General features: G+C 59.2%; 48 protein-coding genes and 1 riboswitch (1 of these 49 cut by a window edge). Of the genes, 23 read left to right on the top strand and 25 right to left on the bottom strand.

The window, feature by feature from the left end; genetic code table 11:
• Positions 1-45: 45 nt before the first annotated feature.
• Positions 46-948, bottom strand: coding sequence for a DMT family transporter (locus DXD24_RS00695; RefSeq protein ID WP_117645814.1), 903 nt, complete (start codon positions 946-948; stop codon positions 46-48).
• A gap of 158 nt (positions 949-1,106) precedes the next feature.
• Between DXD24_RS00695 and DXD24_RS00690 the strand changes: the two genes are divergently transcribed.
• On the top strand, positions 1,107-1,973 hold the full coding sequence (locus DXD24_RS00690; RefSeq protein ID WP_117645812.1) for a LysR family transcriptional regulator: 867 nt from the start codon (positions 1,107-1,109) through the stop codon (positions 1,971-1,973).
• 29 nt (positions 1,974-2,002) lie between these two features.
• Here the strand turns inward: DXD24_RS00690 and DXD24_RS00685 are convergent, their stop codons facing one another.
• Entirely contained in the window at positions 2,003-3,385 is a 1,383-nt protein-coding gene (locus tag DXD24_RS00685; protein WP_117645810.1) for an MATE family efflux transporter, read from the bottom strand.
• A gap of 175 nt (positions 3,386-3,560) precedes the next feature.
• On the opposite strand from DXD24_RS00685, the gene DXD24_RS00680 reads away from it, so the two are divergent.
• A complete protein-coding gene (locus DXD24_RS00680) occupies positions 3,561-4,376 on the top strand; it encodes a putative RNA methyltransferase (protein ID WP_117645808.1) in 816 nt (271 codons plus the stop codon).
• Positions 4,377-4,504: 128 nt separating this feature from the next.
• On the opposite strand, the gene DXD24_RS00675 is transcribed toward DXD24_RS00680, so the two are convergent.
• A complete protein-coding gene (locus DXD24_RS00675) occupies positions 4,505-4,906 on the bottom strand; it encodes a hypothetical protein (protein WP_117645806.1) in 402 nt (133 codons plus the stop codon).
• Positions 4,907-5,101: 195 nt separating this feature from the next.
• Here DXD24_RS00675 and DXD24_RS00670 point away from each other — a divergent pair, with 195 nt between their 5' ends.
• Positions 5,102-6,037 (top strand): LysR family transcriptional regulator, encoded by a 936-nt coding sequence (locus DXD24_RS00670; protein ID WP_158550107.1) that lies wholly within the window; start codon positions 5,102-5,104, stop codon positions 6,035-6,037.
• Positions 6,038-6,221: 184 nt separating this feature from the next.
• Here DXD24_RS00670 and DXD24_RS00665 read toward each other — a convergent pair whose 3' ends face one another.
• The 3 genes from DXD24_RS00665 to DXD24_RS00655 are packed head-to-tail and all read right to left on the bottom strand — an operon-like array spanning position 6,222 to position 10,615.
• Positions 6,222-6,620, bottom strand: coding sequence for a hypothetical protein (locus tag DXD24_RS00665; protein ID WP_117645804.1), 399 nt, complete (start codon positions 6,618-6,620; stop codon positions 6,222-6,224).
• Between the two features lie 60 nt (positions 6,621-6,680).
• A complete protein-coding gene (locus DXD24_RS00660) occupies positions 6,681-9,764 on the bottom strand; it encodes a mechanosensitive ion channel domain-containing protein (RefSeq protein WP_117645802.1) in 3,084 nt (1,027 codons plus the stop codon).
• Positions 9,765-9,775: 11 nt separating this feature from the next.
• Positions 9,776-10,615 (bottom strand): transporter substrate-binding domain-containing protein, encoded by an 840-nt coding sequence (locus DXD24_RS00655; protein ID WP_117645800.1) that lies wholly within the window; start codon positions 10,613-10,615, stop codon positions 9,776-9,778.
• A 478-nt stretch (positions 10,616-11,093) separates the two neighbouring features.
• Between DXD24_RS00655 and DXD24_RS10055 the strand changes: the two genes are divergently transcribed.
• Both DXD24_RS10055 and DXD24_RS00650 read left to right on the top strand, forming a co-directional pair.
• On the top strand, positions 11,094-11,237 hold the full coding sequence (locus tag DXD24_RS10055) for a hypothetical protein (protein WP_158549061.1): 144 nt from the start codon (positions 11,094-11,096) through the stop codon (positions 11,235-11,237).
• A gap of 63 nt (positions 11,238-11,300) precedes the next feature.
• The gene (locus DXD24_RS00650) at positions 11,301-12,005 is read left to right on the top strand and encodes a class I SAM-dependent methyltransferase (protein WP_117645798.1); all 705 of its coding nucleotides are present in this window, start codon (positions 11,301-11,303) and stop codon (positions 12,003-12,005) included.
• A gap of 48 nt (positions 12,006-12,053) precedes the next feature.
• Here the strand turns inward: DXD24_RS00650 and DXD24_RS00645 are convergent, their stop codons facing one another.
• Positions 12,054-12,350 carry a hypothetical protein gene (locus DXD24_RS00645; protein ID WP_117645796.1) on the bottom strand — a complete coding sequence of 99 codons (297 nt, stop codon included), beginning with the start codon at positions 12,348-12,350 and terminating at the stop codon, positions 12,054-12,056.
• 77 nt (positions 12,351-12,427) lie between these two features.
• Between DXD24_RS00645 and DXD24_RS00640 the strand changes: the two genes are divergently transcribed.
• From DXD24_RS00640 to DXD24_RS00625, 4 genes are all read left to right on the top strand, one after another.
• A complete protein-coding gene (locus DXD24_RS00640; RefSeq protein ID WP_117645794.1) occupies positions 12,428-12,916 on the top strand; it encodes a GNAT family N-acetyltransferase in 489 nt (162 codons plus the stop codon).
• Between the two features lie 306 nt (positions 12,917-13,222).
• Positions 13,223-15,226 carry a translation factor GTPase family protein gene (locus tag DXD24_RS00635; protein WP_117645792.1) on the top strand — a complete coding sequence of 668 codons (2,004 nt, stop codon included), beginning with the start codon at positions 13,223-13,225 and terminating at the stop codon, positions 15,224-15,226.
• Positions 15,227-15,319: 93 nt separating this feature from the next.
• On the top strand, positions 15,320-16,438 hold the full coding sequence (locus tag DXD24_RS00630) for an ATP-binding protein (RefSeq protein WP_117645790.1): 1,119 nt from the start codon (positions 15,320-15,322) through the stop codon (positions 16,436-16,438).
• 10 nt (positions 16,439-16,448) lie between these two features.
• On the top strand, positions 16,449-18,944 hold the full coding sequence (locus tag DXD24_RS00625) for an excinuclease ABC subunit UvrA (protein WP_233502278.1): 2,496 nt from the start codon (positions 16,449-16,451) through the stop codon (positions 18,942-18,944).
• Positions 18,945-18,972: 28 nt separating this feature from the next.
• On the opposite strand, the gene DXD24_RS00620 is transcribed toward DXD24_RS00625, so the two are convergent.
• The 4 genes from DXD24_RS00620 to DXD24_RS00605 all read right to left on the bottom strand — a co-directional run bounded on the left by DXD24_RS00620 (position 18,973) and on the right by DXD24_RS00605 (position 22,041).
• Positions 18,973-19,572: a tRNA (cytidine(34)-2'-O)-methyltransferase gene (locus DXD24_RS00620; RefSeq protein WP_117645786.1), complete on the bottom strand. Its 600-nt coding sequence runs from the start codon at positions 19,570-19,572 to the stop codon at positions 18,973-18,975.
• A 101-nt stretch (positions 19,573-19,673) separates the two neighbouring features.
• A complete protein-coding gene (locus DXD24_RS00615; protein WP_117645784.1) occupies positions 19,674-20,804 on the bottom strand; it encodes a GTP-binding protein in 1,131 nt (376 codons plus the stop codon).
• 86 nt (positions 20,805-20,890) lie between these two features.
• Positions 20,891-21,232, bottom strand: a complete 342-nt coding sequence (locus tag DXD24_RS00610) for an arsenate reductase family protein (protein ID WP_117645782.1) — start codon at positions 21,230-21,232, stop codon at positions 20,891-20,893.
• Between the two features lie 185 nt (positions 21,233-21,417).
• Positions 21,418-22,041, bottom strand: coding sequence for a flavodoxin family protein (locus DXD24_RS00605; RefSeq protein ID WP_117645780.1), 624 nt, complete (start codon positions 22,039-22,041; stop codon positions 21,418-21,420).
• A gap of 334 nt (positions 22,042-22,375) precedes the next feature.
• Here DXD24_RS00605 and DXD24_RS00600 point away from each other — a divergent pair, with 334 nt between their 5' ends.
• A complete protein-coding gene (locus DXD24_RS00600; RefSeq protein ID WP_117563547.1) occupies positions 22,376-22,696 on the top strand; it encodes a hypothetical protein in 321 nt (106 codons plus the stop codon).
• A gap of 284 nt (positions 22,697-22,980) precedes the next feature.
• Here the strand turns inward: DXD24_RS00600 and DXD24_RS00595 are convergent, their stop codons facing one another.
• A complete protein-coding gene (locus DXD24_RS00595; RefSeq protein ID WP_117645778.1) occupies positions 22,981-24,513 on the bottom strand; it encodes a diguanylate cyclase domain-containing protein in 1,533 nt (510 codons plus the stop codon).
• A gap of 124 nt (positions 24,514-24,637) precedes the next feature.
• The gene (locus DXD24_RS00590) at positions 24,638-27,355 is read right to left on the bottom strand and encodes an EAL domain-containing protein (RefSeq protein ID WP_117645776.1); all 2,718 of its coding nucleotides are present in this window, start codon (positions 27,353-27,355) and stop codon (positions 24,638-24,640) included.
• Positions 27,356-27,674: 319 nt separating this feature from the next.
• On the opposite strand from DXD24_RS00590, the gene DXD24_RS00585 reads away from it, so the two are divergent.
• Entirely contained in the window at positions 27,675-28,544 is an 870-nt protein-coding gene (locus DXD24_RS00585; protein ID WP_117563543.1) for a patatin family protein, read from the top strand.
• 217 nt (positions 28,545-28,761) lie between these two features.
• On the opposite strand, the gene DXD24_RS00580 is transcribed toward DXD24_RS00585, so the two are convergent.
• Genes DXD24_RS00580 through thiM form a run of 3 tightly spaced genes read right to left on the bottom strand, consistent with a single transcriptional unit; the run spans position 28,762 to position 30,638 of the window.
• Complete coding sequence (locus tag DXD24_RS00580) at positions 28,762-29,457, bottom strand: thiamine phosphate synthase (protein ID WP_006234517.1); 696 nt, start codon at positions 29,455-29,457, stop codon at positions 28,762-28,764.
• The gene (locus DXD24_RS00575; RefSeq protein WP_225093307.1) at positions 29,454-29,795 is read right to left on the bottom strand and encodes a thiamine-binding protein; all 342 of its coding nucleotides are present in this window, start codon (positions 29,793-29,795) and stop codon (positions 29,454-29,456) included. The genes DXD24_RS00580 and DXD24_RS00575 overlap by 4 nt, the downstream gene beginning before the upstream one ends.
• 3 nt (positions 29,796-29,798) lie before the next feature.
• A complete protein-coding gene (gene thiM / locus DXD24_RS00570; protein WP_233502277.1) occupies positions 29,799-30,638 on the bottom strand; it encodes a hydroxyethylthiazole kinase in 840 nt (279 codons plus the stop codon).
• A 51-nt stretch (positions 30,639-30,689) separates the two neighbouring features.
• A riboswitch (TPP riboswitch) is annotated at positions 30,690-30,800 on the bottom strand.
• A gap of 163 nt (positions 30,801-30,963) precedes the next feature.
• On the opposite strand from thiM, the gene DXD24_RS00565 reads away from it, so the two are divergent.
• From DXD24_RS00565 to DXD24_RS00550, 4 genes are all read left to right on the top strand, one after another.
• Entirely contained in the window at positions 30,964-31,872 is a 909-nt protein-coding gene (locus DXD24_RS00565) for an HAD-IIB family hydrolase (RefSeq protein ID WP_158550105.1), read from the top strand.
• 10 nt (positions 31,873-31,882) lie between these two features.
• Positions 31,883-32,779: a LysR family transcriptional regulator gene (locus DXD24_RS00560; RefSeq protein ID WP_117563541.1), complete on the top strand. Its 897-nt coding sequence runs from the start codon at positions 31,883-31,885 to the stop codon at positions 32,777-32,779.
• Between the two features lie 155 nt (positions 32,780-32,934).
• On the top strand, positions 32,935-34,068 hold the full coding sequence (locus DXD24_RS00555; protein ID WP_233502276.1) for a 5-methyltetrahydropteroyltriglutamate--homocysteine S-methyltransferase: 1,134 nt from the start codon (positions 32,935-32,937) through the stop codon (positions 34,066-34,068).
• Between the two features lie 122 nt (positions 34,069-34,190).
• The gene (locus DXD24_RS00550) at positions 34,191-35,525 is read left to right on the top strand and encodes a uracil-xanthine permease family protein (RefSeq protein WP_117563539.1); all 1,335 of its coding nucleotides are present in this window, start codon (positions 34,191-34,193) and stop codon (positions 35,523-35,525) included.
• Between the two features lie 60 nt (positions 35,526-35,585).
• Here the strand turns inward: DXD24_RS00550 and DXD24_RS00545 are convergent, their stop codons facing one another.
• The 4 genes from DXD24_RS00545 to DXD24_RS00530 all read right to left on the bottom strand — a co-directional run bounded on the left by DXD24_RS00545 (position 35,586) and on the right by DXD24_RS00530 (position 41,830).
• Complete coding sequence (locus DXD24_RS00545) at positions 35,586-36,251, bottom strand: alpha/beta hydrolase (protein WP_117645772.1); 666 nt, start codon at positions 36,249-36,251, stop codon at positions 35,586-35,588.
• 207 nt (positions 36,252-36,458) lie between these two features.
• On the bottom strand, positions 36,459-38,234 hold the full coding sequence (locus tag DXD24_RS00540) for a hypothetical protein (protein ID WP_117645770.1): 1,776 nt from the start codon (positions 38,232-38,234) through the stop codon (positions 36,459-36,461).
• 302 nt (positions 38,235-38,536) lie between these two features.
• Positions 38,537-40,309, bottom strand: a complete 1,773-nt coding sequence (locus DXD24_RS00535) for a carbohydrate-binding domain-containing protein (protein ID WP_158550103.1) — start codon at positions 40,307-40,309, stop codon at positions 38,537-38,539.
• Between the two features lie 207 nt (positions 40,310-40,516).
• Positions 40,517-41,830 (bottom strand): NCS2 family permease, encoded by a 1,314-nt coding sequence (locus tag DXD24_RS00530; protein WP_117563535.1) that lies wholly within the window; start codon positions 41,828-41,830, stop codon positions 40,517-40,519.
• Between the two features lie 193 nt (positions 41,831-42,023).
• On the opposite strand from DXD24_RS00530, the gene DXD24_RS00525 reads away from it, so the two are divergent.
• Both DXD24_RS00525 and bsh read left to right on the top strand, forming a co-directional pair.
• The gene (locus DXD24_RS00525) at positions 42,024-42,443 is read left to right on the top strand and encodes a peptide deformylase (RefSeq protein ID WP_117563534.1); all 420 of its coding nucleotides are present in this window, start codon (positions 42,024-42,026) and stop codon (positions 42,441-42,443) included.
• 131 nt (positions 42,444-42,574) lie between these two features.
• A complete protein-coding gene (gene bsh / locus DXD24_RS00520) occupies positions 42,575-43,540 on the top strand; it encodes a choloylglycine hydrolase (RefSeq protein WP_089573355.1) in 966 nt (321 codons plus the stop codon).
• Between the two features lie 79 nt (positions 43,541-43,619).
• Here bsh and DXD24_RS00515 read toward each other — a convergent pair whose 3' ends face one another.
• Positions 43,620-45,869, bottom strand: a complete 2,250-nt coding sequence (locus DXD24_RS00515) for a KUP/HAK/KT family potassium transporter (protein ID WP_117563533.1) — start codon at positions 45,867-45,869, stop codon at positions 43,620-43,622.
• Positions 45,870-46,080: 211 nt separating this feature from the next.
• On the bottom strand, positions 46,081-46,992 hold the full coding sequence (locus DXD24_RS00510) for a DMT family transporter (protein WP_117645766.1): 912 nt from the start codon (positions 46,990-46,992) through the stop codon (positions 46,081-46,083).
• Between the two features lie 118 nt (positions 46,993-47,110).
• On the opposite strand from DXD24_RS00510, the gene DXD24_RS00505 reads away from it, so the two are divergent.
• A complete protein-coding gene (locus DXD24_RS00505) occupies positions 47,111-47,968 on the top strand; it encodes a LysR family transcriptional regulator (RefSeq protein ID WP_117563531.1) in 858 nt (285 codons plus the stop codon).
• Positions 47,969-48,130: 162 nt separating this feature from the next.
• Entirely contained in the window at positions 48,131-49,651 is a 1,521-nt protein-coding gene (locus DXD24_RS00500; protein ID WP_117563530.1) for an aminotransferase class I/II-fold pyridoxal phosphate-dependent enzyme, read from the top strand.
• A gap of 183 nt (positions 49,652-49,834) precedes the next feature.
• Here DXD24_RS00500 and DXD24_RS00495 read toward each other — a convergent pair whose 3' ends face one another.
• Positions 49,835-50,245, bottom strand: a complete 411-nt coding sequence (locus DXD24_RS00495; protein ID WP_117563529.1) for a peptide deformylase — start codon at positions 50,243-50,245, stop codon at positions 49,835-49,837.
• A 204-nt stretch (positions 50,246-50,449) separates the two neighbouring features.
• On the opposite strand from DXD24_RS00495, the gene DXD24_RS00490 reads away from it, so the two are divergent.
• A complete protein-coding gene (locus DXD24_RS00490) occupies positions 50,450-51,865 on the top strand; it encodes an MFS transporter (RefSeq protein ID WP_117645764.1) in 1,416 nt (471 codons plus the stop codon).
• Positions 51,866-52,017: 152 nt separating this feature from the next.
• The gene (locus DXD24_RS00485) at positions 52,018-52,926 is read left to right on the top strand and encodes a hypothetical protein (protein ID WP_117645762.1); all 909 of its coding nucleotides are present in this window, start codon (positions 52,018-52,020) and stop codon (positions 52,924-52,926) included.
• A gap of 339 nt (positions 52,927-53,265) precedes the next feature.
• Here the strand turns inward: DXD24_RS00485 and pdxT are convergent, their stop codons facing one another.
• Positions 53,266-53,853 (bottom strand): pyridoxal 5'-phosphate synthase glutaminase subunit PdxT, encoded by a 588-nt coding sequence (pdxT, locus tag DXD24_RS00480; RefSeq protein ID WP_117563526.1) that lies wholly within the window; start codon positions 53,851-53,853, stop codon positions 53,266-53,268.
• 20 nt (positions 53,854-53,873) lie between these two features.
• Positions 53,874-54,764 (bottom strand): pyridoxal 5'-phosphate synthase lyase subunit PdxS, encoded by an 891-nt coding sequence (pdxS, locus tag DXD24_RS00475; RefSeq protein ID WP_117563525.1) that lies wholly within the window; start codon positions 54,762-54,764, stop codon positions 53,874-53,876.
• Between the two features lie 145 nt (positions 54,765-54,909).
• Here pdxS and DXD24_RS00470 point away from each other — a divergent pair, with 145 nt between their 5' ends.
• A complete protein-coding gene (locus DXD24_RS00470; RefSeq protein ID WP_117645760.1) occupies positions 54,910-56,343 on the top strand; it encodes a PLP-dependent aminotransferase family protein in 1,434 nt (477 codons plus the stop codon).
• Positions 56,344-56,888: 545 nt separating this feature from the next.
• Positions 56,889-57,671, top strand: partial view of a hypothetical protein gene (locus tag DXD24_RS00465; protein ID WP_089573344.1) — the 5' portion only. It continues 99 nt past the right edge of the window; 783 of the gene's 882 nt are visible here — the first part of the coding sequence; the start codon lies at positions 56,889-56,891; the stop codon falls past the right edge of the window.

Genomic DNA, 57,671 nt, shown 5'->3' with positions numbered 1-57,671 from the left:
GGCGCACCGGTTGCCTTTATGCCGCGGCTGTATGAAGAGTGGGGTCTACGAGACGCGCTCGGGCGTTCCTGCCATACGAGCCTGTTCATGCGCGCGTAGGCGCGGAAGCTCGACGGTTGCCACCATGACGCCGGTGAGGATGAGGGCGGCGCCAAAGAAGGCGATGGGGCTCAGGACCTCGCCGACCAGGAAGAACGAGAAGACGGCGGAGCAGACCGGCTCGAGCGAGAAGGCAAAGCCGGTGGTCTCGGCGGGCACGTGGGGCTGCACGAGCGTCTGGGTGATAAAGCCGTAGGCAGAGCAGATGAGTGCGAGCGCGACGACGACCGCGACCTCGCTCGGCGTGCTGGGAAGCGTAAAGCCGCCAAAGGCAAATGCGGCGATGCCCGAGAACAGGCCGCCAAAGCCCAGCTGCCAAACACCCAAGGCCAGTGGGTCGACTTCTTCGACAAAGCGCTTGGCTACGATAATGTGGCTGGCATAGATAAAGGCTGAGAGCAACATGATGATCGCGCCGGGATTCAGGCTGGTAAAGTCGGCGCCCGAGAGCAGCAGCATACCGCAGGTGACGATGGCGGTGCCGACGAGCACCTTGCGCTCGGGGGCGCGACGCAGCAGGGCGGCGTTGGCAAACGGCACGATCACGACCGTCAGGCTCTGCAAAAAGCCGGCGGTGGAGGCGGAAGTAAGGCTGGAGCCCAAGCACATGCAGGTGAGCTCGGTTGCCATGATGGCGCCGATGATGGCGGCGCGAACCATAAGGTCGCGATTGATGCGGAAAGCGCGCTTATGGAAGAGCAGCAGGCAGGCCACAAAGGCGATGATGCAGCGCAGCGCAACGATGCTCGTGGCGTTCATGCTGTCCATGCCGATCTTCATGAGGGGGTACGAAAAGCCCCATGCGACGGGAACGGAAAATGAGAGCGCGATTGCTTTTTTGCGATCCATGGGACTCCTTTTGTTACAGAACGGTTTCGCAAAAAGGATTCTGCTCCCAGATGTGGATGTAGTAAAGCGAATGTATCTTCAGTATGATTAAGAAATACTAATGTTGCTAGAAAAAGCGCTGGCAAAACGTTTTACGGCTACATCGATGTGGAGGCACGATGGCATCGCGATATCAGATTGTATGTATGGTGGTCGATTGCGGCAGTCTGAAGGGCGCGGCCGACGAGCTGGGCTATACGCAAAGCGCGGTGAGCCAGGCCGTCAAGGCGCTCGAGCGCGAGCTGGGCACCACGATTATCGAGCGCGGTAAGCAGGGCGTATCGCTTACGCGCGACGGCAAACAGTATCTGCCGTATCTGCGCCAGATTGTAACTGCCGAGGCCGAGCTTGAGGGCAAGCGTCAGGAGTTGCTGGGGCTTTCGTCGACTGACATTCGCATTGCGACGTTTACCAACGTGAGTCGTACCGTGCTGCCGCGCGTGATCCGCGACTTTGGGGCCCTGCACCCGGGCGTTCACTTTACGCTCAAGCAGGGCGATTACACGCGCAACGCCCAGTGGGTGCACGATGGCGTGGTTGACTTTTGCTTTACGGCACGCGGATTTACCGCGGGGCTCGAGAAGCGCGTGGTCTATCATGACGAGTTGGTAGCATTGTTGCCGGCCGCGCATCCGCTGGCGGCAAAGGAAAAGGTGACACTCGCCGACCTAGCGTCCGAGCCGTTTGTGCTGCTGGATGAGGGCGAACAGAGCCTGGTGCTCGATGCATTTGCGGCGCATGGGCTGTCACCGCACGTGACGAGCGAGGTGACCGACGACTACACCATCATGGCGATGGTGGAGGAGGGCCTAGGCGTGAGTATGCTGTATCGCCGTACCGTCGAGGGCATGCGGGCCGATATTCGCGTACGACCCATCGTGCATGCTCCTTCGCGTGACGTGGTTGCAGCTTGGCGCAGCTGGGACACCATGCCTATCGCCACGAGGCGCTTTATCGACTACATGAGCTCACATATCGTGAGCTAGTTGCCGATGCGCCACCTTGTTGGATGTGTCTAGCGCGCCCCAGTCTTGGCTTGCGCCAGACGATAGGTGCGTGCCGGATGGCAGAGCAATACCGCCACGACCATAAAGAACGCTGTGGTGCCCAGGCTGATGGGGTAGACCATCATGATGTTCGCAAAGGTGCGGAAGTGCGGGAACACGCAGAACACCCAATAGAAGCGGATGCCGCAGACGCAAATCATGGTGATGAGGGCGGGCATGAGCGAGATGCCAAAGCCGCGCAGATAACCGGACATGTTTTCGTAGAACATGCTAAAGGCGTACGCCGGGAAGATCGAACACACGCGGATATAGCCGATCGAGACGATGTTGGGATCGCTGTTAAAGAGCGCCAGGATCTCGCGCCCCAGACCGACGATGACGATAATCGTGGTGAGTGCAACGATGCCACCTTCGACCAGGCAGACCTTGAGCGTTTTGGTGCAGCGGTCGATCTGGCGAGCGCCGTGGTTTTGTCCCACAAAGGTGGTGCAAGCCTGGCTAAAGCTGTTGAGCAGGTTGTAGCACACATACTCCAGGCTCATGGCGGCGCTGGATGCCGCCATGACCTCGGTGCCTAGGCTGTTGATGGCGGACTGGATGATGATGTTGGCGACGGCAAAAACGGCGCTTTGAATGCCGGCGGGCAGGCCTATTCTGACAATGCGTTTGAGGGCGACGGGGTCGATGGTCAGGTCGCCCAGGGTGACACGAACGACGGAGTCGGTCTTGAGCAGGCGGACAAAGAGCGTGACGGCGCTGACGGTGTAGGCGATGGCAGTGGCGATGGCGACGCCCGCGACGCCCCAGTGGAGCACGGGGACAAAGATGAGGTCCAGGCCAATGTTGAGGACGGTGGACACGGCAAGCGCCTGCAGCGGCATACGGGTGATGCCGACGGAGCGGAAGATTGCGGCCTCAAAGTTGTAGAGCAAGATCGAGGGCATGCTGAGTAAAAAGACGCGCAGGTAAAGCGATGCAAGCGGCATAGTTTCGGCAGGGACATTGAGCGCGGTGAGCATGGGCTCGGCAAAGATCTCACCCAGCGCGATGACGACAAAGCCCACGAGTGCCATCAGAATCGAGGTATGGACGGCGCGCTTGACCATGTTCTGATCGTTGCGGCCGATGGCGTTGGCGATGACCACGTTGGAGCCAAGCGACAGCCCAATAAACAGGTTGATCATAAGACTGGTAAGCGGAACATTGGAGCCGACCGCCGCCATGGCGAGGGTCCCCTGGTCGCCCGAGAAGTTACCGATGATGACCGTGGCGATGAGGTTCGACAGCTGCTCAAGGATGCTCGTGGCGGCGACGGGAAAGGCGAACAGGGGAATATTGCGCCACAGCGAGCCGGTGGTCATGTCAATGTGCCTAGATGCGGTATCAGCCATACGCTCTCAATCTCTAATATGCTCTTTCGTATGCTCTTTCGTATGCTCTTTCGTGCTTATTTGCGCAGACGATGATACTCCTAATCGACTAGTCATTTAAGAACGTCCCCAATGACTAGGTGGGGAAGGCGTGCGACAATGGTGGGCGTTGTGTTGTCCGCGCTAAGGAGTTGCCATGTTGTTGTGTCCCGTTTGCCATGAACCGTTGGTGGACGACGAACGCGGTGCTGCATGCGCGGGCGGACATCGGTTTGACCGTGCGCGCGAGGGCTATCTGTATCTGCTGCGCTCGTCCAAGAGCGGCGACTCCATGGGCGATCCCAAGTCGCAGGCGCGCAGTCGTCGCGACTTTTTGAACCGCGGCTACTACGCGCCGTTGCGCGATGCGATGGTCGAGCTGGTGCTCGAGCAGGCGTCTGAGCGTGCGGCGTCTACGGGCGGCCCCATGACCTTGCTCGATATTTGCTGTGGCGAGGGCTACTACACGAGTGCCATGGGTGCGGTGCCGGGCGTGGATGCTTATGGGTTCGACCTGGGCAAAGAGATGGTGCGTCTGGCCGCCAAGCGCGGCGATGCGACCTACTTCGTGGCCAACATGAAGGACATCCCCGTGGCCGATGGCACCTTCGATATGGTGACCGAGCTCTTTGCCCCCTTTAACGAGCGCGAGTTTGCCCGCGTGCTGGCGCCCGAGGGCTCGCTCTACACCGTGGTGCCGGGCGCCCGTCATCTCTTTGGGCTCAAGGAGGTGCTCTACGACACGCCGTACCTTAACGACGAGAAGCTGCCGAAGACAACCGAGCTCGAGTTGGTGGGAACGCAGCGGGTGTCTGCGAACATTACGCTCCAGACGCAGGCCGACATCGAGGCGGTGTTCCAGATGACGCCGTACTACTACCGCACACGCCCTGCCGACAAAGAGCGCCTGGCAAACCTGGACACCCTTCAGACCGATATCGACTTCATCATTGCCGAGTACCGTCACAGCTAACAACCTGCCAAAAAGGGACAGGTTTATTTTGGCAGGTTTTATCTGGGCAAACGTAAAGGGCCGACCGCGGAGATGCGCGATCGGCCCTTTTTAGTTGCTTGGCTACAAAGGTTATGAGAAGCGAGCGCTTACAGGCGGTCCTTGTTCTCGGCCTTAATGTCGTGTGCCTGCTGAATAAAGAACAGGTCGTACACCACGATGACAAAGGCGCCAAAGTTGATGGCGTCGCCGCCAAACGCGGGAAGCGTGAGCACGGCCTGCGCAATCGTGGCGATTGCGGCGACGATGCCGAGCTTAAACGCACCATCCACCTGCGAAGGCTTGTTGGCGCCCTTGATGCCCGCAACACCTGCGGCAAGATCGACAAGACCCTTGATGACAAGTACGGCCGCGGCGAGCATGGCGTTCGACCCGTACGTGGAATCGAGGCTGCCCTTGGCGATGCCGACGCCGGCGATGACGAGGCTGGCGATGCCCAAAACAAAGTAAATGAGGGCAAGGACTTTGAGTGTCTTGCGAGTGTAGCTCATGGCTGGTCCTTTCGAAGTGGACATGACGTATTTGATGCGCATGCATGGCGCATGTCGCGAAGCATATTGTAATTCAACAAGGCGCTGCGTACGTTCATCCAATAGTTGAACGCTCCGTTCGCGACATGCCGGCACTTGCGTTGTGCTAGGTTTTTACTTAACTGGATCATACTGTGCATTTATTTGAGGTGAATGGTGAATATCAAGCAGGTTGGCTATTTTATCGCCGTATTTGAGACGAAGAGTTTTACCGCTGCGGCACACCAGTGCAACGTGACCGTCCAGGCCATTTCCAAGTCAATTAGCGAGCTCGAGCAGTTGTTTAACGTTCAGTTTTTTGAGCGTGGAAATAGTGGCGTAAAGCCGACTCGGGCCGGCCGCAGCTTTTATGCCAAGGCTCGCCACGCCGTCGAGGCGTATCGAGAGGTTGAAAGCTTTGACCCGTCTGGATGTGACCTGACCGTCCTGTCGGCCTCTGGGGCACAGGTGATGCCGGAGCTCTCGATTGGCCTGTGCGTTCCCGCACTCGATAACGACGATAAGCTATATAAGGGGTTGTCTGCGCTTATCATGCGTGGCGCCCGCGTGCGCGTGAAGTTCTGTACCGTGCATCCCGGAATTGCCCAGCAGGAGCTCGAGCAGGGCGACCTCGACGCCTTGCTTACGGTGGGCACATATGACAATACCACTGATGATTGCGAGCAGCTGGGAACCTTGCCCACGGGTATTGTCGTCGCCGCCGACCATCCGTTCGCTAAGAGGCCTTTTGTGACTGTGGCTGATCTGGGTTCATATCCGGCAGGGCAGTCGGCTGCGTTTGATAACTTTAATAATTCGATTTTTTGGCAGTACGAAAGCCGCGGTGTCCTTGGTGAGACGCGCGTTATCGATGGTCCCGCTCAATTTGGGTCGTTTTTGGCGGCAGAGCACGGCTTTTTCTTAAATGCGATTCTTCCCGTTCCCGGCCAGATTGCTAGCGGGTTCGAGGTTGTCCCCATTGTGGGTGAAGGGGCCCTGACAGTTCCGGTATGCTTGGTTTCCCTTAAAGATGAAAAGCCCCAAGCTTATCACGTCGTAGAAAATTACTTGATTCGCATGGTAGGTTGCGCCAACGGGTCCGCTGCTCGCTAGCATATCCTTCGATACGCTCGTCGCTGTCAGCTCGGCTGCCTGACAACATGCTGTCGATTGTGCCGGTGCCGCACTCGACAGCATGTAAGCGCCATTCATAGCAGGCCGCCCTCCGTTTCTCGTCTGTCTGAGAAACGGAGGGCGGTTTTTTATGCGTGGCGCTTTGTACAGTTGGACCCGATGCCTAGCTCAGGCGCTCCTGATTTTCCTTTTTAACGCGGTTAGCAAAAACGAAGTACACGGCACTTATGACCACGGCGGTTACATCGGTGGCGCTGGTGCCGACTCCGCCCAAGAAGGGCTCGGAAAGCAGCAGGCTCACAACGGCGCATACCAGGCAAATGATAGCCCAGACCCAAACGATACCAATCTTGCTGGGGTTATTTGAGGCACGGATGCCCAACGCGGCAGCGATGATTTCGATGACGCCCATCACGATGACGACAACGCTGTAAACCGAGAGGTCGCCGCTGGCGTCGCCCGAAGCCGACGTGAGCGCTAACGCGCCTGCGGCGATGCTGAAAACACCTCCCAATAAATAGATGATGGACATGACCTTTAGGACTTTACGGTTGTTGCTCATGTTCAGTTCCTTTCCCTTGAGCCGTTATGGCACCGTGCACGTATTGCCTGGCACCATGAATTACTGATTGAGGGGTTCGTTACCCAGATCTTGCGAGGCGAGTTCCTGTTCTTCATTAAACTCGTCCGCTTCGGCGAGTTCCTCGGCGGTGGCCGCCCTTGGAGCGGACTCAACGGCGTCGCAATGGTCGAAAACGAGTTGATAGGGGGCGATGTCGCGGCGGGAAAGCATAAGCTTTACCTCACGGCGCAAAGAACGCATGACGCTGCCGCGGTCTGTCTCCTTGCAGGTGGCGACAACGCGAATGGTCATAGCGGTGCTGCTAAGGTCGACCACGCCCTTGTAGAAGGGGCCTTCGATAATGGCGGGAACGCGGTCATGCACACTTTTGAGCTCGTCTTTAAGCACCTTTTCGACATAGGGTAGAGATTCTCCCACCGGTATGGTGATGTCTATGCTGGCGTAAGAATTAAGTTTGGTCATGTTGGTGACATTCGAAATCGAGCTATTGCGCAGCAGTAGAACATTGCCGTTGCCGTCATTGATCTTTGTTGTTCGCACGCCAATTTCCATAACGGTGCCGGTATTGCCGCCAACCGAGATGACGTCTCCAACTCGGAACTCGCCTTCAAAGATAATAAAGAGCCCGCACAAGATATCCGTGATGAGGTCTTTGGCTCCAAAGGAGACGGCGAGCGTGATGATGCCTGCCGAGGCCAAAAGCGTTGCGGTATCGACACCCAAAACACCGAGGCACCAATAGAGCATAGCGATGAGAGTCCCGTATTTTGTCAGGCTCGAGAGAAGTCGACATATCGTCTCGCCGCGCGCTCCAAGCACATTGGACAGCATACGAAGAAGCGCCTGCACGATTGCGCACACTGTGAGAGCCACACAGGCGTACATGATTGAAGCGGTGAGCGCGAATATGTTGAGGCCGTGCTGCCAGTCATTACCCAGGATGTAGGTGAATACCGAACGCGGGCCAAACAGCGTGTCTTTAAACAAGACGGCCAAAAAGACGATAAATACTCCGATGCCGGTAAACCATCTGAGGACTGTGCCGAGTTTTTGCTCGGGGGTTTTGTCTTCCCATTTAAAGGAGATGTTGAGCCATCGGCCAATGGCACTTTCGCTGTGCTTAATACGGCCATCGGACGTCGTGACGGTGATGTTGTACCGTCTTGCCGTGAAATCGTCTTCGCGCTTCGAACGTTTTTCTTCGCCTCTTATAGTGTCGAGCGTCAGCAGAGGGTAGATGAGGACAAAGCATATAGCGGCGATGATTCCGGTTGCGATGGTGAGCGGAACGCGCTGGTGCATAAAAGAGTCTTCGGGTGCCGCGACGTAAACGTAATAGTCGCCAGTCTCCAGGCAGGAGGCGTAGAGTTTTTGGTTGTCGATGTAAATGAAGTCGCTAAAGCCGTCTGCAAGGTGCTCGTCGGCTAATCCTATTTCGGACGCCTTTTTCCCCATAAGAAGATTGTTGGGATGATATGCAACGGTGCCCTCTTTTTTCTCGATTGCAAAGGCGAAGCCTCCGGCGCCCGCCTTGATGCCATCGAGCACTGCGTCGATCTTGGTGCTCTTGAGCATTTCCTCTAGGCGCATAGGGCGCACGGCAATCTGTGCGATTCCGTCTGCAATGCCATCTTGATCGTAGAGCGCGACGCCGATGTACTGATATGTCTCGCCAGTGGTTCTGTTGATAGAGAGAGGTTGTATATACTCATCCTTGCCGCCCAAAAGCGAGCGGAACTCGTAGGAGGAGTCGCCGTACTTGGTCGAAAGACTATAGGATCGTTGTGACGTGCTCGAGCTCGTCATATTGCCGTCGCCGTCGTAGAGGTAAATTGACTCGACGCCAAGCGTTTCTGCCAAGCTGTGCAGATTGGCTCGCGTGGCGAGCTCTGGATTGTGCTCAACGATGTAGGCAATAATATGGCAGGTAGTGGCGTAGTGCTCACTATATTGCCTCGTAAGTTCATCCTCGCGCATCGCATTGTTTTTGAGCGTTTGATCAATCTGCTCTACACGCTCTCGATTGACTGTCGCTTGGCTCGAAAGGGCAAAGAGCGTTTGCATATAGAAGGTTACTGCCAAAAGTAAGACGAGTCCTGCAATGGACAAGGCTGTTGCACGCCTGCCCACGGCGGGGTTAAACCTAAGGTTGCGACCGATCTTGACGTATTCGTGATCGCCGTGGTCGTTATGCTCGTCATCCGCAAGGACAAACAGGTCATAGAGCGCCACGGCGGCGACGATTGAGATAAAGGCAAAGAGGATGACACCCACGGTGATGTTGCGTGCGGTGGCGGTGTCGCTTTCGGGGATGGCGAGAACGTAATAGGTGTCATCGACCAACTTGACGCGACAGTACAGGCTTGTGTTCTTGACGGAAGTGAAGAATGTCTTGCCGTCCTCAAGATTGTCAATGTCGATGCCGTTGTCGAGTGCATCGGTACCTATCATGTTCTGGTCGGGATGGTAGGTGATCAGATGCGTTTTTGCCGATACGGCGAGGACAAATCCGTGGCTGCCGAGTGAGATGTTCTTGAGCATGCTCTCGGTCGATCCGGTGTCCTTGACAAGGGCGTGCAGCTCTTGGGGATTTTGTTCTACGATGACCATGGTGTCGTCATCGATTTTGGCGGCATAGTATCGCATAAGCCAGTCTTGATCGGGAAGATCGACCTCAACCGGATCGGAGGGCCTGCCGGTCTCGAAGCACTGACGCAGCTGGTTGAAGCGGGCGCGGCTAAAATCGGCTTTGGTGTCAGCTGCCTTGGCGATGATGGAAGCGTCGCGTCGGGCGACGAGAACGTTATCGACCTTGAGCAGGTCCTTGAGCTCGGCCATTTTGACATCGGTCGCTTCATAACCGGCATCGTTGGCCGCCATAAATGCGATGCTTGCGGCGCGCGTGCGATACAGGTCATCAAATGTTTGGGTGTTGTCTTCCGTTTCCGACCGAGCCATTTTAACGAGATCGGGGAGTTCGGCGGCAACGCGATCGAATTCCAGAGCGTATTCCTCTTGCGATAGACGCGTTTGCATCGAGGCGAGTAGGAGTCCCATCGCCAACGCGCAGACGGTTACGGCAACGGCAAGCGCCATAGATTTCTTCTTTAGTCGCTTGGACATGGGTGGCTCCCTTAGTTCCATTTATTGATGAACTTATCGACTGTTTTGTCTTTGAGCATTGAGCGCACTTTGGCGGCAATCTTGGGCGAAAGCTCAGAGTCCTTCTGCGTTGCGACGGCATAACGCTGTGGGTTGATGCCAAAATCGGGCAGGACGGTGCGCTCGCCATCGAGATAGGTTTTGGCAATCGCGCCGTCCGTCGCCATGGCGTCGACGTCGCCGGCTTCCAATGCTTGGGAAAGCTCAGCGTAGCTTGCGTATTGGCTTAGATGCCATGTGTCGTAGTCGATGCTGCCGCTCTCGGCATCCTGTTGCCGGGGTATGCCGTCCGAAAGTCCCAGTTCCAAAAACTTCGCGGCAAGTTGAGGTGCGGCGTTCGCTCCGGCTACCGTGCCAATTGTTCCGCCTTCAAGCTGGGAAAAGGATTGAATGAGCGATGTGTTTTCGACAACAAGAATTACCGAATCGGTGTAATAGGCGGGAGAGAAGTCAAACAGCTTTTTACGTTCGTCGCTTATCGAGTAGCAAGCGATCAGACAATCGACTTTTCCCGACGAGAGCATTTCTTCGCGCGTCTCGGGCGTTACGGTTATAAACGAACAGTCTCCATAACCGAGACGGTTTGCCAGCTCGTTGGCGAGGTCGATTTCGAATCCGTAGCACTTGCCGTTGTTGGGATTGCGTTCGCTAAACCCAACGATATCCGCGCGGACGCCTACACTCAGCTTGCCCTTGCCAGACATGCCGGAATTGCTGTTTGAGCAGGCTGGTAGCAACATGGCTGCAAGTGCGGCTCCAGTTGCCGAGATTGCCAGCCGGCAGGCATTCCGGCGTGTGACTGAATGGTCCATTTGCATTCCTCACGACGATTGTCCAGTTCTTTAATGATATGGACGGGTAACTGTGGAATAGTCGTGAAGCGGCAGGTAAACAAATGGTTGAGGTGGAGGGTAAAATCTGTCGGTATCGGACACTTTATTGCTAAATAGATGTCAGCATGCTGCGATGGACGATAGGTCCTGGACACCCTTGAGACCGATATCGACTTCATCATCGCCGAGTACCGCCACAGCTAAAACCTGCAAAAAGGGACAGGTTTATTTTGGCAGGTTTTATCTGGGCAAACGTAAAGGGCCGACCGCGCTGCTGCACGATCGGCCCTTTCTAGTTGCTTGATTGCGGGATGGGTAAGCACGGCCTGAAAGCGCTTTAGGCCTGCGCACCTCAACCTTTCAAAAAGGAAAGCCGGGCGTAAGCCAAATCGATGGCAGCTCATGCGCAGCGCTGCGATGATGGAGTCGTAACAAGGAGCTGGTCTAAGGAGGAGCCATGATGTACGGAACAGGGCAGGCGCGCGAGCCGCAATCGTTGGGAAGGCGCATGAGCGATTCTGTGATCGCTGCCGTGTGCACGGGATTGATGGCGGTGCTTTGCATTGGGATGCTGTGGGCCATGTCGCATGTGGGACAATAGCGGACGATTGGGTGCCGACACATGCGGCGCTCACGTATCCGCTTTGCTTGCTAAGGAGTACCCATGGGCGTCGTCGATCCCTTTTCTGTTGCTCGGGCCGCGGGGCTTGAGCTGATCGGGAAGCCCGAGGGCCTTACGCTCACCGACGGCACGATGGAGTTGCGTGCCGATTTTGGCCGCATGCTTCCACGGCTCAAGCAGGGCCGTTTGCAGCAAGAGCTACTGGTGAAGGCTGCGCGCACAAAAGGCATCGAGCAACCATGGGCGATTGATGCCACAGCAGGCTTTGGCGAGGACTCGCTGCTGCTGGCGGCCGCGGGCTTTACCGTCGATCTGTATGAACAGGATTGCGTGATCGCGGCGCTTCTCAAGGATGCCTTGGATCGCGCGGCAGACGATCCGGCGCTTGCGGCTACCGTGTCGCGCATGCGCTTGCATGCGGGCGAGGACAGCATCGCTGGTCTTCGCCATGTAGCTGAGCTGATCGGGCGGGGCGAGCTCGCGACTCCCGACGTGGTGTATCTGGACCCCATGTTTCCCGAGCGCACCAAGAGCGCGGCGGTCAAAAAGAAGTTCCAACTCTTGCACCATCTGGAACAGCCGTGTGCCGATGAAGAGACGCTGGTCGAAGCTGCGCTTGCGGTACGGCCGCGCAAGGTCGTTATCAAACGGCCGGTGAAGGGGCCGCTGCTTGCCGGCATCAAGCCGAGCTATCAGCTTGCGGGCAAGGCCGTTCGTTACGATGTTTTGGTGCCGCCGCGTCCGTAGCTTGCGCGCGATGGCCGGCGCTTCGCTGGCGCCGTGCCGATGCGGCCCCTATTTCCAAGGGTGTGACGTCAGGTGCCACCCGCCGCAGTATTCGCATTTGTAGCAGGCCAAACCACGCCGCCCGCGGTTTTCGCAGTCGGCCATAACTGCCTCGGCCTCGGCGCGCGTGTCGTAACGGTTTTTGCGCTCGCACGACTTGTAGCGCCAGGCTTCCTCGCGTTCGGCGTCCAGAGCGTCGCGGCGTTCATCCTCGCGTGCAAACAGGTCGCTCATATCGCCGCCGGTGGCAGCGCCCAAAAACTCGCTTTTGGCCTTTGACCAGGCGGCTCGCTTTTTGCTCCCCATCTGCTCCGCGCCCCTTTCCAAACGCTGGTATCATTGCCCAATCAAAGTGATACCAATAAACGTGAGGTCGCCGCGTGATGATCAGAAAAACCCTCGATACCGACATTCCCGCCGTCATGGCTATCTATGACGTGGCCCGCGCCTTTATGCGCGCACATGGCAACGCCACGCAGTGGCCCGAGGGCACGCCTTCGGCCGAGCAGTTGGCTGCCGATATCGCCGCTGGTGGCAGCTATGTGTGCGAAGTCGACGGTCGCGTGGTGGCGACGTTTGCCTTTTTACCGGGTCCGGACGAGTGCTATGACGTGATTGAGGACGGTCAATGGCGCAGCGACACTCCGTATGCCGTGCTGCATCGCGTGGCATCCGACGGCACCACGCATGGCGTCGCAGCAGCGATGTTTGCCTTTGCCAAGGAGCGCGCCAGCCACCTGCGTATCGACACGCATCAAGACAATCTGCCCATGCAGGGCGCCATCGCCAAGGCCGGGTTTAAGCGCGCCGGTATCGTATATGTGTCGGACGGCACGCCGCGTGTTGCGTTCGATTGGCTGCGCGAGGCGTAGGAGCCAAGGCGCGTATCATCACCCAGCTCAAATAAAAAATGGCCCCGAGTGAGGCCATTTTTGGTAAAACGCGTTGTTGTGGGGCTCGCGTCGCTGCCGTTCCAGATGAACCCGGGCAGACAAAAAGGGGAGGTGCCGGCTTTCGCAAGGCGCGAACCTACGAAAATCGCCGCGCGGCAACGCGGGGCGATGAGCTCGGTCGGGGGATATGGCCCGCTTCGCCCACCGGCCCGTAAATTGTATCATCCAGTGTGGAGCGTGAACGCCCGTTGCCGCGTGCGATGGGCTTGTAATAAGAGGAGAGCCATGTCGAAGCAAGCGGTCGTTGGAATCTTGGCGCATGTCGATGCCGGCAAGACCACGTTAGCCGAGGCCATGCTGTTCAACGCGGGTCGCATTCGCAAGCGCGGCCGCGTGGACGATGGCGATTCGCATCTGGACACTGACGCGATCGAGCGTGAGCGCGGTATCACGATCTTCTCGTCGCAGGCTGTGCTCGACCACGGCGAAACCCACGTTATGCTCGTGGACGCTCCCGGCCATGTCGATTTTTCTGCCGAGGCGGAGCGCACACTGCGTGCCCTGGACTACGCGATTCTGGTGGTGGGCGCCAACGATGGCGTGCAGGGGCACACCGAAACCCTGTGGCGCCTGCTTGCACGCTATGACATCCCGACGTTCATCTATATCAACAAAATCGATTTGGAGAATCCTGGCCGCGATGTTTTGCTGGCACAGCTGGGGCAGCGTCTTTCCGAGGGCTGCCTGGATGCCAACGAGCTGCTGGCGGGCGGTGCCGTTCAGGAGGATGCTGCTGCGTTGGACGAGGCGGCACTCGAAGAGTTTCTTGAAGCGGGTGAGCTTTCCGTCGCAACGCTGTCGCGCATGGTTGCCGAGCGCAAGCTCTTTCCCTGCTTTGCCGGCTCGGCGCTCAAGGACCAAGGCGTGGACGAGTTGCTGGATGGCATATGCGCGCTGATGCGTGAGCAGGCGTGGCTCCCGGAGTTTGCCGCGCGCGTCTATCGCGTGAGTCGTGGAGACCGTGGTGAGCGTCTTGCCTGGGTTAAGGTGACGGGCGGTGTGCTGCGCGCAAAGCAAGTTGTCGAGGGATGCTCTGGCGCCTCCACTTGGGAGCAAAAGATCGACCAGGTGCGCATCTATAACGGTGAGAAATACGAGCTTGCCCAGGAAGTTGCCGCTGGCGGCATCTGCGCCGTGACGGGCCTTGCGCACGTTCGCCCAGGGGACGCCCTGGGCGCGGAGTCCGCGGGCGATGCGCCCGTCATTGCGCCAGTCCTCACCTATACGGTGCTGTCGGGCGAACACGACGTCCATATGGTGTTCAAAGCATTGACTGAGTTGGCGGACGAAGATCCCATGCTCGGCGTAAGCTGGAATACGCATCTTGAGCAGATTCACCTGCAGTTGATGGGCGCCGTGCAGCTCGAGGTCGTGCAGCGCGTGCTGGCCGATCGTTTTGGCCTTGCGGTCGAGTTTGAGCCCGGCGGCATTCTCTATAAGGAAACTATTTCGCAGCCGGTCGAGGGTGTGGGCCATTTTGAGCCACTGCGCCACTATGCCGAGGTGCATTTGCGCTTGGAGCCGTTGCCGGCGGGTTCGGGCGTGCAGTTTGGCACCGTCACCTCGACCGATGAGCTCGATCTTAACTGGCAGCGTTTGGCGCTCACCAACGCTATGGAGCGCGACCACCTGGGCGTGTTGACCGGCTCGCCCATCACCGATGTGCGCATTACGCTCACGGGCGGCCGCGCGCATGCCAAACACACCGAGGGCGGCGATTTTCGCCAGGCCACGTACCGCGCGATTCGCCAGGGTTTGATGCAGGCGCGCGAGGCCGGCGCAGCCGTGCTGCTGGAGCCGTGGTACCACTTTGAGCTCGAGGTGCCGGGGGAGTGCGTGGGCCGGGCGCTCTCGGATGCCACGCGCATGGGTGCTGAGTACGAGCCGCCGACGATGGCGGGCGACCGGGCGAAGCTTGTGGGTCGCGTTCCGGCATCCGAGGTGCAAGATTATGCGCTGGGGGTGGCTGCCTACACGAGCGGTCGCGGGCATCTGTACCTAGAGTTCGCCGGTTACGCGTCCTGTCATGATGCCGAGTGCGTAATCGAGGCGGCCGCCTACGAGCCCGAGGCCGATCTGCCCAACACGCCCGACTCGGTCTTTTGCGCCCACGGCGCCGGCTACACGGTCAAATGGTACGACGTACCCGCCGTGGCGCACGTAAACGTCGATCCCGCCACTTTCCGCCCCTATCGCTCCGCCGACGCGGAATTTTTCGGCCACATGTGACAAAGGGACAGTCCCTTTGTCACATTGAGTTGGTATAACTCGGTATAAGTTGGTATAACTATTACCAGCGTTTGCTAATCCGAGGAGGCCGACATGAACCCAAATCCCTTTAAGCCAACGGCTGGTAAACGACCTCCGATACTCATCGGTCGCGAGTCGGTCATCGAAGATTTTGAGGAAGGGCTCGATAACGGCGCCGGGGCGCCGGGCAGGCTCATGCTCATTACAGGAAACCGCGGCTGTGGCAAAACAGTTCTCCTGCGGGAGCTGCAACGTCTGGCCAGTGAGCGCGGATGGGCGGTTGTCTCCGATTCCGCTTCGCTTGGTTTATGCGACCGCTTGGCCGACGCACTCCGCTCGAATAAGCCCGTTGTGACGTCAATGGAGTTTGGCCCATCGTTTGGACGGATGTCGGTTGAGGCAGCGCGGGCAAAAGGCGAGACGTTGCGAGGGCTGGTCAACGATCGTCTCAAGAAACTCGGCCCAAGCAAGGGTATTCTGTTTACGATTGACGAGGCTCAATCTGCGTCTATCGAGGAACTGGCGGCTCTTGCCGTTCTCTATCAGCAGGTGCTCGGAGACCAGGATGCCACGGGCTTGCCCGATAGCGACCAGCGCGGTCTTGCGCTGGTCTTTGCCGGCTTGCCCAGCATGGTTGACGATCTGCTCGAAGAGCCGAGCGTGACGTTTTTGCGCCGTGCTCAGCAGCGTGCGCTGGGGGCGATTTCTTTGCCCAAGGTGCGCGATTCATATGTCCAGACAGTCAAGGACGCCGGTCTTTACGTTGACGCGGAGACGGCGGACCTTGCGGCGCGCAAGAGTATGGGGCATCCCTACATGGTCCAGCTGGTGGGATATTACATGTGGCGCTCTGCTGTCCGGCGTGGCTCGCAGGTCATCGAAAAGCACGATGTCGAGGATGGCCATGCGGATGCCGTCTCCGAGTTCTACGAAGCGGTCGACGCGCCCCTGTATTATGGATTGCGCAGTCCGCAACGCCTCTTTATCGAGGCCATGGCTACTGACGAGGGTAAGCCGACGCGCATGGCGGATATCATTGAGCGCTGCGATCGCACTCAGAGCTGGGCGAGTAAATATCGCGCAAGCCTGATTCGCGAGCGCGTCATCGAGGCTGCCGGATACGGCCTGGTCCGGTTTACCGTGCCCATGCTGGGCGAGTACATCCGCGACCGCATTTTATGGCATGAGTAGGGTGATAAAGGTGACGGAACAGAAGATGAGCCCGCAAGCTATCGAGGTGCGCGGTGCGCGCGTACACAACCTTAAGGACATCAATATCGATATTCCGCTGGGAAAGTTCGTGGGTATTGCCGGCGTGTCGGGGTCGGGCAAGAGCTCGCTGGCGTTGGGAGTTCTTTATGCCGAGGGCTCGCGCCGTTACCTGGAGGCGCTCAGCACCTATACCCGCCGACGGCTCACCCAGGCCGAGCACGCTCAGGTGGATGAAGTGCTGCACGTGCCGGCGGCGCTCGCGTTGCATCAGCGCCCTAGTGTGCCAGGCGTACGCTCGACCTTTGGCACCATGACCGAGCTCAACAACAGTCTGCGTTTGCTCTTTAGCCGCTGTGCCCATCACGTGTGCCCACATTGCGGGGCGCGTGTGGAGCCGAGCCTTAACGTGGCCGCAGGCCTGTCGCTCACGTGTTCGACATGCGGCCGCGAGTTCTACGCGCCGAGTGCCGAGGATTTGGCTTTCAATAGCGGCGGTGCATGCCCCACCTGTGGCGGTACCGGTGTCATGCGCGAGGTGGACGAAGCGAGCCTGGTGCCCGACGAGTCCAAGACCATCAACGAAGGCGCGGTGCTTCCCTGGGGCACGCTCATGTGGGACTTGATGAAGCAGGTAGCCGGCGAGATGGGTGTGCGTACCGATGTGCCGTTTAACCAGCTCACACCTCAAGAGCGCGACATCGTGTTCCATGGTCCGGCGGTTAAGAAGCATATTCTCTACGTTCCCAAAAACGGCGAGGGCGCCACGCCGCTCGACTTTACCTATTACAACGCCGTCTATACGGTCGAGAATGCGCTCGCCAAGGTTAAGGACGATAAGGGACTAAAGCGCGTGGCTCGCTTTTTGCGCGAGGGCCCGTGCCGTGACTGCGGCGGCACGCGTCTCTCCGAGGTTGCGCGCCAGCCCCAGGTGCGCGGTATCAATCTGGCGCAGGCCGCGGCCATGACGTTGGGTGAGGCGATTGAGTGGGTGCGCGGGGTGCCCGCATCCTTGCCGGCCGAGATGCAGCCCATGGCAGTGGATATCTGCGATTCGTTTTTGAGCACGGCTCGTCGCCTGGTCGACCTGGGGCTCGATTACCTCTCGCTCGACCGCGCCGGTGCTACGCTCTCCACGGGTGAGCGCCAGCGTGTGCAGCTCGCCCGCGTGGTGCGCAACCGATCGACGGGCGTGCTTTATGTGCTGGACGAGCCTTCGATTGGCTTGCATCCTGCCAATGTCGACGGCTTGGTGGGCGTAATGCGCGATCTGGTGGATGACGGCAACACCGTGGTTGTTGTCGACCACGATACGCGCGTACTAGCGGAAGCCGACTATCTGGTTGAGATGGGCCCCGTTGCCGGAGCAGGCGGCGGTAATGTGATTGCCACTGGCACGGTGGACGAGGTCGAACAATCGCAGGGCAGCCGCATCGCCCCGTTTTTGCGCGCAGAGTCCAAGCGCTTGCGCCCGCAGGTGTCCGACGAGGAAATGTTCGACCGGGGCCATATCCGCATGGCGACCGATGCCATCCATACCGTCAAGCCGCTCGAAGTTGATATCCCGCGCGGTCGCTTGGTCGCGGTGACGGGCGTTTCGGGTTCGGGTAAGACGACGTTGGTACTCGAGACGCTCATTCCGGCACTCAAGGCGCAGGCAGCCGGCGAGCGCCTGCCGGGGCACGTGCGTTGGGTCGATGCCGAGGGCATTGCCCGTGCAAATCTGATTGACGCTACGCCTATCGGCGCCAACGTGCGCTCGACGGTGGCAACTTATGCTGACATCCATGACGAGCTGCGTCGCGCCTTCGCCCGTACGCCCGAGGCTAAGGCGGCCGGCTACAAGGCGGGCGCCTTTAGCTACAACACTGGCACTCTGCGCTGCCCTACGTGCGATGGCACGGGCTCGATATCGCTCGACGTGCAGTTTTTGCCCGATGTCGAGATCGTCTGCCCGGCATGCCGCGGCTCGCGTTATGCAGACGCTGCTTCGCATATCCATCGCGAGGGCAAGGACGGGAGCCTGCTCACGTTGCCGCAGCTCATGGATATGAGTGTGGACGAGGCCCTCGACGCCACACTGGGACTCAAGAAAGTTCAGACGCGTCTGCAGACCCTGCACGACCTGGGCTTGGGTTATCTCACGCTCGGCGAGCCCACGCCGGCGCTCTCGGGCGGCGAGGCGCAGCGCCTTAAGCTCGCGAGCGAGATGGGCCGCGTGCAGGATGATGCCGTATTCGTGTTCGACGAACCCACAATTGGCCTGCACCCGCTCGATGTTCAGGTGCTGCTGAGTGTGTTCGACGGCCTCGTTGCCAAGGGCGCCACAGTTGTCGTGATCGAGCACGACCTCGACCTCATCCGTAACGCCGATTATGTGATCGACATGGGCCCGGACGGTGGCGATGCGGGCGGGCAAATCGTCTGCGCTGGCACGCCGGGCGACATCGCGGCCTGCTCCAAGAGCATTACCGGTCGTTATCTATAGGCGATGTGACAAAGGGACTGTCCCTTTGTCACATTCCCAGAAAGCCTGTCTGGCGCAGGGCCTCGTAGAGGACGATGGCGGCGCTGTTGGAGAGGTTGAGGGCGCTGATGCGGTAGTCGTCCGGGTCGACGAAGTTGCCGCAGATATCCTGCTGAAGGATGGCTTCGTGGCTGTCCTCGGTATGCCCGAGCGATTCCTCGTGGGCTTCCCAGGCCTCGGCGTTATCGAGCGAGTCGCAATCGCGCAGCATGGGGATGCGCTCGCAGCGCTCGGGTGCCGCGGCAAGCAGCTGTTCGGGAATCCCCGAGCTCTCGCTGCCAAAGACCAAAAAGTCGCCCTCGCGGTAGGTGCTTTGCGCATAGGTGCGGCGCGCTTTTTTGGTCAGCAGATGCAGGCGCTCGTCGGCAGGGGAGAGGCCGTTGCGCGCCAGGAAATCCTCCCAGCCGGCATATGACGTCACGTCCAAGTTTTGCCAGTAGCCCAGACCGGCGCGACGTACCGTCTTGTCGTCGAGCGAAAAGCCCAGCGGCTCCACCAGGTGCAAACGGGCACCGGTGACCACGCAGGTACGGCCGATATTGCCCGTATTGGCCGGAATCTCGGGCGCGTACAGCACGATATTGAACATGAATCTCCTTGGCTCAGAACGAAAAACCACCACGAAGGGGACAGGCACCTTCGTGGTGGTTTGGCGGTTACGTGGGCGGCAAAATGCCCGCTTTGATAAACCTAGGCGCGGTGCCAGTCGGTCAGGCAGGCATCGAGGGAGGCAACGAGCGCGTCTTTGTCCATGTGACGGCCGATGATGCACAGGCTCGTCATGCGGTCGCCCGTCTCGTCGTCCCAAATCTGCATGATCTCGGGGTTCTCGTCGATAATCTTCTGCTTCTCGCCCTCGGGCGCCGAGTCGACAAACAGACCGTTCTCCATCAGGCGCATCTGGTGGCCGGCCTGCTCAAACATGTAGCACATGTCCGGATCGCCGGTCTGCCACAGCGGGCCCTTGACGCGAATGACCTCGTCGGGCCACTCCTGCTCAACAAAATCGGTGAACTTCTGGAGGTCAAACGGCTTGCGGCGCGAGTACACAAAGGTCTCGATGTCGTACTCGAGCACCTCGGGGTCGTCGTGCTCCTCGGGATGCTCCATGGCCTCGATCCAGGCGGCGGAGTTGTAGGCGCGCATAAAGTCGAAGCGGTCGGTGTCGAGCAGCTCCTCCATGGGAACCTCGCCGTTTTGGGCCTCGACAATCACGGCGTCTTTCTGCAGGCTGCGCACGATGGCCTTGAGCTCGGCAATCTGCTCAGGCGTCACGGTGTCGGTCTTGTTGAGGATCAGCGTGGAGCAGAACTCGATCTGCTGGATAAGCAGGCTCTCGATGCCGTCCTCGTCGATATCCTCGGCCAGCAGGTCGCGACCGCCGTTGAACTCGTCGTACATGCGGGCGCAGTCGACCACGGCCACGATGTTGTCGAGCGCGAGCTTGGGCTCGCCGCCCACCTTGGCCTCGTCGCAGAAGCTCGAGATGGTGTAGGCGATGGGGATAGGCTCGCAAATGCCCGATGCCTCGATGATGATGTAGTCGAAGTTGCCCGAATCGGCGATGCCCTGCAGCTGGTTGGCCAGGTCATCCGAAAGCGTGCAGCAGATGCAGCCGTTGGTGAGCGGGATGAGGTCGTCGGTCTCGGAAAGGCCGCCGTCGGCGATGAGGCTGGCATCGACGTTGATCTCGCCGATATCGTTGACGATCACGGCGGCGCGGATGCCGCCGTCGTTAGCGAGGATGTGGTTGAGCAGCGTGGTCTTGCCGGCACCGAGGTATCCGGTAAGCATGATGATCTTCACGGGTTTGTTGGGCATGTGCCCTCCTTTGTTAGACATGGCTTACAGTTGAATCATATGCCAAACGCCTGCTCTTATACCCACGCGCCGGCAAATAACACAGGCTACTCCCAGGCTCCCCATACATCGGGGCAATAACCGACGGTGGCCTTTTTGCCGTTGCGCACGATGGGCTCGGCTAGAACCTGCTGGTTCTCGAGCAGCTTGTCGAAGCGCTGGCTGGGGGTAAGGTGCTGGATGAGCGCGAGCATCTCCTCGTCCTTGGCTTTGGGGTTGAGCAGCTTATCGATGCCGCCGACCGCCTGCATCACGCTTGTGAGCTCGCCCTTGCTCATCTCCTTTTCCTTAAGGTCAATAAACTGCACCTTAATGCGGCGCTCCTTAAAATAGCGCTGCGCCTTCTTGGTATCGAAGGACTTCTTAGTCCCGAAAATTTGAATATTCATATCTATGTTCCGCCGTTCTAACGAACGGCGGTCACCTCGACGCTGCAAAGCCATCTGATGGGCAATCTGCCTTTCAATCCTCGGGCGCGGGCAAAAGCCCAGCGCCCTCCTCTTTCAAGGCACCTTGCCTCATCAGCTGGCTTTTCGCTGACATTGATAGAACATCGAGGTGACCACCGCTGGACTTATCGAATAAAGTTGGTCCTGGCGCGATCGGCCTTGGGGGCCTCGATGCCGGCGGCTTTTCCCGCCTCGATGCAACGCAGCAACCAGGCCATGTTTTTGCCGATGTTTCGCATGGTGGCCAAGCCCTCGGCGTCCTGGGCGGCTTCGCCCGGCTGGGCGCCAAAGACGTTGTTCCAGTAGGTGGAGACAACCACCGGCATCTGGTTGATGGTGAAGTACTTGTTGAGCACGTCGAACGTGGTCGACGTGCCGCCGCGACGGGCAACGGCGACAGCGGCGCCCGGCTTGTGCGCAAAGGCCTTGCTGCCAGCATAGAATGCGCGGTCGAGGGCCGAGAGGATGCGCCCGCTGGGGTGCGCGTAGTAGACGGGCGAGCCAAAGACAAAGCCATCTGCCTGCTCGGCGGCGGCAATTAGCTCGTTGACCACGTCGTCGTCAAAGATGCAACGGCAATCGAGCTTGCCGCACTGGCCGCAACCGATGCAATCGCGAATGCGCTTGGCGCCCAGCTGGAACACCTCGGTATCGATGCCCACGGCGTTGAGTTGCTCGGCGACCTCGGCGAGTGCGCGGGCGGTATTGCCGTTTGCCTTGGGACTGCCATTGACCAAAAGAACCTTCATCACAAACTCCCTCTGCTGTCGATGACTTCTGTAGAGGATTATCTCACGAGCGGGCAGATAGCGTGGGGCGCGATGCCGGCCCCGAGGGCCCACGGCAGGCTCGCTCACCAGGTACGAGCGGGATACGGTCCAGAGGATGTTGGAGTGCGGGGCCTCGTGCGAGCAGATTGTAAGGGGTCTGGGCGGGTCGCCCTCGATGGCGAGCCTTGAGGCCTTGGAAGGCGGGCTGCTGCGGCGGCTATGGTTTATACTAAGGCGGTTGCTATCGAGTAATTCATACTTGGTTTGATTCGATTGTGAATGCGTAACTGGGATGGAAAGCAAAGGAAACTCTATGGAAACAGAGGATGCTGTTTGCTTGATGACTTCGATTGCCTTGATTGTCCTTTCAATCCAATACCGAAGAGGAAGATGGCTCTGCTCAATTGCTGGATATGATGTCACAAAAAGGGAGAGCGACATTGATATACGCCCTTACGCAAAGCTGATTTCTTCTGTGACGTTATGGATGGGGCTGCTGTTTTTCTTGTGGGCGGTAGAGGGCTGGGTACGCGATTGGAATACCAGCGTTTTTGAAGTTTTGGTTCTACTTCTGTTCAGCTTGGCCTCTTTGTCGTTCGTGCGGCTCGTTAGGTTTGTGTTTATGAGGCGATAGCCAGCGGAAGTGGCTGGACGACAAAAAGGACCAATGCAGCCAATTGTCAATAGCATTTGATAGGCTTGGCTTAACAGATTTACTCGAGGGCATATCCGTGGCGGGGGATAGGTTCTATCTTGTTGAGCACTTATTTGCATCAGGCAAAGTAAACCAAGAGTATCGAAACGGTGCCCCCGGGCCCCGGGAGGGACTGCGGGGACGTTCGGCTAACTGCGGGTACGACCTATTTGCCCAATGTGTTCGGTTGAGATCGGAAATTAACCATCATGCGCCCCATAACGCTAGTTCAGTTTGGTGCCCGGTACCTGCGACGCTTCTTCAAGTAGCACTTTGAGCTCATTCAGAACGGAAACGGGCTGTCGGTCGACGGCGTCCAGATGAAGCGTCGCCACGCGAAGGGGCGGCTGATATTCAAATGAGCCAAGGAGCACGGGCGATCCCAAGAACCGTTCGATTTCGTCTGCAACCGCGTCGGTCTCTTCGGGATCAAAGTCGTCAAAGAGCGCCACGAACATCGGTCCGGTCGAGCGGAACAGACGACCCTTGCCGCGCGAGCAATCCATGAGGCAGGCGGCGCTTTCTGCCAAAACGCGGTCGCCTGCATCAAAGCCAAAGCGGGCATTGACCTGTGCGATTTCGTCGATTTTAATGGCGATCAAGCCCGCGTTTCGTGCCACGCGACGCATCTCGCCAATGGCGTTGACCAGGGCGTGGATATCGCCCAGACCGGTCACGGAATCGGTCGTATCTGCCAAGCTTCGGTTGGTGACAATGCCCACATACATGTTGGGCTCGGTATCGGTGCCGTCCAGGCGGTAACCTGTGCAGTCGCAAAGCGCGTATTTTCCGGCGGTATTCATGACGCGATACTGCATGCAGTGGAAGTGCCACGTGCCGTTTACCACCATATCGAGCTCGGCACGTACGTTGTCGCGGTCCTCGGGGTGAACACGGGCAAGCCATATATCGAGCGAGTTGTAGGGATGCTGGGAGGGTAGGTCAAAATCGCGCACGGCATTAACCGACCATTGCGATTCGCCGGTGTCGAGGTTAATGATGAACGGATAGCGTGTCTCGGAGCTCATGGAGATCGCTTGGAACACTCGGTCGTTGCAGGGGGGGGGTTGTTCGGTGACCGGGCGTTGCGGCGCATCGCCTTCTTCCGGTTGTTGCACACGGTACATGAGCTTGTAGCGATACATTTTGCGGTCGGCGTCCTTTGTCATCTGGCGACGCGTATCGCCTGCAAGTGGGTCGACGCGCGAGCAGCCAAAGCTAAAGCTGGCGATCATGGGCGCCTTGTCGCCTGATGTTGCCTCGATAAGATTGGCACGCGTCCGCTCCAGGCGCTGCTCGAGCTCGGCTTCGTCTGTCGTGGGGGATATAAGTACAAATTCGTCTCCACCGATACGGAACAGCAGCTCATCGTGCTCCATTGTCTCGGTGAGTGCGCGGCAGATGCTCAGAATGTAGCGATTGCCCTCGGCGTGGCCAAACTTATCGTTGCAATGCTTAAGGCGGTCGATATCGATATAGGCGCAGGTGAAGGGGGTGCCTTTGCGCCAGAGCTGATCGACATGGCGGTCGAGTCCGCCACGGTTGCCAAGATTGGTGAGCGAGTCGATATAGGCGCCGTGCTCAAGCAGCTCGCGTTCTTGTTGCAGGATGGCGAGCGTTTTCTGCAGTTGCTCACCAATGGCACGCAACTCCGGGGGCAGCGCGGCAACATCGAGCTCGGTGGTTGAGGCCCCGTTCGCAAGTCGCTGAAGATGAGCGATGATTGATTGCTCGCCCAGGCGATACGACTCGTTCATGATGGATGACCTCCTTGGATGGAACAATGGTTTGTATCTTACTCCCAATTCGGTTTAGATTGGGGTATTAGTTAGCTCATGGGAACAAACGCTCCCTCGACGGTGGCGTTTGCGCACGAGCGTATTAGTTGCTGTCGCCACCGTCGAGCAGTGCCTCAAAATCCTCCGCCTGCATGGGACGGTAGTAGAGGAAGCCCTGAGCGTAGCGGGCGCCCATTTGGCGTAGCATGTTTGCCTGCTCATTTGTCTCGATGCCTTCGATCACAACGGGCAGATGGAGCGACTGTGCCATCTCGAGCATTGATGAAATGATTTGCACGCTGCGGCCTTGATCGCCGTCGACGGGCACAAACGTGCGGTCGAGCTTGATGACGTCGACGTTGACGTTCTTGAGCATCGCGAGCGTGGACTGGCCGGTGCCAAAATCGTCCATGTAGGTCGAGAAGCCGCGGTTGTGCAGGTCGGCCGTCAGCTTATCCACAGCTTCGGACTCTCCCGTATAAGCCGTCTCGGTGATCTCGATGCGCATGAGCTCGGGCGGCAGATTGTATTGGTCGGCGAGTGCCCCCATATGCTCGGCAACGTCGCAGGCAAGGATATCCACACGCGACACGTTTAGCGAGATCGGAACCACGCGAAGCCCTCGATCGATGCGCCCACGCAGCCACGAGGCAACGCCCTGCCAAACGTATTTGTCGAGCGTCACCACAAAACCGCTTTCCTCGAGAGCGGGGATAAAGGTGACGGGTGAAATGAGGGAGCCATCCTTGTCAATCCAGCGTGTGAGCGCCTCGGCGCCAACGATCTCGCCGGTTTCCATGTCGACCTGGGGCTGCAAGTAGTAGGTAATGCGGCCGTTTGAGAGCGCATACTGGAATTCGGTCAGCGTGCGGTGGAACGCGATTTCGTGTTCGTATTCCTCGGGGCGGAAAATGGCAATGCGCTCCTTAAAGTCGTTTTTTGCGCGCCGATTGGTAAACATGGCCTTGGCCTGCGCATCGATGGTGATTTCCTCGTTGGAGTCGATGGGGTAGACGCCCATGGACGGCCAGAAGCCCACGCCGTCATCATGCTTGGCCACGGCCTGGCGAATGCGGCTATAGATCTGATGGACGGTGTCGTGTTCAAAGGGGATGAGTACGCAAAAATCGTCTTGGCCCCAGTACCCTGCGACGCCCATGGCGACATTCTCGATGTCCTTGAGAACCGTGCCCACATCGGCGAGTACGCGGTCGCCCTCGGCCTGTCCGTGCCATTCGTTGAACAGTCGCATGTGCCCCATATCGACGGTGGTGATACACCAGGCGCCGTTGCGCCTTGTCTCGAGAAATTCGTTGGCGCGGCGCATAAACTCGCTGGGTCGATAGAGACCCGTGAGCGGATCGATGCGTTCGGCGATGGCGCTTTTGCGCTCCACCTCGGGTATGGGGAGGCTGTCGTTGGGAACAAGCCCGCCGGCCGTGCGAATGCGACGGTCGAGTTCGCCTAAAACGGCGGCCGTTTGATTGGTCAGGTGCTCGTAAAAGGCCGGAACGACAAGACAGACGGGGGTAATAGTGTCGCCCGCGATTCGAACGGGAGCGAAAACGGCCTCTTTGAGATGTTGGATCAGTTGCTCGAATGCCTCGTGGTCCAGATCGTTGCTGAGCACGACGAACTGGGCGTTTCGCGAGCGGAAGACGCGACTTCTGCCGCGGGTGATCGATAGCATGCGGCCTGCGTATTCGGCGAGCATGTTGTCGACAGCCTCGGCCCCGTAGAGCTCGTTGAACTTTGCCGTGCCACAAATGCGGACCGCTATAAGCCCCGTCTCGCAACGGTCGCGACGGCAGGCATCGATAGCGTTGATCAGCATACGCTGCGTTCCGAGGCCCGTGGCGGCGTCGACGGTCTCGGCGAGTGAGTGGTTGACGAGCTCGCCGACATAGAGCGAGGGGGTATTTCCGTCGCCGTCGATGCGAAACCCGCGAGCGCGGCAGAGGACGTAGTCGCCCGCGGCATTGCGCATGCGGTACTGCATGACGCGGCGGTGTTTGGAGCCATTATAGATTTGGTCGATGTCGTTGATGTAGGCCTCAAGGTCATCGGGGTGGACGCGCGTTTTCCAGTAATCGTGGCAGTTGTCTACATGCTCAGAAGGAAGACCGAGATCGCGCAGGGCGCCTTGTGACCATAGGGTGCGATGTTTGTCCAAGTTCTCGATAAAGCAATAACGGCCTTCGTTGAGCATCGAAAAGGCGTCAAAAACGCGATCGCTTATTTCGAAGTCGTCGGTGTGGACTTGCGCGATATTGCGTCGATCAAGATGCATGGCATGGCGTAGCTTGTAGTCGTACATGCGATGGTCGGCATCGAGTGTCATGCGATTGGAGACTTCACCCAGGGCGGGGTCGGCGTGCGACACTCCGTAGCTAAACGAGTGAGGCATCTCGGAATCGTTGTTTTTGAGTAGGACCGTTCGGCAGTGTTCCAGGCGCTCGGCGAGGTCGTCCTCGGTCGCAATCGTAGACAGGATGGCAAACTCGTCGCCGCCTATGCGAAACGCCGCCTCGTCCACTTTCATATACAGCTTGAGATAGAGACTTACCTGCAAGATATAGCGGTTGCCCTCGTCATGCCCAAAGACGTCGTTGCAGTGCTTAAGGTTATCGATGTCGATAAACGCCATGGTCACGGGCAGTTCCTGCTCCCAGATTTCCTCTAGGGAACGGGCAAAGCCGCCGCGGTTGCCAAGTCCGGTGAGCTGGTCGGTAAAGGCCGTCCTAATCAGATCATCCTGACGCTCGAGAAGGTCACGGACGGTCTTTTCGAGCGTTTCGGTGTAATTGCTGGCGGTGTCCATGTTGTAAGCGGCTTTCTGAGGTCGGGGCGGATGGCGTCGGGCGAGCTCGTAGTGTACACGCGTCGTTGCTCGGCGCCTTGCGTGTATCCAGGCCCCCGCCTTGCTGCGTTGTTGAGTTACTTTGCCGGCTAATGTTCGCTGTTGATAACAGCTGAGTAGTATAGACAACAGTGCACAATTATATATGGGCGCACATGCTGTGGGCGGCTATTATTCGCCAAACGGCAACGCCTGGGTGCGCATGAAAAATGCGACTGAGTCGATATATGTTGACGGGTATACTTGTCCCGTTTTAAAACGCAGGAACGGAGATGGTCACATGGCACAGCCGGATACGACGCGCACGGTGGGGCTTGCGCTCGAGGGAGGCGGCTACCGCGGTATGTATACGGCGGGCGTGCTCGACGTTTGGATGGAGTGCGGCTTAACTTGCGACCATATGGTGGGTGTCTCGGCGGGCGCGGCATTTGGCTACAACTTTAAATCGCGCCAGATCGGCCGTGCCATCCGCTACAACAAGGCCTATTGCGCCGACAAGCGCTATGCGAGTGTAACGAGCTGGTTGCGAACAGGGGACATGTTCAATGCCGATTTTGCCTATCACGAGGTGCCCGTCGAGCGCGATCCCATCGACCTGGAGACATATCGTGCCTGCCCCATGCGGTTTACGTGCGTGTGTACCGATATCGAGACGGGCAAGGCCGTCTATCACGATCTGCCGTATGGCGACGAGCGCGATATCGAGTGGATTCGGGCGTCATCGGCGATCCCTGTGGCAACGCGTCCCGTTGCTATTGAGGGCCGCAAGTATCTGGATGGTGGCGTGGCCGATTCCATTCCCAGTGCTTGGCTGTTTGCGCAGGGCTATGACCGCAACGTGGTGGTGCTGACGCAGCCGGCGGGCTTTGTAAAGCAGCCCAACAGCGTGATGCCCATGCTGCGGCGCGTGTTCCGTCACTACCCGGAGTTTGTCGCAGCGCTTGAGCATCGGCATGAGGTCTACAATGCCACGCTCGATGACCTGGCGCGTCGCGAGGCGGCCGGCGAGGTCTTTGTGGTACGGCCGAGCGAATCGGTAAAGGTGCCGTCGCTGTGCCGCGAGCCCGATGAGCTCGAGCGCATCTACCAGGTCGGTCGTCGTGATGCGGAGGCGACCTTGCCGGCGCTGGAAACGTATCTGGCGGGGTAGGGGCTGCGGCGGAAAGCGCGTCCCAGAATCGGCGCCCAGAACGGGATGCAGTTTCCCGGACGGGAGGGTTTTGGAAACGGCGTCCCGCGTCTGGAATGGGATGCAGTTTCCCACTGGCCCTCTATACGGAAAGCGCATCCCAGAATGGAGGTCCAAACTGGGATGCGCTTTCCGTTGCTGAAGATATGAGGCCGCGGAGCAGCTGCTCGGCCTATGCCTATGCCTGCTGCCAGGTGTCGACAAGCTCCTTGGCCGCGGCGTAGGGATCGTCGGCGCTGCAGACGGCGCTCACCACAAAGAAGCCGTCGACGCCGGTTGCCTTGAGCTGCGGCAAGTCGGCCGTCTTAACGCCGCCGCCCACCACGATGGGCACGGGGCTTGCCGCGTGGAGTGCGGCCAGGTCCTCAAAGCTCTTGGTGATGATGGAGCCATCGGCTGCGCGTCCGCAGTCGCGCTTGGTCTCGGTCTCGTGGAGCGGGCCGATGCCCAGGTAGTCGACCAGACTCATGTCGGCGGTCTTGACGTACTCGAGCATTTCCTCGCAACGGGCCGAAAGGCCCACGATGGCGTCGGGGCCCAGCAGCTTGCGACAGACCTCGACGGGAATATCGCTCTGGCCCACGTGCACGCCGTCGACCGCAATGCCCTGCTCGCGTGCGGCGAGTACGCAGTCAAGGCGGTCATCGATCAGCAAGGCGACCTGACCGGTCTTGCCGGCCTGTGCGATTGCCTGCGCGGCGTCGCCGGTCAGCGCAATGATCTCGCGGGCGCTTGCCACCTTGGAGCGCACCTGGATGCAGGTAAAGCCGGCGTCGAGTGCCTGGGCCACCACATCGCCCACGGGGCGTCCGAGGGTATTTTCGGGGCCGAGTACCAGATAGGCCGAGATATCAAGGTTGTCGCGGATGCTCATCGTGCTTCCTCCTGCTTTTTGATCTGCGCTTCCATGCGCTCGAGTTTGCCGGTCATGGTGTCGGTAAATCCAGGTCGAATATCGGCTTTGAGCACGACTTCGGTTCGGATGCCCTTGCTCGCTAACACAAAGGTCGCGTCGCGCACGACCTGCATGACCTCGTCCCAGTCGCCCTCGATCTCGGTGAACATCGAGGTGGTGCGGTTGGGAAGGCCGCTCTCGCGAATGACGCGCACGACTTCGGCGACCTCGGCGGACAGTTCATCGCCGGTGCCGCACGGGGCGATGGCCACGGCGACGAGCGTGTTCATGCCGGCATTGGTTGCGGGCTCGGACATGGCTTATGCCTCCTCGAGCTCGAGTTGGTTATCGGCGATGTCTTGGGCGGTTGCGCGGTAGAGCTCGTCGATAAAGGCGGCCTTAAAGCTTGCCGGGGCATCGGCGACGGCGGCGGCACGCGTGCCGGCGACGTTGTAGACGGCGGTACCGCAGACTGCTGCCGTAAACGGATCGGCAGCGCAGGCGTACACGGCCAGCACGCCGCCCTGCGAGCAACCGCAGCCGGTAATCTTTGACATGAGCGGGCTGCCGCCGTGGGATTTGGCCACGGTCGTGCCGTCGGTAATCAGGTCGACTTCGCCCGAGACCACAACGGCGCCGCCGGTGTGGCGAGCGAGCGCCACGGCGGCATCGCGGGCGGCGTCGACCGTGTCGGTGGTATCGACACCACGTACGCGGCTCAGATCGGCCGACTCGCCCTCAAGACCCCACAGGCCGGAGAGTGCGATGATCTCGGAGGCGTTGCCGCGTACGATGGCGGGCTTGTACTGCTTGAGCTCGTTTACCAGCTGGGTGCGCAGGCTACCGATGCCCAGACCCACCGGATCGAGCACCCAGGGCTTGCCGGCGTCGTGTGCCGCCTTGGCCGCGCGGGGAATCGTCTGCTCGTAGATGGGGAAGAGCGTGCCCATGTTGAGATAGATGGCGGCGCCGCCGGCAACGAGCGCCTCGCCCTCGTCGGGCAGATAGACCATGGCGGCCGAACCGCCCACGGCGAGCTGCGCGTTGGCGACAAAGTCGATCGTCACCGTGTTGGTGATGGAGCCGGCCATCGGATTGGTGGCTCGAATCTCCTCTACGGCCTTGACCATATGTTGCTTAAGCTGTTCCGAATCAATCACTGCACATGCCTCCTTGGCATAGAAAAGGGGCGCTGTGCATAGACAGCGCCCCTGTAAAGGCGGCATGCTCCCTACGCCAGCATTAACTGACAGGTTCAAAGGATTGGGCCCTATGCCCTCTCAGCCTTGTGGTTTGCACCGCCGGCACTCCCGCATCGAATCTGTTGTTCCCTATACTAGCGCACCTGCCAATATGGGACAGGTTTATTTTGGCAGGTGGCAACAGGGGCGCTGCATTTTCCCAGATAAAACCTGCCAAGATAAACCTGTCCCTTATTGGCAGGTCGTTACAATAGACGGGATAAAGAATGACCGAGGGGACCTTATGATCAAACTTGTGCTGACCGATATGGACGATACGCTGATTCCTGCTGGACACGATGGCGCCAGCGACTGCGCCATCGAGGGCATTCATGCCATGCAGGCGGCGGGCCTGCATTTTGGCCCGGTTTCGGGTCGCCAGCCGTCCGCGATGGGCTGGATGTTCCGCAATCGCTCCGAGTGCTTCTCGACCGGTGCGTTTTGCAACGGCCAGGTGATGTTTGTCGATGGCGAGGCGGTTGCCTCGCGCGCAACTGATAACGATGCCCTTATGCGCCTGGCCGACTACCTGGAGCAAGAGACCGACGATACCTATTTGAAGGTCTACCGTCTGGGTGATGACTTTTGGGACAACGACGCCTATTGCGTGACAAGCGATCCCGAGCGTGTGCGTCGCGCCATGGAGTCAGGCGGCAACGCGTGGCTCAAGGGCGAAGAGGCTCCCTGTCGCCCTGTCGTTGACGATGCCCCGGTATACAAGGCGAATATCTGGAGTGCCCGTTCGCGCGAGGAGCTCGCCGAGCTGCGCGAGCGTGTTGCCGTCGAGGTGCCGGAGCTCTCGCTCGTGTTTCCCAACAACCGCGTGCGCCTGTTCGACGTTCTTCCGACCGGCTGGGACAAGGGCTGTGCTGCGCTGGAGCTGGCGCGCGCTTTGGGCCTGACGCCCGACGATGTGGCCGTATTCGGCGATTCCGATAACGATTTGCCCATGATCGATGCCGTTCCCAATTCCGTTGCAGTCGCCAATGCCAACGAGGCCGTCACGGCTGCCGCGCGCTGGCATATCGGCGCTGCGGCAGATGATGCGGTTGCCGGGGCTCTGCATCAGATTGCCGCCTGCGCCGCGACGGGGGAGATGCCGTCGTTTATGCGTCAGATGGACGCGACGGGTTTCGACGTCACGAACGTCTAGGGAGAAAGCCATGAAGCTCCAGCAGCTCAGATATGTCGTCAAAGTTGCCGAATGCGGCAGCATCACCGAGGCCTCGCGCCGGCTCTTTGTGTCGCAGCCTTCGATTACCGCGTCAATTCGCGATCTCGAAAACGAGATGGGTGTACACATCTTTGAGCGCACCAACAAGGGCGTCATTGTGTCCGAGGAAGGCGAGACCTTCTTGGGCTACGCGCGCCAGGTGCTCGACCAGGCCGACCTGCTCGAGGGCAAGTACAAAGGCACGTCCGAGCAGGTGCCGCACTTTAGTGTGAGCTGCCAGCATTATTCCTTTGCCGTTAATGCATTTGTCGATGTGATCCGCGAGTTCGATGCCGCGCGCTACGACTTTACCCTGCGCGAGGAGCAGACCCACGAGATTATCGAGGACGTCGCGCATATGAAAAGCGAGCTCGGCATCCTGTATCTGTCGGAGCACAATCGCGAGGTCATCGAGCGCATGCTGGCGGCCAACGAGCTCGTATTCGAAGGACTCTTCTGCGCTACGCCGCATGTCTTTGTGTGCTCCGACCATCCGCTGGCGGGTCGCTCGAGTGTGACGCTCGAGGACTTGGAAGACTACCCGTTCCTGTCCTATGAACAGGGCAGCTACAACTCGTTTTACTATTCCGAGGAGCTGACCTCGACCTTTGAGCGCCGCAAGAATATCCGCGTGCGCGACCGTGCGACGCTGTTCAACCTAGCTATGGGCCTTAACGGTTACACGGTGTGTTCGGGCGTGATCAGCCATGAACTTAACGGCCCCGGTATTATCTCGATTCCGCTCGATGTAGACGAGTACATGGAGATTGGCATCATCACGCGCAAGAACACGACACTTACGCGCTACGGGCAGGCCTATATCGAAGCGATTCGTCAGCACATCTAGACTGCTGCGTTCTGCGCGGGTCAAATCTCTTTATGGCAGTCCAAACTGATATAGGAAGCGTCTATATCAAACTGTTATAAACATATATTTTACGATGTCCATATGAGCGCTCATACTCTGTCCCAGTAAAGCAACCAATGCAAAGGGAGATATCTATGAGCACTTCGATTCAACCGAACGCGCCGTTTCGTGCCGATATCGTCGGCAGTTTTCTTCGTCCGCAGGCTGTAAAGGACGCCCGTGCCGCCTATGTCGCGGGTAAACTCGACGCTTCCGGCCTTAAGGCCGTCGAGGACGAGGCCATCCGCGACTTAGTGGCCAAGCAGAAGGCTGCCGGCCTGCAGGTGATTACCGATGGCGAGTTCCGCCGCAGCTACTGGCACCTCGATTTTATGTGGGGCCTCAACGGCATTGAGCGCCGCGCCTCGCGCACGGGCTACATGTTCCACGATGAGGAGACTACCGCCGACACCGCCGTGGTAACCGGTCCCATTAGCGGCGAGAATCATCCGTTCGTCGAGCACTTCAAATTTATCAAGTCGCTCGAGGGAGAGGGCCAGGTCGCGCGCCAGACCATTCCGGCGCCGATCCAGACGTTCTCCGAAGTCACACTCGACCGCTGCGATGGCCAGCAGGAGAGTCTGCACGCCGTCTACAAGACCGACGAAGAGCTCGTCGATGCCATTGCCGCAGCATACCGCACCGTGATTGCTGACCTGTATGCCGCGGGCTGCCGCAACATCCAGTTTGATGACTGCACCTGGGGCATCTACTGCGATACCGATTTTGTTGCCAAAACCGGCATGAGCCCGGTCGACCTGCAAAAGGTAAGCGAGCTGGGCGTGGCGCTCAACAATGCCGCCATCGAGGGCAAGCCCGACGATCTGGCTATCAACACGCATGTATGCCGCGGCAACTACCACTCCACCTACGCTTTTGAGGGCGGCTACGACCCCATCGCGCCGTACCTGTTTGCGCATGAGGACGTTGACGCGTTCTATCTGGAGTTCGACACGCCCCGCGCCGGTGGTTTTGAGCCGCTCAAGTACGTTGCTCCCGGCAAGAAGGTCGTGCTGGGCTTGGTGACCACCAAGGCGGCAGAGCTCGAGAACGAGGATGTTATCGTCGAGCGCATCCGCGAGGCGGCAAAGTACGTGCCGCTCGAGAACCTGTATCTGTCTCCGCAGTGTGGCTTTGCCAGCTGCGAGATTGGCAATAAGCTGACCGAGGACGAGCAGTGGGCAAAGATTGCGCTGGTCAGGCGTATTGCCGAGCACGTTTGGAAATAGCGCTAGCGTTTGCAGGTGGCGGCGCGTGCGAGGTACTGCATATCGCGTACAATGGTTCGGATCGTATCGTTCGGGCAGGTTATCCGATATGCCTGATCGCCCTTCCATTCGAAAGGACTTCCATGTCCCAATCCTCGACGCCCGCCGTCACCGATGCCATCTACGATGCATCGTCGCTCGGCCGCCCGCGCATGTTCGTGTTGGGTTTGCAACACATGTTTGCGATGTTCGGAGCCACGGTGCTCGTGCCCGTGCTCACCGGCCTTTCCGTTTCGACGACGCTTCTGTTCGCCGGCATCGGCACACTGCTGTTTCATTTTCTATCGCGCGGTAAGGTGCCCGCGTTCCTGGGCTCGTCGTTTGCCTTTATCGCGGGTTATGCCGCCATTGCGCCCAACGGCGAGGCCGAGCTTTTGCCCTACGCTTGTCTGGGCGTTGCCTGCGCCGGCCTGCTCTATCCGGTGCTGGCAGCGCTGTTCCGCGCCTTTGGCGCCAAGCGCATCATGCGCTTCTTCCCGCCGGTGGTGACCGGTCCCATCGTCATTTCCATCGGCCTGATCTTGGCAAGCTCTGCTATCGCCAACTGCCAGACCAACTGGTTTGTTGCTGCTATTGCCGTTGCCGTGATCATCATCTGCAACATTTGGGGCCGCGGCATGGTCAAGATCGTGCCGATTCTGCTGGGCGTTGTGGTGAGCTATGCCGTTGCGGCGGTGCTGGGCGAGGTTGATTTTTCGGGGGTTGCCGCCGCGCCGTGGGTCGGTCTACCTGTCGTGTGGGACAACACCGTGTTCGCGCTCTTTGGACCGCAGTTCGATAGCAGTCTTGCCACGACGGCCATTATCACCATCATGCCACTGGCCTTTGCGACCATGATTGAGCACATTGGAGATATTTCCGCCATTGGCTCTACCTGCGAACGCAATTACATTGCCGATCCCGGTCTGCACCGTACCCTGCTCGGCGATGGCCTGGCGACTATCTTGGCATCGCTCTTTGGCGCCCCTGCCAATACGACATATGGTGAGAACACCGGTGTGCTTGCCCTGACGCGCGTGTTCGACCCGCGCGTGATTCGCATTGCCGCCTGCTGTGCCATTGTGCTTTCGTTCTGCCCCAAGTTCGCTGCTGTGATCGCTGCTATGCCGGCATGCGTTATCGGTGGCGTGTCGCTTGTGCTCTACGGCATGATCAGTGCCGTGGGCGTTCGCAACCTTATCGAGAACCAGGTTGATTTCCAGAACAACCGCAACGTGCTGGTGGCGGCTCTGGTGCTCGTGCTTTCGCTCGGCATTGCCTACAGTACCGCCGGTGCCATCGTGCTGGAGCTGGGCGGCGTGACGATTTCGCTTTCGGGCCTTGCCGTGGGCTCGCTGGTGGGCATTGTGCTCAACGCCATCCTGCCAGGTAATGGCTTTGAGTTCGATACTTCCGAGCTTGAGGAGACTGCTGAATAGTAGCTGCGTTCAGCCAAATTAAAAATGGCGTCCATGCGTATGTACGCGTGGGCGCCATTTTTAATGCGTCAGTATCCAGTGGATGCCGCGCGCCATGCGCAGGTCAGTTTGGGCAAAGTGATTGCCGGGGTTGAGCTCCAGCATTGTTGGAATGTCACGCTCGATAAACAGCTCTTCCATCGCGCGCGTATCGTCGAGTACGTGCCGCATCATGCGGTTGGGCGTCTTGGTTTCCTTTTTACCGAGTGACAGATAGACGGCCTGTGGGTTGCCGGCAAAAGGGGCCGTGCTGGCGCGATCGACAAAGTCGGGAAACCACAACGACCCCGATGCGCTTGCGGCGCGGCTAAAGGCGTCGGTTTGCCAGAGGGACCAGAGCGCGAAGAGGCCCGCGAGCGAGTAGCCGGCAATGCCGCGCCAGGTGGGCGGCTGAGGAAGCGACGACTCGGCCTCTGGGATTATCCAGTTCAACAGCTCATCGAGAAATCCGGATGCCTGACCGCCAAAGGGCTCGGCATCGCGCACGGTTCCGTCGCATCCCCAGGGGCTCAGCTCGCGATTCCAGTTGAGGCTGCCAATGCCGACAAGCGTGAAGGGCGAGCAGTTGAGCTCTCGGCAGCGTTCATAAACCTCCGTGCCATCGCCCATGACCACGGGAAGATAGATGACTGGTGCGCTTTCGGCATGCTGTGCATGAACGGTTATCTGCTTTTGATGCGCTTCCATGACGGGCTTCTCTCGGCGTTGTGATATCGACGGCCCCCATTGTTGCACGCCGGCTCATGCAGGTTGGGCTAGACCAAAGACAATCTCGTGCATACCCTGCGGACGCATATGGAAAACGCCACCGCCGGAGGGGAGCTCGGCGGTGGCGTTGTTAAACGGTGCTGGGACTCGGGGCCTTCGCGGGAGCTGCCATGTGCGCAGAGGCGTCTACGAGCGTTTGCGGCTCGCCATGGTGCCTGCGGCGATAGCGGCTGTTCCCGCAAGGACGGTTGCCACGATGGCCGCACCCGAGGTGTCGCCGGTTGCCGCGAGCACGCCGGTGGCCTTGGCCTTCGTGGTTGCAACCGCAACGGTCTTGGTCGTCTTTGCGCCCTCGGGCTTGGGGTCCTGCTTGGACTCCGCGGGCTTGGTCTCGTCGGGCTTGGGGTCTTCCGGCTTGGCTACCTCGGGAGGTGCGATGACCATGCTCTTGGCGACAGCTTCGTTATAGGGGGAGTCGATCACAGCGTCGCCCGTGCCGATGGCTTGGCCTGCCTCGTAGATGCCGTTACGGAGCTTGCGATAGTCAATGACCTTGCCGCCTTCGGGCGTCTGGATGGCGGCGTTCTCAATCTTGATGGTGCCGATTGTCTTGCCGTCAGCGCTCATGGCACGGGCAAAGATTGCCGCTGTATCTCCTTCGGCCGTTACCTTGCTGCGGATGATCGAGATGACTGCGGGTGTGACGCCCTCGCCGGTCTGGGCGATGATGCCGATGTTCTCGCCTTGGGGCTCGGGGCTCGTCTCGCCATCTTGGTTTTCGCTGTAGGGGGTGGGGCCGTCGCCGTTCTCGACATAGCGGGCTATGGCCTTGACAACGGAGTCGCTGATGTAGATGTGGCCACCCTTCTCGTTGGGTCGATCGTTTCTGGTGGAGAATGCAGCCGAAACCTCGCCTTCCGCAAACGCGTCCACGGTGGAGCCGTTCTTGACGACGATGTCGTCCTGGTAGGTGAAGAGGGCGATGGCGCCACCGTATCTGCCTTTACCTGCACGGACCGTCACGTTTGCATGATCGAGGGTGATGCCCTTGTGGGCATAGACGCCATATTCAACACCGTTTACGTTGAGGGAGGCGTTTGTGGCTGCGAGGCTGCCCTTGGCCTCGACGGCAGCGTCTTTCTCGGAGCTTGCCTTGACCTGGCTGCCGTCCGAGATGTTGATATTGCCGCCGCTCCAAAGGGCCTCACCATCAGCTGAGCTTGCCTCGACCGTCCCGCCACCCTTGATGGTGAGGTTCTTGTCGGTTCCAATACCCTTGTCCTCGGTAGCCCTGGCGGTGACGGCTCCGCTGTCGTCAATCGTGATATTGCCGTTTGCCCTGATGCCATCCGATGCACCCGTGGCGTTGACGTTGCCCGAACCTTTGATAGCGAGATCACCCCCGGCATTGATGGCATCAAACCCAGTGCTCGTGGCGTTGACGGATCCGGCTCCGTCGATGTTGATATTACCCGTGGAGAGGATAGCGTCCTCAGTAGATGTCACGCTGAGCGTGCTGCCCGCGTCGCCTTGGATATTGAGCTCGGCATTCTCGTTAGTGCCATGAGAAACGTTGATGCTTTCGATCCATTCGGCAGTGACGATGTTGGTTCCCGAGTAATTCACGTTGAGCTTGCCTGCGGCCTGGATCTCGCCGCCGTTATAGTTGTTGAGCTTCAAGTCGTCGGCGCCGTCCCACGACCAGGTACCGGCCTCGTCGCTCGCCGCGGTGCCGGCGTTGTATTTGGTTTCGCCGACCTTGACCCATTCCGCCGCGAGCGAGACGCTCGGCATGAGCAGCGAGCTCGCCGTGAGCGCGCACACGGCGCCTACGACGATGCGGCGCGTCACGCGGCGCCAGCTGCCGTGCGCGAGTCCTATGCGACGGCGAACGTCGGGTTCGGCAACATGGGTTCCGGCGGTAGTGTCATTGCGTTTGGGGGTCGTGAACAAGGCTGCCATGGTTGCTCCCGTTCTCATAGGGCCTATACGGCTAGGTTCAGCGTATCTGCTGGATGTTGCCGGCGGTAGTGCCGTTTGGAGGGCAAAATGTCCAAAATCCGGAAGAGGAATAAGCTGCGCACCTACGCGTTGTCGGGCATTAATCACAAAGCGCGGAGCCGCCTGTTGCGACTCCGCTCGCGTGTGCACCATACGAGTGCAAACAGGAAACGCCACCGCCGGAGGGGAGCTCGGCGGTGGCGTTGCTAAACGGTGCGCGGACTAGGCGGCTTTAAAAGTGTCGGTTCGTGTATGAAGGGCGTCTATGAGCGCTTGCGGCTCACCACGGCGCCCGCGGCGATGGCGGCTGTTCCCGCAAGGGCGGCTGCCACGATGGCTGCGCTCGAGGCGTCGCCGGTCGCTGCGAGTTTGCCGGCGATCTTGGCTCCCGTGGCTGCAACTGCAACGGTCTTGGTTGTCTTCGCGCTCTTAGACTTGGAACCCGGCTTGGTCTCGCCGGGCTTTTCCCCGGGTTTGGTCTCTTCGGGAGGCGCGATGACCGTGCTCTTGGCGACAGCTTCGTTATAGGGGGAGTCGATCACAGCGTCGCCCGTGCCGATGGTTTGACCCGCCTCGTAGACGATGCCGTCGCTGAGTTCTTCCTTGTTGCGATAGTCAATGACCTTGCCGCCTTCAGGCGTCTGGATGGTGGCTCCTTCGATTTCGATGGTGCCGATCGCCTTACCATCCGCGCTCATGGCAAGGGCGAAGATTGCCGCCGTGTCTCCCTCGGCCGTGACCTTGCTGCGGAGAATCGAAATGGTTGCGGGCGTGATGCCCTCCTTGGTCTGAGCAAAGATGCCGATGTTCATGCCTCGGGGCTGAGGGTTAGTTTCGCCATCCTGGCCTGCACTGTAGTGGCCGGGGCCGTCGCCGCCGGTCTCGGCATAGCGGGCTATGGCCTTGACAACGGAGTCGCTGATGTAGATATGGCCACCCGCTTCGCCGGAGTAGAAATTACTGGTGGAGATTGCAACCGAGAACCTGCCTTCTGCGAGCGCATCCACAGTCGAGCCGTTCTTGATGACGATGTCGTCCTCATCGGTGAAGAGTGCGCTGACTTCCCCGCCATCTGAGCTTGCGCGGATCGTCACGGTCGCGCCATCGAGCGTAATGCCCTTGTAGACATAGATGCCATACCCAACGCCACTTGCGTTGAGGGAAGCGTTCGTGACCGTGAGGCTGTTTTTACCGTCGATGGCGGCGTCTTCCTCGGAACTTGCCTTGACCTGGCTGCCATCCGAGATCTCGATGTTGCCGTCGGCCCAAATCGCATTGTCTTTGATAGAGCTTGCCTCTACCTTGCCGCCGCCCTTTATGATGAGGTTCTCGTTAGCATCGATACCCTGATCCTCGGTGGCCTTGGCGGTGACGGTTCCGCTGTTGTCGATCGTGATGTTGCCGTCGGCCCTGATGCCATCCGAATCGCCCGTGGCGTTAACGTTTCCCGAGCCCTTGATGGTGACATCGCCCCCGGCATCGATGGCATCGTGCTCGGTGCTCGTGGCGTTGACAGTGCCAGCGCCGTCGATGTTGATGTTGTCGACGGAAGTGATGGCGTCACGAGAAGATGCCACGTTGAGCGTGCTGGACGCGTCGCCCTGAATATTAAGCTCGGCGTTCTCGTTCGCGCCATCCTTAACCTTGATGCCGCGGCCGTCGTCGTTAGTGACGGTGTTGTTGCCCTCGTAGCTCACGTTGATCTTGCCCGCTGCCTCGATCGCACCGCCGTTGTAGCCGTTGAGCTTCATATCATCGGCGCCGTCCCATGACCAGGTGCCGGCGGCGTCTCCCGCGGGCCCCGCGGCCGCTTCGTGGCGGACGCCATCGACGTCCACCCACTCCGCCGCGAGCGAGACGCTCGGCATGAGCAGCGAGCTCACCGTGAGCGCGCACACGGCACCCACGACGATGCGGCGCGTCACGCGGCGCCAGCTGCTGTGCGCGAGTCCTATGCGACGGCGAACGTCGGGCTCGACAAAATGGGCTCCAGAGGTTTTGTCATTGCGCTTGGGGGTCGTGAACAAGGCGGCCATGGTTACTCCCATCCTCATAGGGCCTATGCGATTACGCCCAGCATATCTGCAGGATGTAGCCGGCGGTAGTGCCGTTTGGAGGGCAAAATGTCCAAAACTTGGGAAGCAATACATCGCGCGTCCGTGTGGCGCCTGGCTTTAAAAGCAAAGCGCGGAGCCGCTCGATGCGACTCCGCGCTTTGCTGTTTGGTATTGCGAATCTTGCGCCTACGCTACAAAGAAGTAGACGAGGAAGGCAAGTGCTGCGATCCACATGAGCGGCTTGATCTTGGAGGCCTCGCCCTTAAAGAGCGCGACGATCACGTAGGCGATAAAGCCCAGGCCAATGCCGGCAGAGATGGAGTAAGTGAAGGGCACGCCGGCGACAATCATGAACGCCGGGAAACCTTGCGACACGTCGGACCAGTCGATCTCGGAGGCCTCGCTCATCATGAGGTAGCCGACGTAGACCAGAGCACCGCAGGTGGCGGCGCTGGAAACGATGGTGACGATGGGGGAGAAGAACGCGGCGAGGATGAACAGCACGCCGGTGGTGACGGAGGTGAGACCCGTGCGGCCACCGTCGGCAGCGCCGGACGTGGACTCGACGAAAGTGGTGATGGAGGAGACGCCCATAAAGCCACCGGCAGCAGCGGCCACGGAGTCGACGACCAGGATGGGACGGATGTCCTCGACATTGCCGTCCTCGGTCAGGAACTCGCCCTGCTTGGCGACGGCCATCGCGGTGCCCATGGTGTCGAAGAAGTCACTCATGAGCAGCGAGAAGGCCACGACGAGCAGCATCGGGTCGGTCAGGACCTTCACGATGGCAATGTTGCCATCGGCAGTGCTGGCAAACGGGGCGCCGAAGGTCGAGAAGTCGAGCGGTGCGATGAGGCCCTCGGGCGCATGGGTGACGCCCAGCGGGATTCCGGCGATAACGGCGACGATGATGCCGATGAGCAGCGAGCCCGGCACGTTGCGGGAAGCCAGGGCAACCGTCACGACGATGGAGATGATGCCGACGATAAAGGTGGGGGAGGCGATGTCGCCCAGGCCGACGAGCGTACCGGCGCCAGCGGTGATGATGCCGGCGTCGCACAGGCCGATCATGGCGATAAACAGGCCCAGACCCACCGAGATGGCGTGGCGCAGGACCACGGGGATGGCGTCCATGATGGCCTCGCGCAGGCCGCACAGGACGAGCAGCAAGATGACGATACCCTCGAGGAAGATAACGCTCATGGCCACGTGCCAGTCGCCGCCGCACATGGTGGTGGCGATGCCCGCGATCATGGCGTTGATGCCCAGACCCGACGCGCAGGCGAGCGGGCGGTTGGCGAAGATGCCCATGCAGATGGTCATGATGCCGGCGCCCAGGCAGGTGGCGCAGGCGAGCGCTCCCGCATCAATGCCAGCGCCCGAGAGCACTGCGGGGTTGACGGCGATGATGTAGGCCATCGCCAGGAATGTTGTCAGTCCAGCGCGAAGTTCGGTCCCGATTGTGGACTTGCGCTCACTGACGTGAAAAAGTTCGTCCATGCATACCCTTTCCTTGTTCGGCCCCGAGTTTAGGCCGATTGACACGAACTCATTTACTATATCGCCTTTACAACCTTGCTGTTCCTCGCATGTTAATGTTCGGCGCTTTGTAACAGACGGACGGTATCTATCGCATGAAAATGTGTGGGTACCGTATACTTAAGCGGTTACAACGACCCCTATGGAGGAACGTATGATTAAAGAGCTTTGCCACGACGAGGCTATCCTGTCCCAGCGTTGCGAGGTTGCGACCGTCGAGGACGAGTCGGTTGCTCAGGACCTGATCGATACCATCAAGTCGCTCGATGATGCCGGCTGCTTGGCCGCCAACCAGATCGGCGTTACCAAGAAGGTCTGCGTCTACCTGGACGACGCCGGCGAGCCCCACGTGCTCTACAACCCCCGTCTGGTGTTTGGCCTGGGCGCCAGCAAGATGGAGGAGAGCTGCCTGACGCACGAGGAGGTCACCAAGTCCACGCGCTATATCAAGTGCAAGGTTGCCTTTGACCAGATCGTCGATGGCAAGATGCGCGAGCGCAAGCAGGACTTTGTGGGCTTCGAGGCGCAGATGGTCCAGCATATGATCGACCACTGTCTTGGAAAGTTGGTCTAAGGGGACCAAAGCACCGCACTTCGTCTCTTTTGGTCCGGGCGTGACATTGTTGTCATGTCCGGGCTTTTGTGTTTAGCGCCTTTTTGTTTGGTGACAATGAGCTTAACAAGAACGTAAAGCTAGGAGGCGCTATGTGTACGAGCATTCGATTTACCGATAATTCTGGCCACATGTATCTAGGCCGCAACCTCGACTGGAGCTTTGACTACGGCCAACAGGTTCGCGTGATGCCGCGCGGGTTTCACATCCCGTATTCGTTTATCGACGATGCGTCGGCGGCACACGCGGTAATCGGCATGTGCATCGATTACAAGAACTATCCCATGTTTTTCGACTGTGGTAACGATGCGGGTCTGGCTGTGGCGGGGCTCAACTTTCCCGGCTATGCCGAGTATGCCGAGGGCCCGGTTGATGGAAAGACCAATATCGCGGCCTATGAGTTTCCCCTGTGGGTGGCAGCGACGTTCTCGACGGTCGATGAGGTCGAGGCCGCGCTGCGCGACACGGTGATTGTCGCCAAATCTGCCGGAGAGGGGCTGGGCGTGTCGCTGCTCCATTGGATTATCGGCGACAGCCAGCGCAGCATCGTGGTCGAGATGATGGCTGACGGCCTGCATGTATACGACGATCCGGTCGACACCCTTGCCAACCAGCCGACCTTCCCGTGGCACATGGAAAACCTGCGCACCTATATCACCGCCACAAGCGATTTTCCGCAGACGGCGACATGGCGTGGCGCCGAGCTTAAGCCCTATGGAGCCGGTGCCGGCATGCGCGGCATTCCGGGCGATTGCTATTCGCCGAGCCGTTTTGTAAAGGCGGCGTACCTCAATGCCAATTACCCGCAAAAGGAGAGCGAGACCGAAAACGTCGTTCGCATGTTCCGCTCGCTCGAGGGCGTGGTGATGATCGAGGGAGCGTCCAGGATGGGCGATGGCAAGTTCGAGAAGACTATCTACACCGGATGCTTTAGCGCGCGCACGGGCAATTATTACTACGCGATGTATGGGGATCCGTCGATTCGCTACGTGAGCCTGATGGATGCCGAGGGCGCGAGCCCCGATAGGCTCGTGGTTCCCGAGCCGCGTCGTTCGTAGCCCATAGCTTTACTGCAATGCAAAATGGCCCTGCATCTCCCGTGAGGTGCAGGGCCACTGTCATCGATGTGTGACGTCGCTAGAAGTTGACGTCGTTGAGCTGGGCACTCTCGAGGCCGTCGAGCTGTTGCTGTTCGGGCGTATCGGCGACGCTCTCGAGCAGCTCGGTGGGATCGACGTTCATGTCCCTACCGGCCTCGTTGCCGTTGACCAGGTCGTCCGAGAAGATATCGACTTCCATTTCCTCGGCTTCTTCGATCTGGACCTCGAGCGGCACATGGGTGCGTACGAGTTTGACCGCCGGACGCATGCGGGCAAAGAGAGGCACGTACTCGATGATGATCGCCGAGTTCTCAAGACCGTACCAGCGTGCCGGGCTTCCGCAGGCGCGGCGGACGGCGTACTTGATGGCCATCACGCGGTGGTCGTTGCGGTTGATGTCCGTTTCGGGGGCAAGCATCTTGCGCAGCATGCAAAAACGGAAGTCGCCCACGTTGCCGCGTGTCTCGTAGATGGAGTAGGTGTGATGCTGCGGTGGCAGCTCACCCGATGTCATCAAGTCGCCAACGATCTGACGCAGATAGGCGTTGATGCGCTGGTTGACCTTAAAGCCCAGGTCCAGGCGCACGCGGAACAAAAAGTCCGTGCCAAAGGTCTCGACGGAATACTCGTGCGTATAGGGCTCGTCGGTAACGTGCACGTTGATGAACCAATATGCCTTGGCGCGCTTGGGGTGCTTGTCCAGGATGGAATAGAGCACGTCGCGGTCGAGCGTGAGCGGGTCGGGGCTGTTGGTGAGGAACACCAGATTGTCGGCGAGCACGGGGTAGGTCTCGTCGTTGCGCAGGCGGTTGAGCTGATCGATGTACTTGGAGACGGGCAGCAGGATCGTCTGCGTGCGCTCGATGGCGGTGCCGCGGCGCCACACGTACATAAGGCCAAACAGCAGCGAGGCCAGGAAGATCATCACATAGCCGCCGTCAAAGAACATGGTGAGGCACGAGGCAAAGAAGCAGAGCTCGATGGCGCCAAAAAGCAGGGCAAAGACGCAGGCGCCCAGCTTGTGCTTGAGGATGCCGGCGATATAGCTCGTCAAAAGCGTCGTGGTCATGAGCATAGTCACGGTGATGGCGAGGCCGTAGGCGCTCTCCATGCGCTCGGAGTTTTGGAACAGCAGCACGATGAAGATACAGCCGACCCACATGATGTTGTTGACGAGCGGAATATAGAGTTGACCCTTGGTGTCGCTGGGGTAGTGGATGCGCAGATGCGGCATAAGGTTGAGACGCGTGGCCTCGGATACCAGCGAGAACGAGCCGGTGATAAGCGCCTGCGAGGCGATGATGGCCGCTACGGCCGATAGCACGATGGCAAAGGGGCGCAGGGGCTCGGGAAGCATCATGTAGAACGGGTTGACGATGTCCATCGCGAGCATCTGGGGATTGGAGTTGTTGGCGAGCAGCCAAGCGCCCTGACCCAGATAGTTAAGGATGAGGGCCGCCTTTACGAACGGCCAGGATGCGTAAATGTTAGCCTTGCCCACGTGACCCATGTCCGAATAGAGCGCCTCGGCGCCGGTCGTCGACAGGAAGACGAAGCCGAGCACCATGATGCCCGAGTGGTTGATGGGCGAGAACAGGAACATGATGCCGCGGATGGGGTTGAGTGCGCGCAAGATGGACAGGTTGCCGAGCATGTTGAACAGGCCGGCGCCCGCCAGGAACAGGAACCATAGCGTCATGAGCGGGCCGAAGAGCTTGCCGATTGACGAGGTGCCGGCGCGCTGCATGGCAAATAGGCCGCAGATAATGATGATGGTAATAATGATGACGTTGGTCTGGCCGTCGCCCAATAGCGCGTGGCCCCACTCGATGGTGCGCAGACCCTCGATGGCTGTGGTGACCGTGACGGCGGGGGTGAGGATGCCGTCGGCAAGCAGCGCCGCACCGCCGATCATGGCGGGAAGGATCAGCCACGGCGCCACTTTGCGCACGAGACTGAACAGGGCGAAGATACCGCCCTCGTTGTGGTTGTCGGCCCTCATGGCGATTAGCACGTACTTGACCGTGGTTACGAGCGTCATGGTCCAGATGACGAGCGAAAGCGCGCCCAGGATCATGTCCTCGCTGACGGTACCGATGCCGCCGTTGTTGGCGACGATTGATTTCATGGTGTACATAGGGCTCGTGCCGATGTCGCCATAGACGACGCCGAGCGTTACGAGCAACATACCAGCAGAAAGGGGAATGGCTCCATGCCCGCTCTGTCCGTGCTGGTCTTGGAGGTTTGCCTCCAGTTTGTTGTGTGCCACGTGGACTCCCTTAGACATCCGGTTATCTGTCTAGGGCAGATAACCTTTATGCCATCTTTATACATATAAGAGCAGTTTGGCACATCGGGGTGTTTTAGACAATAATCCCCATCTGGGGATTATTCATGTACGCAGGTAGCATTTCAAAACAGGGGCGCACCGGCTGTATGGTCTTGCTGCAATGTGATAACCACGGACGCGCCCCTGCTTTGAAACTGAAGAGGGGCTTTTAGGCGCGTGCTACTTGGGCGATGCTTGCTTTGGTGTCTGCGCGTTTGCCGGCGACTTCGCAAAAGATCGCGCCGCCGATGATCAACGCGGCGCCCATGAGGCGGATGGGCGTCATGGTCTCTCCCAAAAGGGCAACGGAGAACACGACGGCCGAAAGCGGCTCGAGGTAGCCGACGACCGCGACGGTCTGGACGGGCAGCTTGGCGACGGCACTAAAGTAGAGCAGGCAACCGATGCCGGTGTTGACGACGCCGAGCATGGCGACGGCGCCCCAATCGATGCCGGCGGCAATGCTGGGGGAGAGGAACGAGGGGGCACCTTGCGTGAAGAGCGTAAGGATCAACGCGGTTACAAAGGCGGCGCTCACCTGGAGCGTGGAGTTCTCGAGGCCTTCGATGTGTGGCGCACCCTTGCTAGCGATGACCATCAAGGCGTAGCAGAAGGCCGAGGCGATGCCGCAAGCGATACCCGCAATGGGCATATTGCCGCCTAGACCTTGCGCCGCAATGAGAAAGGCGCCACAGGCAACGGCGATAAACCCGGCGATTTTGCCGCCGGTCAGCTTTTCGCCAAAAATGAGCGGGGAGAGGGCCATAACGATGATGGGGCCGCAGTAATACAACAACGAGGAGATGCCAACGCCGATCGTCTGATAGGCGCGGAACAGGAAAATCCAGCTGGCGCCCAGCGCGGCGCCCGAGACGATGAGCGCTGCGGCCTCGCGGGGGCGAGACGGAGCCTGCAGGTTATGGCGCTTGGTTATGAAGAGGGTGGCGGCAAGGGTGAGAGCGCCCAAAAACGTGCGCAACAGTACGATATCGGAGCTCGGCAGCGCGATGGCAGCGGCGATGATGCCGTTGGAGCCAAACAATAGCAATGCTGCTAAGTACGTAAACAGTCCGTTGTTCATGTGCTGACATCTCCTCTATATCCGAGCATGTTCACTATGGGTGAGGTGGCTTTAGAAGAAAAGCGAATATAATGCATGGATAACATGACAAAAACTCATGTAAAGGTGGAGGGATGCCGTGGAAACGAATATTCAAAAGATGCAAGTGCTGCTCGAGACGGTGCGTGCCGGCAGCTTTACGCATGCTGCAGAGCGGCTGAGCTATTCGCAGTCGGGCGTGAGCCGCATGGTGGGCGACCTTGAGGCAGACTGGGGTTTTAAGGTGCTTGATCGCAGCCGCGAGGGCGTGGTGCTTTCTGCCGACGGGCGGCAGGTCATGCCGGCAGTCGAGGCGTTATGCGAAGAGTTTGGCCGCCTGCAGCGACGCGTGGACGAGATGCGGGGGCTCATGCGTGGCAAGATCTGTATCGGTACATTCTCGAGTGTGGCGACCCATGTACTGCCGCCGGTGATCGCGCGGTTTCGCGCTGATCACCCGGAAGTCGATTACGAGCTGCTGATGGGTGATTACTCCGAGATTGAGCAATGGGTGGCGGAAGGCCGCTGCGACCTGGGCTTTATTCCGCGCGAGCCACGCGGCGCCGGTATGGCGTCGCGGCCGTTGGTGCAAGACGAGCTGATGGCCGTGGTGCCAGCGGACTCCTCGCTTGCCACCGCGGAGGTCGTTTGCCTTGCCGATTTGGCCAACGAGCAGTTTATTCTGCTGGAACGCGGTAGCGACGACGAGATTACGCCGCTGTTTCGCCGCGCGGGTCTGGCGGTGCGTTCTAAGCTATCGACCTGGGATGATTATGCGATTATGGCCATGGTCGAGGACGGTCTGGGCGTGAGTATTCTTCCGGCGCTCATCTTGCGCCGCTGTCAGTTCGATGTCGCCGTGCGTCCGCTCGAGGGACATCCCCATCGGCAGATCAACGCGATATATCGCACGGCTGACGTTTCGCTTGCCGCCGCTCGATTCCTTGAATATCTCTAAACGCGTGCGCGTCATTGTCCGCCTTGGGCAAATCTCGGAGTTCGGTACGTTTTCTTGTGAAATTGAACTTCCGAATAAGGTACGGCGCTATACTGCTGCCTAAATTGAACTTAGGTTCAATTCGTGTTCTATAAATTGAACTTTGCCAGCAAGGAGGTTCTAATGGCCCAAGAGACGTTTAGCGATCGCCTGCGACAGACCATGTCCGATCGCGACGTTCGCCAGTCGGACGTAATCCGCGCATCGGAGATGCTCGGAAAAAAACTCGGCAAGAGTCAGATGAGCCAATATGTGAGCGGCAAGACGATCCCGCGGCGCGATGTGGCAGAGCTGCTCGCTCGTATTTTGGAGGTCGATGTTTCCTGGCTGCTCGCCGGTGACGCCGATCAAGGCGAGGAATCATCGCCTCGCAACGTGCCCAAGCCCGAACCCCATCCCTCAGCTCAAATTCCAAGGAGCACCACCATGCGTACTTTTTCTAAATCCACCAAGCTCGATAACGTCCTGTATGACGTGCGCGGCCCCGTCGTCGACGAGGCCGCCCGTATGGAGGACGAGGGCGAGCGTATTCTCAAGCTCAACATCGGTAATCCGGCGCCCTTTGGTTTCCGCACGCCCGATGAGGTCATCAAGGACATGCGCCAGCAGCTGCCCGACTGCGAAGGCTATTCCAACTCGCGTGGCCTGTTCTCCGCGCGCAAGGCAATCATGCAGTACTCGCAGATCAAGGGCCTGCCCAATGTTCAGATGGAGCACATCTACACGGGCAACGGCGTGTCCGAACTCATTCAGCTTTCGATGAACGCGCTGCTCGACAATGGCGACGAGATTCTGATCCCCAGCCCCGACTATCCGCTCTGGACGGCGTGCGCAACCCTTGCCGGCGGTCATCCCGTTCACTATCTGTGTGATGAGCAAGCGGATTGGTATCCCGACCTGGAGGATATGGAGTCCAAGATCACGAGCGCGACCAAGGCCCTCGTCATCATCAACCCCAACAACCCCACGGGTTCGGTCTATCCGCGCGAGGTACTCGAGGGCATCGTTGAGATCGCGCGCAGGCACCAGCTCATGATTTTTGCCGATGAGATCTACGACCGCCTGTGCATGGACGGCTACGAGCACGTCTCGATTGCCTCGCTCGCTCCCGACCTGCCCTGCGTCACCTTTAGCGGCCTTTCCAAGTCGCACATGATCGCGGGCTATCGTATTGGCTGGATGGTGCTTTCGGGTAACCAGCGCTGCATGAGCGACTTTATTATGGGCATCAACATGCTCTCGAACATGCGCCTGTGCTCCAACGTGCCGGCTCAGTCAATCGTCCAGACGGCGCTCGGCGGCCATCAGTCTGTTAACAACTACATCCGCCCCGGCGGTCGTGTCTACGAGCAGCGCAACTTCGTGTATGAGGCACTCAACAAGATCGACGGCATCTCGGTGGTCAAGCCGCGTGCGGCGTTCTATATCTTCCCCAAGATGGATGTGAAGAAGTTCAACATCACTGACGACGAGCAGTTCGCCCTTGACCTGCTGCACGAGAAGAAGATCCTGATCACGCGCGGCGGCGGCTTTAACTGGGGTGAGCCCGACCACTTCCGCATCGTGTACCTGCCGCGCATGGAAGTGCTCAAAGAGTCGCTCGAAGACCTCGCCGACTTCTTCGATCATTACCGCCAGAGCTAATTAGTTCCGCCGTTCTACCGAACGGCGGACCACTTGACGCTGCGCGAGCCGCATTCACGCCAATCTGACGTTCAATTTCGAGGGCGCGACCAGAAGGTCAGCGCCCTCTCATTTCACGTCACCTTGGTGCAAATGCGGCTCGCTCGCTGTCGTGTGCTCAACCTGCATCGTTACCCTGGCTGTCTAAATAACAATCCCGTTGCAGTGGTCGATTTCGTGTTGGATGATCTCGGCGGTGTAGCCCGAGAAGTTTTTGATGCGGTGGACGAAATTCTCGTCCAAATACTCAACCTTAATGCGGCGATAGCGAGTACAGGGGCGCTCGCCGGAAAGCGAGAGACATCCTTCGCTCGTCTGATAGGAATTGACCTGCTCAAGAATTTGAGGGTTGTACATCAGCAGCGCCCTGTTGCCGTCCTTTACGCAGATGATGCGTTTGCGCACGCCAATCATGTTGGCGGCAAGGCCCACGCACTCGTGCTCATGCTCATGGAGCGTATCCAGGAGGTCCTGCCCGGTCACGGCGTCATCGGGGCCCGCGTCTTCGGAAGGCAGGCGCAAAAAGAACTCGGATTTCATGATGGGCTTAATCATGGCGGGCTCCTCATGTCTCATGCTTTCGTGGACTTTTAATAATAGCGCGGAAGGAAAGCTGCGCGTTCGCGTTACAATCTTTCGACGTTGGACCATGTTGCCAGACTCGTCGCGTGCGGCGTCTGGCGTAAGTCTAGGGCTCATCCTCGCCCTGGACTGTTCCTCTGGGGCGATACGACTGTCGTTCCAAGAGGAAGGAAATGCATGGGGAGCAAATCTCAGCAACAAGTTCAAGTAGCGCCATCGGCCACTTCGGCGTTTCTCGCCGTAATGTATATCGCGGCCTTTGTTGCCGCGTTTAACGAGAACATCATTAACGTGGCGTTGCACGACATCATGGCGGCCTTTTCGGTGAGTGCCATCACGGCGCAGTGGCTTGTTTCGGGCTACATGATCGTGACGTCGATCTTTACGGCCATCATGGCCTTTCTTTCCGGTCGCTTCTCGACGCGCAAGCTGCTGTTTTTCGCATGTGGATGCCTGGTCGCCGGAGAAGTCCTGTGCCTGGTCGCCCCAACGTTTACTGTCTTGCTGCCAAGTCGTATTTTGCAGGCTGCGGGATCGGGCATCTTGTTCCCGCTCATGATGAACGTGGTGCTGTCTTGCGCCCCGCGCGAGAAGCTCGGTCTGTATCTGAGCCTGGGCGGTGCCTGCATTACGCTAGGGCCGGCATTTTGTCCCGTGATCAGCGGTCTTATGTGCACGTTGTTTGGCTGGAGGGCGGTGTTCGTAGTGCCGCTGGTGGGCGGTGTCGTGGTCGCCGCGGCGGCAGCAAAGCTCGTTCGGAATGTTGGAGAGCGCTCGAACACTACGCTTGATATTCTGTCGGTTGCTTTGCTAGCGGCCGGAATCACGGCGTTTGTATATTCCGTAGGCGAGTTCTCGACCAATGTGATGACCGGTATCGTGACGCTTTTCGCCGCTGTGGTGCTGCTTGGCCTGTTTGCGGTCCGCCAGCTCAAGCTCGAACATCCGGTGCTCAACGTGCGCCCCATGGCGAGCGTTCGTTTTTGGCCTGCGTGCCTGCTTGTGGTGGTGTCGATGATGACGACGTTCTCGATGAGCGTTTTGCTGCCGCTCTATTTTGAGGGCGCATACGGCATGACTGCTCTTGTTGCGGGCCTGCTCATTTTGCCGGCGATTGCCTGCAACGCCGTGACCTCGATTGTGGGCGGACGCGTGATGGACGCCCGTGGCGCATGGCCGCTGCTGCCGGTCGGCTTTGCCCTGATTGCCGTGGGGCAGACTGCCATTTCGATGACGGCGGCAAGCATGAACATCGGCGTCGTCGTGGCACTGACCATTGTGGTGTATGCTGGCGTCGGTTTAGTGCTGAGCCCCTCGCAGACGGCCGGCTTGGAGACGCTGCCTGCCGCTGAGCATCCTCACGGAACGGCATTGCTCAACACGTGGAACATGATTGCCGCGTCGCTGGGTCCATCGCTGTTTATCGGTCTGCTTTCGAGTTCTGCGGCGGTTGCCGGCGCCACTGGCGTTGCGGCGGACGTTGCCCAGGCGATCGGATTTGCGGCTGCCGTGCGCGTGGCGGCCGTGATTGCCGTGGTTGGGTTCGCGGTGTCGCTGGTGTACGCCCGCCGCGAGTCGCACATGTCGCATTAATGTGTGCACATAGATTCTGCAGCTAGATTGGCGGGCGACACCATAAACTAATGGACGTTTTGCCGAGAGGCATGATTGTTTAAAGCGCAAAGAGTGCGCGACGGGCCCCGCGAATGGGGCGATGATGCCCGAGAGGGCCAAGAAGGAGTCTCATGTCCGAGAACGAAGAGATCATGAACGAGACCGAGAACGAGACCATGGCTGCCGAGGTCGAGGCAGTCGAGACCGTGGAGACCGAAGCTGCTGAGGTTGAGGCTGCTGACGAGGTTTCCGCCGAGGAGGCCGAGGTTGTCGAGGCCGCCGCTGATTACGATGACGAAGAGCTGATGGACAAGATGCAGAAGGCCGCCCGCCTGCTGCGCAGCCGTCGCTTTGCTATTTCCAAGGAGGAGGAGGCCAAGGCCGAGCGCATGGCGAACATCGAGCGCGCCATCAAGCTTCTTGACCTCAAGCCCAAGATGGAGCAGAAGGAAATGTCCGACCTGCTGGGCATGCGCCTTCGTGAGCTCGATGGCCTGATGGCCGAGGCCGAGGCTGCCGATCTGGTCGGCCGCATCGACGACGCCGAGGGCGATATGCGCAAGATCGTTGTCTTCGCTGCCGAGGATGCCGCTGAGGGCCTGACCGAGCTTGCCAACAAGAAGGAGAAGCTCCTGCCCGAGCTTTCTTACGAGGAGGCCACCGAGCTGATGGCCGCTCTCGATAAGGTTATCGCTCCGCTCGTCGCCATGGGCCTGGACGAGGACCGCGGTCCTCGCGGCGGCCGTGACGAGCGCGGTGGGCGTGGCGGCGACCGTGGCGGTCGCGGCGGCTTTGGCGATCGCGGTGGTCGTGGCGGTGACCGCGGCGGCCGCGGTGGCGAGCGCGGTGGCCGTGGCGGCTTTGGCGACCGTGGCGGCGACCGTGGCGGTCGCGGCGGCTTTGGTGGCAACCGTGGTGGCTATGGCGATCGCGGTGGCAACCGTGGTGGCTTCGGCGGCAACCGTGGCAACGACCGCGGCGGTCGCGGTGGCGACCGTGGCGGCCGCAACGGTGGCGGCTTCCGCGGCAACCGTTTCTAATTAGTTACGGCGTTTTACCAAACGCCGTAACCACTTGACGCTGCAAACCCGCCAGAGCGGCAATCTGCCTTTCAACTTCGGCGGCATGACCAGAAGGTCAATGCCGCCTTGTTTCAAGGCACCTTGCTCGCTCTGGCGGGTTTTCGCTGTCGGTACCAAGACATCGGCGTTGCCTTAATCCAAGCCTGCCAAAAAGTAGTCATTGGGGACGTTCTTAAACGACTACATAGCATGAGAGTGGATAATCTCCCGGTTTGGGCCTGTGTTCGAGCTCAAAGTGGGAGATTATCCACTCTCATTTGTTGTGTGTGCGAAAATCCACGCTCGTTTCTATTCCGCCTACATTTGTAGGAACAGTTCGTGGAGGCGGGTGTCTTTATCGAGTTCGGGGTGGAAGGTTACGCCGAGCTGGTTGCCCTCGCGGGCGGCGACGATGCGGCCATCGACCTCTGCCAAGGCCTTGGCGTCGCCGTGGACCTCGACGATGCGGGGCGCGCGGATAAACGTCAGCGGCACTTCACCGTCGATGCCGTCTACCTGTCCCTTGGTGCGAAAGCTGCCGAGCTGCCTGCCGTAGGCATTGCGCTCGACAAGTACATCCATGGTTGCCAAACGCGGCGTGCCCTTATCGTCATGGGCGGCAAGGTCGTGAGCCAGCAGAATCAGGCCGGCGCAGGTGCCCAGGACGGGCATGCCTTTGGCGATGCGGGCACGAAGCTGCTCGAGCATGCCCAGCTCATCAAGCAGCTTCCCTTGAACGGTGGACTCGCCGCCGGGGAGGACCAGGCGGTCAAAGCTCTGCTTCAAATCAGCCGCCTGCCTCAGCTCAATATAACGTGCGCCCAGCTCGGACAGCCTCGCCTCGTGCTCGGTAAAAGCACCTTGGACCGCCAGCACGGCGACCGTCTGGTCTGCGTAATCGCTCATGTGCGATCCTTTCTGCTGGACTAGCGTCCGCGCTCCTCCATGATGATCTCGATCTCGTCGGCGTTGATGCCCACCATAGCCTCGCCCAGGTCCTCCGAAAGCTCAGCGATGAGTTTGGCGTCGGTGAAGTTGGCCACGGCCTTAACGATGGCGGCGGCGCGCTTGGCGGGGTCGCCGCTCTTAAAGATACCCGAGCCGACAAAGACGCCCTCAGCACCCAGCTGCATCATCAGCGCGGCGTCGGCGGGGGTCGCTATGCCGCCGGCGGCAAAGTTCACGACGGGAAGCTTGCCTGTGGCATGGACCTCGCGGACCAGCTCAACCGGAACCTGCAGTTGCTTGGCTGCCTCAAAGAGCTCGTCGTCGCGCAGAGCGACAACGTCGCGGATCTGCTTTTGGATTTTGCGCATGTGGCGCACAGCCTGGACGACGTCGCCCGTGCCCGGCTCGCCCTTGGTGCGAATCATCGTGGCGCCCTCGGCAACACGGCGTAACGCCTCGCCCAGGTCGCGGGCACCGCAGACAAACGGCACGTCAAACTGGGTCTTGTCGATGTGGTAGACATCGTCGGCAGGGGAGAGGACCTCGGACTCATCGATGTAATCGATTTCGATGGCCTGCAGGATCTGCGCCTCGACAATGTGGCCGATGCGGCACTTGGCCATAACGGGGATGGAGACGGCTTCCTGGATGCCCTTAATCATCTTGGGATCGCTCATGCGCGAGACGCCACCCGCGGCACGGATGTCGGCCGGGATGCGCTCAAGCGCCATGACGGCGCAAGCACCCGCCTCTTCGGCGATGCGTGCCTGCTCGGGCGTGGTGACGTCCATGATGACGCCGCCCTTGAGCATCTGCGCGAGCTCGCGGTTGAGTTTAACGCGATCGGCCTTGCTGGTCTGTTCTGCCATGGTTGCTCCCTTGGTTGGCATGTGTATTGCTTGACGGAACATCCTATCGGGGAGCTGGGTATGGCGAAATACTCAGTTTTCGAGATAATAGCAAGGTCAGACTAATGCCAGATTGAATGACTCGATAAGGTCAGGTGACAAACTCATGCTTGACTATAATTTGGAAAACCGCGGCGAAGCATCGCTCTATGAGTATGTTTACCAGCAAATTCGAGATGATATTGTAGCTGGACGTATTGCGGCGGGGGAGCATCTTCCGTCTAAGCGCGCCTTTGCCAGTCATCTGGGAATTAGTGTCATTACAATCGAAAATGCATATAGCCAGTTGCTTGCCGAGGGTTATATTTGCTCAAAGCCGCGCTGTGGTTACTACGCGTGCGAGCTTCCCGATGCACCGGTTTTGGCTTCGGCTGCGGAGGGCATCGACCGAGATGACGCCTCCGTGGGCCCCAGCGCGCATGATGTCAACGGACAGGTCGAGCGATTCGATGCGCTTTCTCCTTCCGCCTTGGAGGCGGCGCGGCTTTGGCAAAGTGCGCTACGGGCGACGCTGACGTCCGAAGACGAACGTGAAATCTTTTCGCCCGCACCGGCGCAGGGCACCGCTCGACTGCGACGTGCGATTGCGCGCCATCTGCGCGGGACAAGGGGCATGAATGTCAATCCCGACAATATCGTTATCGGTGCGGGCGCCCAGCTGCTCGATACCATGTTGGTTCAGTTGCTTGGCGCGGACAAGGTGTATGCCGTCGAGGATCCAGGCTATTTGCGCTTGACGCGCATCTATCAGGCCATGGGTTGCGAAGTGCGGCATGTCCCGTTGGATGCTGAGGGCGTGGACTTGAGCGCGCTGCAGAAAACCGGGACCGATGTCCTTCACCTGATGCCGTCTCATCAGTATCCGACCGGTCTTGTGACGAGCATTGCACGTCGCTATGCGTTGCTGAGCTGGGCCGCCGAGCGGCCAGGTCGGTATCTCATCGAAGACGACTTTGATTGTGAGTTTCGCCTTGCCGGCAAGCCGATTCCCGCGCTCGCGTCGATCGATGCCGCCCAGTCGGTTATCTACACCAACACGTTTTCGAAGAGCCTTTCATCGGCGTTACGTTTGGCGTACATGGTGCTGCCCGATGAACTAATGGAGAGGTTTAAACGCAACCTTGGTTTCTACGCCTCGTCGGTAAGTTCTGTTGATCAGGTTGCCTTGGCGCGTTTGCTGGAATCGGGTGATTACGAGCGACATGTGAACCGCGTGCGCGTTCGTGCTCGTGGGGCGCGTGATGGCCTGGCGGCGCTTGTACGGAAAACGTTTCCGGCAGGGGAAGTCTCGATCGAGTACGCGGACGCCGGCCTTTACTGCGTCGTGGCCGTGGAGTGTGACGCGGGCGGAAGCTCTTTTGCACGGGCCCTCACGCGCTCGAGCATCCCTTTTATCGATATCGGTGACTGTTTTTGGTGTGCCGATGGCGCATCTGTCCCTGAAAACTCAACTCAAATTCTTGTTCAGTATGACGATCTGAGTCCAAAAGTACTAACTACCTTGGAATTGCAGCTAATGGGGGGGCACTCTGCAACCTAAGTGAGTAGACTTTTAGCACTTTGGCGACCAGGCAGTTTTGTAACAAGCTATCTACCTGCGGTTTTGAAAAGCAGGATGACCGGCCTGCTCGGGATGTTCAAAAAAGTCTACTCACTTGCCGCGCAAAGCTCCTGCATGAGAAAAAATGGGGTTTTCAACAGGGCTTCGTCCAGCTCTCGGCAAGCTTTTGGCCAGTTGGGGAGGGCTGTTGAAAACTTGGCAGTCCGTTCGGCGCCATTTTTGGTGCGTTCGCGCCAATGCGTGACTGACTGGGTTGAAATTCGTGTTTTCCTGTGCCTATGAAGGATCTACTTTGTGACATATCAGCTTTTAGGTACTGGCGTTTGCCTCCTCAAGTCCGCGCTTTGTGTCCGCCGCTTCCACGACCGGAAGAAGACCGGCAGCGATATGATCTCGCCCGCAACCCGACGGCTGCGGTCGCGCTCGGTTTTCCGTTGTATACATTGGTTCGGTCGAGAAACAAACGGACTTGTCCTGCCAGCATTAGGCAGCGGCTGTTTCTTGGTGAGCTTCCCAGGGAATCCGTGCTGGGAACGGAGCATGGGGTTTTGATTACGTCTCCTCTACTGACGGCATTCATCATGTTGCGGCATCTGACGGATCTTCAGCTTCTTTTGGTATTGGCGGAGATGTGTGGCTTGTTTGCGGTGTGTGCCCTGCCGGCGGCACTTGAGGCGGAGCTTTCGCGTGCAATTGATTCGGGCGCGATTTCGACAACGTTCGGTTGGGTGCGCTGCCCGTCCGAGGACGGCACCGCCTCAAATTTATGGCGTCGAGACGCTTTGGTTTTGGGCGGAGACCTTGACCGTTTTTGTTCAGATGTTTGCGGGATGCGTTACGGCAATAGATTTATAGCGGTATCGCAACTCGTTCCATTGGGCGCCGCGTCGCCTTTTGAGGTCGAGGCGTATTTGCTACTTGCACTGCCGCGATCCCTGGGAGGCGAAGGTTTTTGCGGCATAGAGCTTAATGTTGAAGTGATGCTAAGCACAAGTGCTCGAGCGATTGTGGGAAAGTCCCGTGTATATATCGACCTACTTCTTTCTTCGCCGGACGGCAGGCGACAGGTGGCCATTGAATGTCAGGGAAAGGCCTCGCACGGACGCGCAGGGGATGGCTTGCGTGACGCTGACCGCATGACGGCCCTTCAGGCCATGGGCTACGATGTACTTCTCCTGACACACAGACAGATATCCGATGAGGATAGATTCCGCGCGATCGTTAAGGCCATATGCAGGATGCTCGATGCTGAATATCGTGATAAAAGCTCAGATGAGCAAAGGGCTGAGACATTACTCCGGTCTGAA

The organism is Collinsella sp. TF12-2AT, from assembly GCF_003436735.1.
In the GTDB taxonomy this organism is placed as follows: Bacteria; Actinomycetota; Coriobacteriia; order Coriobacteriales; family Coriobacteriaceae; genus Collinsella.
The sequence above is the reverse complement of the archived record's forward strand: the minus strand, read 5'-3'. Positions and strand labels throughout refer to the sequence as shown.

Bases quoted from the DNA above. Each gene is read 5' to 3' on its own strand.
- DXD24_RS00575 (WP_225093307.1), bottom strand. From the start codon at position 29,795: ATGTCCGAGCCCGCAACCAATGCCGGCATGAACACGCTCGTCGCCGTG.
- DXD24_RS00470 (WP_117645760.1), top strand. From the start codon at position 54,910: ATGCTTGACTATAATTTGGAAAACCGCGGCGAAGCATCGCTCTATGAG.
- DXD24_RS00495 (WP_117563529.1), bottom strand. From the start codon at position 50,245: ATGATTAAGCCCATCATGAAATCCGAGTTCTTTTTGCGCCTGCCTTCC.
- DXD24_RS00690 (WP_117645812.1), top strand. From the start codon at position 1,107: ATGGCATCGCGATATCAGATTGTATGTATGGTGGTCGATTGCGGCAGT.
- DXD24_RS00635 (WP_117645792.1), top strand. From the start codon at position 13,223: ATGTCGAAGCAAGCGGTCGTTGGAATCTTGGCGCATGTCGATGCCGGC.
- DXD24_RS00675 (WP_117645806.1), bottom strand. From the start codon at position 4,906: ATGAGCTACACTCGCAAGACACTCAAAGTCCTTGCCCTCATTTACTTT.
- DXD24_RS00610 (WP_117645782.1), bottom strand. From the start codon at position 21,232: ATGAATATTCAAATTTTCGGGACTAAGAAGTCCTTCGATACCAAGAAG.
- DXD24_RS00565 (WP_158550105.1), top strand. From the start codon at position 30,964: ATGATCAAACTTGTGCTGACCGATATGGACGATACGCTGATTCCTGCT.
- DXD24_RS00530 (WP_117563535.1), bottom strand. From the start codon at position 41,830: ATGGACGAACTTTTTCACGTCAGTGAGCGCAAGTCCACAATCGGGACC.
- pdxS (WP_117563525.1), bottom strand. From the start codon at position 54,764: ATGGCAGAACAGACCAGCAAGGCCGATCGCGTTAAACTCAACCGCGAG.
- DXD24_RS00595 (WP_117645778.1), bottom strand. From the start codon at position 24,513: ATGAACGAGTCGTATCGCCTGGGCGAGCAATCAATCATCGCTCATCTT.
- DXD24_RS00540 (WP_117645770.1), bottom strand. From the start codon at position 38,234: ATGGCAGCCTTGTTCACGACCCCCAAACGCAATGACACTACCGCCGGA.
- DXD24_RS00630 (WP_117645790.1), top strand. From the start codon at position 15,320: ATGAACCCAAATCCCTTTAAGCCAACGGCTGGTAAACGACCTCCGATA.
- DXD24_RS10055 (WP_158549061.1), top strand. From the start codon at position 11,094: ATGATGTACGGAACAGGGCAGGCGCGCGAGCCGCAATCGTTGGGAAGG.
- DXD24_RS00660 (WP_117645802.1), bottom strand. From the start codon at position 9,764: ATGTCCAAGCGACTAAAGAAGAAATCTATGGCGCTTGCCGTTGCCGTA.
- DXD24_RS00645 (WP_117645796.1), bottom strand. From the start codon at position 12,350: ATGGGGAGCAAAAAGCGAGCCGCCTGGTCAAAGGCCAAAAGCGAGTTT.
- DXD24_RS00650 (WP_117645798.1), top strand. From the start codon at position 11,301: ATGGGCGTCGTCGATCCCTTTTCTGTTGCTCGGGCCGCGGGGCTTGAG.
- DXD24_RS00665 (WP_117645804.1), bottom strand. From the start codon at position 6,620: ATGAGCAACAACCGTAAAGTCCTAAAGGTCATGTCCATCATCTATTTA.
- DXD24_RS00490 (WP_117645764.1), top strand. From the start codon at position 50,450: ATGGGGAGCAAATCTCAGCAACAAGTTCAAGTAGCGCCATCGGCCACT.
- DXD24_RS00555 (WP_233502276.1), top strand. From the start codon at position 32,935: ATGAGCACTTCGATTCAACCGAACGCGCCGTTTCGTGCCGATATCGTC.
- DXD24_RS00485 (WP_117645762.1), top strand. From the start codon at position 52,018: ATGTCCGAGAACGAAGAGATCATGAACGAGACCGAGAACGAGACCATG.
- DXD24_RS00620 (WP_117645786.1), bottom strand. From the start codon at position 19,572: ATGTTCAATATCGTGCTGTACGCGCCCGAGATTCCGGCCAATACGGGC.
- DXD24_RS00640 (WP_117645794.1), top strand. From the start codon at position 12,428: ATGATCAGAAAAACCCTCGATACCGACATTCCCGCCGTCATGGCTATC.
- DXD24_RS00550 (WP_117563539.1), top strand. From the start codon at position 34,191: ATGTCCCAATCCTCGACGCCCGCCGTCACCGATGCCATCTACGATGCA.
- DXD24_RS00680 (WP_117645808.1), top strand. From the start codon at position 3,561: ATGTTGTTGTGTCCCGTTTGCCATGAACCGTTGGTGGACGACGAACGC.
- DXD24_RS00545 (WP_117645772.1), bottom strand. From the start codon at position 36,251: ATGGAAGCGCATCAAAAGCAGATAACCGTTCATGCACAGCATGCCGAA.
- DXD24_RS00560 (WP_117563541.1), top strand. From the start codon at position 31,883: ATGAAGCTCCAGCAGCTCAGATATGTCGTCAAAGTTGCCGAATGCGGC.
- DXD24_RS00655 (WP_117645800.1), bottom strand. From the start codon at position 10,615: ATGGACCATTCAGTCACACGCCGGAATGCCTGCCGGCTGGCAATCTCG.
- pdxT (WP_117563526.1), bottom strand. From the start codon at position 53,853: ATGAGCGATTACGCAGACCAGACGGTCGCCGTGCTGGCGGTCCAAGGT.
- DXD24_RS00685 (WP_117645810.1), bottom strand. From the start codon at position 3,385: ATGGCTGATACCGCATCTAGGCACATTGACATGACCACCGGCTCGCTG.
- DXD24_RS00510 (WP_117645766.1), bottom strand. From the start codon at position 46,992: ATGAACAACGGACTGTTTACGTACTTAGCAGCATTGCTATTGTTTGGC.
- DXD24_RS00525 (WP_117563534.1), top strand. From the start codon at position 42,024: ATGATTAAAGAGCTTTGCCACGACGAGGCTATCCTGTCCCAGCGTTGC.
- DXD24_RS00605 (WP_117645780.1), bottom strand. From the start codon at position 22,041: ATGAAGGTTCTTTTGGTCAATGGCAGTCCCAAGGCAAACGGCAATACC.
- bsh (WP_089573355.1), top strand. From the start codon at position 42,575: ATGTGTACGAGCATTCGATTTACCGATAATTCTGGCCACATGTATCTA.
- DXD24_RS00590 (WP_117645776.1), bottom strand. From the start codon at position 27,355: ATGGACACCGCCAGCAATTACACCGAAACGCTCGAAAAGACCGTCCGT.
- DXD24_RS00515 (WP_117563533.1), bottom strand. From the start codon at position 45,869: ATGTCTAAGGGAGTCCACGTGGCACACAACAAACTGGAGGCAAACCTC.
- DXD24_RS00600 (WP_117563547.1), top strand. From the start codon at position 22,376: ATGGAAACAGAGGATGCTGTTTGCTTGATGACTTCGATTGCCTTGATT.
- DXD24_RS00535 (WP_158550103.1), bottom strand. From the start codon at position 40,309: ATGGCCGCCTTGTTCACGACCCCCAAGCGCAATGACAAAACCTCTGGA.
- DXD24_RS00585 (WP_117563543.1), top strand. From the start codon at position 27,675: ATGGCACAGCCGGATACGACGCGCACGGTGGGGCTTGCGCTCGAGGGA.
- DXD24_RS00500 (WP_117563530.1), top strand. From the start codon at position 48,131: ATGGCCCAAGAGACGTTTAGCGATCGCCTGCGACAGACCATGTCCGAT.
- DXD24_RS00615 (WP_117645784.1), bottom strand. From the start codon at position 20,804: ATGCCCAACAAACCCGTGAAGATCATCATGCTTACCGGATACCTCGGT.
- DXD24_RS00580 (WP_006234517.1), bottom strand. From the start codon at position 29,457: ATGAGCATCCGCGACAACCTTGATATCTCGGCCTATCTGGTACTCGGC.
- DXD24_RS00695 (WP_117645814.1), bottom strand. From the start codon at position 948: ATGGATCGCAAAAAAGCAATCGCGCTCTCATTTTCCGTTCCCGTCGCA.